The organism is Aeromonas sp. R4-3, from assembly GCF_040908275.1.
Lineage (GTDB): Bacteria > Pseudomonadota > Gammaproteobacteria > Enterobacterales > Aeromonadaceae > Aeromonas > Aeromonas rivipollensis.
Window position 1 is genome coordinate 56,958 of the sequence record NZ_JBFODK010000051.1, and the last position, 56,675, is coordinate 113,632.

Here is a 56,675-nt window from a genome sequence, read left to right on the forward strand (position 1 = left end):
GGGGAGGGCTGGGGTGGGGTTGTTGCGACCCCTGAGTTCGATTAGCCGCGCAGCGGCGTAATCGGACGAGGTGACGGATTCTGGTACCCAATTCGCCATCGAATGTGGCAACAGGTTTGAATGACGTGCAATCACAGGAATCGGAGTAACAATGGCACAACCCAGACTGAAAATGCGCCTCGGCGACCTGCTGGTACAGGAGCAGATCATCTCGGATGATCAGTTGCAGCTCGCCCTGCAGCAGCAGCGTCAGACCGGGCGCAAGCTGGGGACCACCCTCATCGATCTCGGCTTCATCAGCGAGGTGCAACTGCTGCAGTTCCTCGCACGCCAGCTGGACGTGCCCTTCTTCGATCTCAACAACCTCACCATAGACGCCTCGGCCGTGACCCTGTTGCCCGAGGTGCAGGCCCGCCGTTATCGCGCCCTGGCGGTCAACCTCAGCGACGACAAGGTGACTGTGGCCATGTCGGATCCCGCCGACTTGAGCGCCCTGGATGCTATCGCCGCCCTGCTCAGCCCCCGCGAAATGGTGCTGGCGGTGGCGCGGGAAGGCCAGCTGCTGGAGTATTTCGACCGCCTCTATCGCCGCACCCGGGAGATAGAGAGCTTCGCCGAACAGCTGCAGGAGGAGTATCAGGACGCCGGCTTCGAGCTGGGTGGCGGCAATCTCGGCGCTGGCGATGAAGGGGAGGCGACCGTGGCCAAGCTGCTGCGCTCCCTGTTCGAGGACGCGGTGCAGGTGGGGGCGTCGGATATCCATATAGAGCCGGACGAGAAGGTGCTGCGCATTCGCCAGCGCATCGACGGCGTGCTGCACGAAAACATACTGAACGAGGTGCGCATCGCCCAGGCGCTGGTGTTGCGCCTCAAGCTGGTGGCCGGGCTCGACATCTCCGAGAAGCGGCTGCCCCAGGATGGCCGTTTCGCCATGAAGGTGCGCGGCCGGGACGTGGATGTGCGTATGTCCACCATGCCGGTGCAGTACGGGGAATCCGTGGTGATGCGACTGCTGGATCAATCCTCCGGCATCTTGTCGCTGGCGGAAACCGGCATGCCACCGGCCATCCTGTCCCGCTTCCGGCGCCAGCTCAAACGTCCCCACGGCATGATTTTGGTGACGGGCCCCACCGGCAGCGGCAAGACCACGACACTCTACGGCGCCCTCTCCGAGCTCAACCAGGCCAGCCACAAGATCATCACGGTGGAAGATCCGGTGGAATACCGGCTGCCGCGGGTCAACCAGGTGCAGGTCAACCCCAAGATAGGGCTCACCTTCTCCCAGGTGCTGCGCTCCACCCTGCGTCAGGATCCCGACATCCTGCTGGTGGGGGAGATGCGGGACAACGAGACGGTGGAGATAGGCCTGCGCGGCGCCATCACCGGTCACCTGGTGCTGACCACATTGCACACCAATGACGCCGTCACCAGCGCCCTGCGCCTCATCGACATGGGGGCACCCGGCTATCTGGTGGCGAGCGCCCTGCGGGCCGTGGTGGCCCAGCGTCTGGTGCGACGGGTGTGTGAACACTGCGCCTGCGAGACGGCGCCGGACCAGGGGCAGGCCACTTGGCTCACCATGCTCTCCGGCGAGGCACCCGGCCAGCACCTCTATCGCAAGGGGCGTGGCTGCCAGAGCTGCAACTTCACCGGTTATGCGGGCCGGATCGGGGTCTACGAGCTGCTGGAGCTGGATCAACCCATGATGGATGCCCTGCGCCGCAACGATGCGGAGGGCTTTGCCCGGGCGGCGCGCGAGCACGAGCACTACAGGCCTCTGGCCCTGACGGCGCTCGATTATGCCCGGGAGGGGATCACCTCGGTGGATGAGGTGCTCAGGCTGGCCGAGGATCTGGGCTAAGCCATGGGCAGCTTCAACTACAAGGGCCGCGACAGTCAGGGCAATGCCGTCAGCGGGATGGTGGATGCCGCCAGCGAGATGGCGGCCGCCGAGCAGCTGATACGGCGCGGCGTGATGCCGACCGAGCTCAAACCGGGCAAGGCGAAAGCGGCCAGCATCGACTGGGCGCTGCTGCTGGAGGGGGGCGTCAAGCTGGACGAGCTGGTGGTGTTCAGCCGCCAGATGTATGCCCTGACTCGGGCGGGCATCCCCATACTGCGCGCCATCGCCGGGCTGGAGGAGAGCGCCCACAGCAAGCCGCTCAAGCGGGCGCTGCATGCGCTGGGGGAGGATCTTGGCAACGGTCGCCCCCTGTCCAGCGCCATGCAGTCCCATCCCAGGGTGTTCAGCAACCTGTTCGTCGCCATCATCCATGTCGGCGAGAACACCGGTCAGCTGGAGGAAGCCTTCCTGCAGCTCGCCAACTATTTCGATCTGGAGCTGGAGACCCGCAAGCGGATCAAGACCGCCATGCGCTATCCCAGCTTCGTGATGATTGCCATCGGCATCGCCATGGTGATCCTCAACATCATGGTGATCCCGGTGTTCGCCGGCATGTTTGCCAAGTTCGGGGTCGAGCTGCCGCTGGCGACCCGGATCCTGCTCGCCACCTCCCACTTCTTCGTCCACTACTGGTGGCTGCTGCTCGCCATCCTGGTGGGCGCCGTCGTCGGTTGGCGGCGCTGGGTCGCGACCCCCGGGGGCAAGCTGGCCTGGCACAGATGGCAGCTCAGGCTGCCCATCGTCGGCACCATCATAGAGCGTTCCCTGCTGGCCCGCTTCGCCCGCAGCTTCTCCATGATGCTCAAGGCCGGGGTGCCCCTCAACCAGGCGCTGACCCTGGTGGCTGATGCGGTGGACAACGCTTATATGGCTGGCCAGATCCGCGACATGCGCGCGGGCATAGAGCGCGGCGAGAGCCTGCTGCGCACCGCCGGTGGCAGCGGCCTGTTTACCCCGCTGGTGATGCAGATGATCGCGGTGGGAGAGGAGACCGGCCAGGTGGACGAGCTGCTGCACGAGGCGGCCGAATACTACGAGCGGGAGGTGGACTATGACCTCAAGAGCCTCACCGCCCGCATCGAGCCCATCCTGATCGGCATAGTGGCGGTCATGGTGCTGATCCTGGCGCTGGGCATCTTCACACCCATGTGGGACATGATGCGTGCGGTCAGAGGAAAATAAGACGGCATCTTCATCCTCCTGATGGGGGGCATGGTGTGTGCCGTGCGCGGCAAGTGATGAGGCATCTTCACGCTCCTGATGAGGGGCATGATGCGCGCGGTCAGAGGAAAATAAGACGGCATCTTCACCCTCCTGATGGGGGGCATGGTGCGTGCCGTGCGCGGCAAGTAATGGGTATCTTCACTCTCCTGATGAGGGGCATGATGCGTGCGGTCAGAGGAAAATAAGACGGCATCTTCACGCTCCTGACGGGGAACATGATGTGTGCCGTACAGGACAACTAGGCGGCGGGAGGGCAATGGGTGAGCAGACAGTCCGAGCAGGATGATCGTTGGCTGGGGGGATACAGGCGTTTGCTGGCCGTTATCTTGCTGCTGGTCATCATCGCCAGTCTGGCCCTGGGCTATCGCACCCAGCGGGAGCAGGCGCTGGCGGTCAGCCTGGAGCTACTCGGGGGCCAGTTCGCCGAGCGCGCGCAGCGCTTGCACGGGCTCTGGCTCGATCAGCGCAGGCCCGAGGTGCTGCATGGGCAAGGGGTGGCCTGGCAGTTCGATGCACGCGGCTGGCCGCTGGCCGTGCTGCCGTTGCGGTCGCCCTCCGACAACTGCCGCCAGCTGTGGCAGCAACTGATCGGCCCGCAGGCGCAGGAGCTGCCATCACTGCAGGTGCTGGCCAGTCGGGATGGCGGAGGCTGTGAATTTGGCTGGGAATCTAACTGGCTGATTTATCGCTTCTCTGATGGCAGGGTGGTGTTCAGATCCTGAATGGCGATTGAACGGATCCAGTCTGGACTCTGGGTTACATGATTTTTTTCTATCTGCATGAAATAATGCGGGTTACTACGGAGGCAGCATGGCAGCAAAGAGAGTGACACCCGGCCGCACTATGGGCGGTTTTTCCCTGATCGAGCTGGTGATCGTCATCGTGATTCTGGGGATACTGGCGGTCACCGCCTTGCCCCGTTTTCTCGACGTGACCGACGAGGCGAAGAAGGCCAGCGTGGAAGGGGTATCGGGCGGCTTTGCCACCGCGGTCTCTCTGGTGCGGGCCCAGTGGGAGGCGGAGGGGCGTGCCAAGCAGGACAGCCTCAACACAGTGCTGTATGACGGCTCGCGCTTCTATCTCACCACGCCGACCGAGAGCCAGGTCAACAATGGCGAGCTCTCCCCCGGTTATCCCATGGATACTTCGGCGAGCGGCTCTCCCGATGTGGATCCGGCCAATCTGACGGCCACGCGCTGTCTCAATATTTGGGAGGGGTTGTTGCAAAATCCTCCCAAGGCTACTGCCAACTTTGACGAGGTAAGCGGTAGCGGCAATGACCTGAAGTTCTATGCCACGGTGAGCAACAATGGGCTGGATTCGGTCTGCCGTTACTATCTGGTCAACAGCCTGAGCAAGGGAAGTGATGGACGGTATCAGGACCCGCAAGGGAGCACGGATGCCTATATGAGTTTCAGTTACCGCCCGGCCTCCGGCCAGGTCACCACCAATATCAATTGATAAACAGAGGAAAATGTAATGAAAAAGCAGGCGGGTTTTACCCTGATCGAACTGGTGATCGTGATCATCATCCTGGGCATTCTGGCGGTCACCGCCGCGCCCAAGTTCCTGAATCTGCAGGATGATGCTCGTTATTCTGCCGCACAAGGTGTGCAGGCTGCACTGCAGAGCTCTGCAAATCTGGTGTACAGCAAAGCAGCATTGCAAGGCATTGAAAGTGTGTCTTCGGCGACACCGGTTGATGGTGTGGACGGTGTTGAAGTCATCTACGGCTACCCAACAGCAGCCACGATTTCTGCAGCAGTTACTTTGGAAGGTTGGAGTACGTCCGGTGCGGGCGGTACTTTTGTTCCAGATAACAGCGCAGGTAACAACTGTTCAGTTGTATATACCCAAGCTGATGGCCAAACCAAGATTTTCAGTACCGAAATTCAAGGTTGTGCCAAGCCTTGATTGTGACCAGCGAGGCTTCGGCCTCGCTTTTTCGCTGTCCAATGAGAAGCGTCATGGCAACAACCAAAGGGTTTACCCTGATAGAACTGGTGATCGTGATCCTGATACTCGGGATTCTGGCCGCCTTTGCCGTGCCCAAGTGGCTGGGCAAAGGCGGCTTTGAAACCCATACCGTCAGCGATGAAGTGGTGGCCCGACTGCGACTGGTGCAGACCATCAATATGAATGAACCCTCTAAACCCTCTCGGGCTGATCCCAACAATGCCAGACAGACGTTTTTTCAGGCCAAGCCAGGCCAATTCTGGCATTACTCCGTGGCACTGGTTGATGGCGCGGTGTCTGCACCAATACACATCGTGAACACCGGCGCGTCGGTGACCCTCAACGGACAATCCGAATTCAGCATTCATTTTGACAAGCGCAGTGGCCGCCCGTTGGCTCCGTGCGTTGCTGACTGCGAGATCTTGATTAGCGACGGCATTGAGAATGTCCGGCTGCGTATCGAGCCAGAGGGTTATATCCATGCCCTCCCTTAACGCCTCCCGCGGTTTTACCCTGGTCGAGCTTGTCGTCGGCATAGTGCTGCTGACCATAGCGCTGACCGGGATCCTGGGTTTGCTTGTCAATCAGGCACCCCAGGCGGTGGATCCGGTGCAGCCGCCCAACTGGCTCAACGCATCTTGAACGAGGTGCTGCAAAAATCCTTCGACGAACATTCGGACCATAACGGCGGTCGCTATCGCTGCGGCGAGACGGCCGGTACGCCTCCTGTGACCTATCCCACCTGCACCGCTAGCGCCGACTATGGCCCTGATGGTGAGCCCGCTTCTTATGCCTTTAACGATGTTGATGACTTCGATACCGCAGGCAACTGGGTGGACGCCAATCGCTTTACCCAGACGTCGGTTGGCGTCAACAACGAGGAGTATCGCAACTATCAGATCAGGATCAGCGTCACGCCTGACTCCCTGTTTGGGAGCCCGGGCAAGAGTGCAGAGTCCATTGGCAAGCGCATCGAGCTGACAGTGCGGCTGCCGGATAGCAGTGAAGTCGATTTTGCTGTCTACCGGGGTAACTACTGATGGGTCGTCGTCTGGCTCGGGGTTTTACGCTGGTCGAGCTGGTGATGGTGATCCTGCTGCTCGGCATCATGGCCACCTTCTCCAGCCAGTTTATCGGCATCGGCACCCAGATCTATGGGGATGCCAGCCGCCGCGAGCAGCTGATGAGCGATGCCCGCTTCGCGCTGGAGCGGCTCAATCGCGAGCTGCGCGATGCGGTGCCGGGCTCGGTGCGGGTGGAAGACGTCGGGGGGGCTCTGGTCGATCGGGGCTCTTGCCTGCGTTTCTGGCCCATCGCCACCGCCAGTGGCTATCTGGGCTCTGCGGTCAGCAACGGGCTTACCATAGTCACACCCAATATTCTCCCCACAGACAAGGATTGGGGCATCGTTTACCCGCTCCCGGATACCACTCCCGGTAACCTGAATACCCTCGACAAGGGCTGCATCCATGGCAACTGTGTGGCCAGGGTGAGCGGCGTGGGCAATGCCGCTTCGGGGGCGCTGCCGCTGACAATGGCGGGCAGCTTCAGCAAAGATTCCCCCGGGCTCAGGGCCTTTTTTGCCAACCAGCAGGTGCTCTATTGCATGAAAGGGGAGAGTCTGTGGCGCATGGCCAAGTCTCTCAGCGATGGCCTGAGTAGCAGCGAGACCACACAACTGATGGCCGAGCATATTCGTCCGGCCCCCTATTACTTCTATCGGGATCCTGCCGCCTTCAGCCCGAGCGAGGTGGGGTTGCGGCTGGTGTTCGAGCAGCGCGGCGAGAGCGTCAGCTTCAACCACAAGCTGGAGGTGCTCAATGTTCCTTAAGCCACTTCCCGCCAGCAAACGGGCCCAGCGCGGCAGCGCCATCATGGTCGCGCTCTTCGTCATCGTCATCATGGCCCTGCTGGCGGCGGCCATGGGCCGCTTTCTGGTCGACAGCGGCGAGAAGAACACGGTCGAGGTGCGCGGTGTGCGGGCCCTGATGGCGGCCCAGAGCGGGTTGGAAGTCGCCCTCTATCGGCTGTTTCCCAATCGCAGTGGCGCCGAGTTGCCCGCCGCCTGCACCAGGGTGGCGGCGTCCCATACCTTTGACAAGGATCCCGGCCTGAGCGGGTGTCGGGTGTCGGTGAGCTGCAACGAGATCCAGGCCAGTCAGGGGGGAGAGACCAGCACCACCTACCGACTCACCAGCCTGGGCACCTGTGGTACAGAGGCAGCGGGCGCCAACCCGGGCTTTGCCGTCAGCCGCACCCTGGTGGCGGAAGCTTTTGATGGAGTAACCCCGTGATAACGCCCGTGAGGAGTGAGCACCCATGATGCCCCGCTTGAGTTCCGGCCTTTGGCTGGCGCTGATCTGGTGCACCGCCTCGGTGCAGGCCGCCAGCCAGTGTACTGCGGCCTTCACCTATCCGGTTCAGAGCCATGCCTCTCCCGGTCGACTCGCCATGAGTGGCGAGAGCCGGATCACCAGCGCCACCGTGGACACCAATTACCCCTTCCTTGGCAAAACCATCCAGCCGAATGCCAACTGCAACAACGGTGGCTTCTGGAACAACGGCACCTGGGTTTCCAGTTGCAACGTCAGCGGCGTCCTGGCCAGCCCGCTCAAGGATGTGGCATTTATCAGCGACCCCAACGAGTTTCCTGCCAACCCGGGAGGCTTTCCGTCCTATAGCGGGAAAAAGGATCTCGCTTGCGACGGCGCCATCTCGCCTGCAGCCGGTGACTACAAGAGTGCCTCATGGGGGGGCAACAGTTGCGTGGCGACCCTGAAATCGGGCCAGACCTATCGCTTCGATACCCTGTCGATCAGCGAAGGGGCGAGGCTCAACCTCAACGGCGCGACCGTCTATGCCAAGAAGCTGACCATCAAGAATGATTACAACAGTGGCGTCACCGGGTCGGGAAACCTTCATGTGAACGATCTGATGGTCACGGGCCAGGGCAAGCTCAACGACGCCAGGGTCACCGTCTACAGCTCTCTGGAGGTCTCGGGCAATGGAAATACCGGGACGGCCGTCTTCCAGCCGCGCTACATAGATAACGTCACTATGGATGTTTCGGCCGGTGGCCAGAGCGTGCTGATGGGAGCCGGAGACTGGGTCATCAAGAACCTGGGGATGAAGCGCAACAGTGTCATGACTTTCCAGGGTCAGAGCTCTCTCGCTGTCTATGGGCTCAAGATGGAAGGACAGGGCAAGATCACGGCTGCGGGCAGTCGCAGCGATCTGACCCTCAAACTGCATCAGACCCTGGAGGTGAGCGACAACGGCGTCATCAATGGTTATCTGGAGGCCAGCTACGTCAAGACCTTCAAGCATCAGAGCACGTCCGACATCCGGCTCTACTTCCGTGGCGGCAGCCACTGGATCGACAAGCTGGAGCTTGGCAGCAACGACAAGCTGATCTTCGACACCGGTTTCGCCACCCAGCTCTACCTCAAGAGTGACCTGACCCTGAGCGACCAGATGGAGGTAAATGCCGGGGGCAGGGCCAATGACCTGAGGCTCTACCACTTTGGCAAGGTCACCATGAGCGACAATGCCAAACTCAACGCCATTCTCTATGTGAATGCGGGCGATCTGGCCATGAGCTGGCAGGCCCAGCTGACGGGGGCCGTGTCGGCGGTGAATGTCACCATGACGGATAACAGCAAGGTGATCCACGAGCCCTTTAGCGGTGACTGGCCCGGTATCTGTGAAGAGGATCTGACCTGCTTCAGCGACGACTTCTCCGCCAGCACCCTCAGCAACAACTGGGTGGTGGCTCGCAGCAGCGGCAACTTTACCCCCGCCATCGTCAATGGCCGGCTCGGCATGACCCAGGCCAACCCCAAGCAATCTACCTCGGCGACTTACCAGCGGCTCTTCCCCGCCGCCAACAACCTGGTGACCATAGAATTCGACCAGTATGCCCACGGCGGCAACGGGGCGGACGGCATGGCGGTGGTGCTCTCCGATGCCAGGGTCACCCCCCAGCCGGGCGCCTTCGGCGGGCCCCTCGGGTATGGTTTCAAGACGGGGGTCAACAACGGCTTTGCCGGTGGCTGGCTCGGGGTGGGCATAGACGAATATGGCAACTTCTCCGGCGAAGGCGGGGCGACCAACAAGGGGCGGCGCAAGCAGTCCGTGGTGGTGCGTGGCTCGGGCTCAGGCACCAGCGGCTACAACTACCTCAAGGGGACTTGCAAAGACGGCGCCGACAACGCCAACGGCAACTGCCTGTCGCCGACCGTGGACAGCGGCTCGGACAGCAATCGTCCTCACCGTTATCGACTGACCATAGATTCGCGTACCAAGGACCAGTCCATGGTCAAGGTGGAGCGCAACACGGGGAGCGGTTACAGCACCCTTATCGACAGCTTCAATGCCGCCGCCCAGAGTGGCCAGGCGGCCATTCCCGAGAATCTGCTGTTGTCTCTGACCGGCTCGACCGGGGATGCGACCAACGCCCACCAGATCGACAACGTCCGGATCTGCGCCCTCAAATCCAATCCGGTGGGGACCCAGATCGATCACTTCGAGTTCGATCACTCAGGCCAGGCCCTGACCTGCAACCCGGAAACCCTCATCATCCGGGCCTGCGCCAACGCCAGCTGCAGCCAGTTGTTCACGGATCCGGTGAGCGCCGTCCTGACGCCGCTTAAAAACGGCAGCAACGGCTGGGTGGCCGACAGCCAGGTGAGCTACAGCGGCAATACCGCTACCGTGAATTTCAGCGACGGCACCGCCAAATTGCAGCTGCGCAACAATCTGGCGAGCGCCATGAGGGTGGGGGTGAGTGGCTCGACACCGTCCACCAAGCCACTTAGCACGACGCTTTGCCGGGCGGGCAGCGGTGCCCTGAGCGACGCCGCCTGTACCCTCAGCTTTGCCGACAGCGGCTTCCTGTTCAATGTGCCGGATACCCTGGCTAACAAGCCTCAGGATGTGGTGATCAGTGCAGTCAAGAAAGACACTGCGACCCAGCAGTGTATCCCCGGCTTTATCGGTGCGCGCTCGGTCGGCTTTTGGGGAACTTATACAGACCCGAATACCAATATCTTCAACAGCAAGATAACGATAGATGGCAACGCTATCCCGACTTATGCCGCCAGTGTTACTTCCCCGGCAGCAACGACCATCAATTTGACCTTCGATAGCCAGGGCAAGGCAACCCTGAAAAAAGTCAGCTACCCGGATGCGGGTCAGATGAGGCTCAATGCTCGCCACGATGGCAGCGGGGATACTGCGGGGCTGGTGATGACGGGCTCGGATCTCTTCGTCAGCCGCCCGGTCGGGCTCTGCATCACCCCCGTTCAGGGGGCCTGCGCGGCAGGAAACATCAGCTGTCCTGTGTTCCAGAAGGCGGGCGATGACTTCCAGCTAAACATCGGCGCCGTGGCCTGGCAGTCCGATGATGACCAAGACCTGTGCAGCGGCAACCTGGCGACCCCCAACTTCACACTGGCCAAGATAGCGCTCGGCAGCCAGCTGGTGGCCCCCAAGCCCGGGGTCGAGGCGGTGGTCAGCAAGCCGAGTTATGACCATGCTATCGCGGCCAGCAACAACCTCAATGCCGTCACCCAGTCGCTCAACGAGGTCGGGGTCTTCCAGATGACGGCGACGCCACCGGTGGCAACGTCGCCAGAGGGAAGCACCGTATCTACGGGCTATTTCGGCTACACCATACCCGCCGCCAGCAGCGTGCCGGTGGGGCGCTTTGTGCCCTGGGACTTCAACTTGGTGAGCGGCAGCGTCACCCCGGCATTCGGCGGTTTTAGCTATATGAGCCAGCCGTTTGGGGTGCAGACGACGGTGCAGGCGCGCAACAAGGAGGGGGGGGTTACGAAGAACTACCGTGGGGCCTTTGCCAGGGGCACTCTCTCTCTGGTGGCCGCCAACAACCAGGACGGGGTGGATCGCTCTAATCGGCTGGCACCGCTGGCCGCCAGTTGGACCGAGGGAACAGGCAAGCAGACAGGTGAAACCCGCTTTATGCGATTGCGAGAGCTGACCCCGACCCTGACAGCACCGGAGGAGCCACTGCGGCGGCTGCGGCTGGGGCTCAAGGTGGAGGACGGTGAAACACCAGAGACCAGCTTCCTCGTAGATCGTGATATGAACCCAGCCGTGACCGGCACTTGCCAGAGCGGGGTGAATTGCACCGCCAGGCAGCTATCTATTCCGAAGGGATCGGAAGATACCATGATCGCCTACTATGGCCGTCTACTGGCCAGCACTCGTCAGGGGGTCGACAGCGCCCCGCTGGCGCTGCCCCTGCAGGTGCAATATTTCGAAAGGGGCCTGTGGCGAGTCAACCAGCAGGATGTCTGCAGCCAACAGAATGCCTGCAGCCAGATCTCCCTGGCGGGTGGCGGCATTGTCTTCACCGATGCGGATCAACGCTATGACGCTGGGACGGGGGACCTGACGCTAAAAGATGGCACCCGCATCCGGCTTGGCCTCGGCAATGTGGCACCGGGCGGCACTCAGACCGGTTTCGATGGCGGCGAGACCAGCTTCCACTTCGCGCCGCCCAATCAGGCGGTGCGCATTCCCTATCAAATCGTGCTGGAGAAACAGCCGCTGCAACCCCTGGCGCCGACCTGGTTGGCGGATCCCGCGACCGAGGATCACCTGATGGGGATGGCGATCTTTGGCCGTGACAGGGGCAACGATCGCATTATTTATCGCCGCGAAGTGATGCCCTGAAAATGATATGGGGACAAGGAGAGGGGCGCTTTGGGGTGGGCCTGCGTCTTATCTCCTTGTTTCGTAGTGTTTGTCTGCCTGAGCGGGTGAGTGATGACTCGCATTTTTGTCGCGCCTGATTGACTGGCGACAGTTTGAGCGCTTGCCCATTGGGGTGGGCATTGGTAAAGTTAGCCGGTTTTCTGCACCTCCAAATTCTTAGGATTTCCCGTAGCCATGTTCAAAAAGCTCAGAGGCGTCTTTTCCAACGATCTGTCGATCGATTTGGGAACTGCCAACACCCTGATCTACGTAAAAGATCAAGGGATCGTCCTTAACGAACCCTCAGTTGTCGCCATTCGCCAAGAGCGCGGGAACGCCAAATCGGTCGCTGCCGTCGGTCATGCCGCCAAGCAGATGCTGGGTCGTACCCCTGGTAACATCTCCGCCATTCGTCCGATGAAGGACGGCGTCATCGCCGACTTCTACGTGACCGAGAAGATGCTGCAGCACTTCATCAAGCAGGTTCACGACAACAACTATTTCCGCCCCAGCCCCCGTGTGCTGGTGTGCGTGCCGTGCGGCTCCACCCAGGTAGAGCGCCGTGCCATCAAGGAATCCGCGCTGGGCGCCGGTGCCCGCGAGGTTTACCTGATCGACGAACCCATGGCCGCCGCCATCGGTGCCGGTCTGCCGGTTTCCGAAGCGACCGGTTCCATGGTGGTGGACATAGGTGGTGGTACCACTGAAGTGGCCATCATCTCCCTGAACGGCGTGGTCTACTCCCAGTCCGTGCGTATCGGTGGCGACAAGTTTGATGAAGCCATCATCAGCTACGTGCGCCGCAACTACGGCAGCCTGATCGGGGAAGCCACCGCCGAGCGCATCAAGCACGAGATCGGCTCCGCCTACCCGGGCGAAGAGGTGCGCGAGATCGAAGTTCGTGGTCGTAACCTGGCCGAGGGTGTGCCCCGCAGCTTCACCCTGAACTCCAACGAGATCCTGGAAGCGCTGCAAGAGCCGCTGTCCGGCATCGTCTCCGCCGTCATGGTCGCCCTGGAGCAGTCCCCGCCCGAGCTGGCGTCCGACATCTCCGAGCGCGGCATGGTGCTGACCGGTGGTGGCGCCCTGCTCAAAGACATCGACCGTCTGCTGATGGAAGAGACCGGCATCCCGGTCGTCGTGGCTGAAGATCCCCTCACCTGTGTCGCCCGTGGCGGTGGCAAGGCGCTGGAGCTGATCGATATGCACGGTGGCGATCTGTTCCACTACGAATAAGACCCAAAGCCGGCCGAGCGCCGGCTCTTTTTTGACGACTCATGAAACCCATCTTTGGTAGAGGCCCTTCGCTTCAGTTACGGTTGTTTCTCGCCGTCATCATCTCTGTCGCTGCCATCGTCGCGGATTCCCGCTTCGGTGTGTTCACGCACGTCCGCGTCTATCTGAGTTCCCTCGTCAGCCCGCTGCAATACATCGCCAATGCGCCAGGTACCCTGCTCGACACCATGTCGACCCAGGTGCAGACCCGATCCAGCCTGATCGAGCAAACCAAGCAGCAGGAGCAGCAGCTGTTCACCCTGCGCTCCCGCCTGCTCAAGCTGGATCAGCTGGAGCACGAGAACCAGCGCCTGCGCGAGCTGCTCGGGTCGCCGGTGCACAAGGAGTCCCGCAAGATGGTGGCCGAGCTGTTGTCGGTGGATTCCGACCCCTTCAGCCATCAGGTGCTGATCAACAAGGGGGCGCTGGACGGCGTCTATAACGGCCAGCCGGTGATCAACGATCAGGGGGTGGTCGGTCAGGTGCTCCACGTGGGCTCCACCACCAGCCGCGTCCTGCTCATCACCGACTCCAGCCACGGCATTCCGGTGCGGGTGCTGCGCAACGATCTGCGCGCCATCGCCTCCGGCAGTGGCGAGCTGGACAAGCTGGAGCTGCGCAACCTGCCGCGCAACACCGACGTCCAGGTCGGCGATCTGCTGGTCACCTCGGGCCTCGGCGGCCGCTTCCCGGAAGGCTATCCGGTGGCGACCGTGACCCGATCCGATTACGTGGAGGGCAAGCCCTTCGCCCAGATCGAGGCCAGGCCCCTGGTGGCGCTGGACAGGCTGCGTTACCTGCTGCTGCTGTGGACCGACAAGAAGCCGGAAGTGCATGACGACGAGCCCATGACGCCGGCGGCTGCGCCCTCTGCGGCGACGGCCACCTCGGCGGCGGAGGCGACGCGCTGATGCTGCAACCCGCCAGCGGCAGGATCTGGATCTGGATCTCGATCCTGCTGGCCCTGTGCCTCTCGATCCTGCCGCTTCCCTTTCAATTCGAACCCTTCAGGCCGGACTGGCTCGCCATGGTGCTCATCTACTGGGCGCTGGCGTTGCCGCACCGCACCAACGTCGGTACCGCCTGGGTGGCGGGCCTGCTGCTGGATGTGCTGCTCGGCAGCACCCTCGGCGTGCGGGCCATGGCCATGGCCATCACCACCTATCTGGCGGCCTTCCAGTTCCAGAAGATCCGCAACTTCTCCCTCTGGCAGCAGGCGCTGATCATCGGTCTGCTCTCCCTGGTAGGCAAGATCACCGTGTTCTGGGCCGAGCACCTGTTCAGCCGTGCCAGCCTCAACCTGGCCTACTTTTGGTCGACGTTGACAACGATGTTAATATGGCCCTGGATTTTTATGGTCTTGCGCAAGGTACGCCGTCGCTTCAATATCAAGTGAACATGAGCAAAAACAACGGATTGTAACTGCGTCTCATCTCATTGAGTGAATATGAACAAGCACAACGAACTGCAACTCTATCTCGCCTCGGGCTCGCCCCGCCGGCATGAACTGCTGACCCAGCTGGGCTACCGTTTCGAGGTGCTCAGGCTGGATGTGCCCGAGCAGCGGGAAGCGGGCGAAAAGCCCCAGGATTACGTCTGCCGGCTCGCCCGTGACAAGGCGATGGCCGGTGTGGCCGCGGCCCCGACCGCATTGCCTGTGCTGGGTGCCGACACCATAGTGGTGCTGGGGGACAGGGTGCTGGAGAAACCCTCCGACCTGCTCGATGCCAAAGACATGCTGGAGGCACTCTCCGGCAAGGTCCATCAGGTGATGACGGCGGTGGCACTGGCCACCCCGGAGCGCTGCGACGTGCGGCTGGTGACCACCAATGTGGCCTTCCGCAAGCTGGACGAGGCCGAGATCGAGGCCTACTGGCGCACGGGTGAACCCTGCGACAAGGCCGGAGCCTATGCCATCCAGGGAATAGCCGGCAAGTTCGTCAGCCGCATCGAGGGGAGTTACAGCGCCGTGGTCGGCCTGCCCCTGCTGGAGACGGATCTGTTGATCAAGCAGCACCTCGAGCAGACTCGGTAATCCCCTCGTCAGCAGTTCGCTGCTGAGTTACCCGTTGTTCGTCGTGCCAGAATTCAAAACTAGAAAGGCAAGGTAACTTATGTCAGTAGAACTGCTGGTGAACGTCACCCCCTCAGAGACCCGGGTCGCCTTGGTCGAGAACGGGCTGCTGCAGGAAGTGCATGTAGAACGTCAGGCCAAGCGCGGCATAGTGGGCAACATCTACAAGGGCAAGATCAGCCGGGTGCTGCCCGGCATGCAGGCCGCCTTCGTCGACATCGGCATGGACAAGGCCGCCTTCCTGCACGCCTCTGACATAGTGCCCCACACCGAGTGCGTGGCGATCAAGGAGAAGGAGCAGTTCCAGGCGGGCAACATCGCCGAGCTGGTACGCCAGGGTCAGGACATCATGGTGCAGGTGGTGAAAGACCCCCTGGGCACCAAGGGGGCCCGTCTCACCACCGACATCACCTTGCCGTCCCGCTACCTGGTCTTCATGCCGGGCAGTGCCCACGTCGGCGTTTCCCAGCGCATCGAGTCCGAAGCTGAGCGGGAACGCCTCAAGCGCACAGTGGCGGGCTATGTGGACGAGCTGGGTGGCTACATCATCCGCACCGCCGCCGAAGGGGTGGGTGAGCAGGAGCTGGAGCAGGACGCCGCCTTCCTGAAGCGGCTGTGGCGCAAGATCCTGGAGCGCAAGCAGAAGTACCCGCCCTGCAAGATCCTCTACGAGGATCCCAGCCTGGCCTTCCGGGTGGTGCGCGACTTCGTCGGCGCCGAGCTCGACAAGATCCGGGTCGACTCGCGCCAGAGCTTCGAGCTGCTCTCGCACTTCACCGGGGAGTATGTGCCCGAGCTCGCGAACAAGCTGGAGTATTACTCCGGCGAGTCGCCCATCTTCGATCTCTACGACGTGGAGAACGAGATCCAGCGCGCCCTGGAGCGCAAGGTGGAGCTGAAATCCGGCGGCTACCTCATCATCGACCAGACCGAAGCCATGACTACTGTGGACATCAACACAGGTGCCTTCGTCGGCCATCGCAACCTGGAAGAGACCATCTTCAACACCAACGTCGAGGCCACCGCCGCCATCGCCCGCCACCTGCGGTTGCGCAACCTCGGCGGCATCATCATCATCGACTTCATCGACATGCAGTCGGAAGATCACCGCCGCCGGGTGCTCCACAGCCTGGAGCTGGCGCTGGCGAAAGACCGCGCCAAGACCAACGTCAACGGTTTCTCCCAGCTCGGGCTGGTGGAGATGACCCGCAAGCGCACCCGGGAGAGCCTGGAGCACGTGCTCTGCTCCGAATGCCCCGAGTGCAAGGGGCGCGGCCGGGTCAAGACGGTGGAGTCGGTCTGCTTCGAGATCCTGCGGGAGATCATCCGGGTCAACCGTGCCTACGATGCGGATCAGTTCACCGTCTATGCGGCCCCCTCGGTGGCCGACTACCTGCGGGGGGAGGAGTCCCACAGTCTGGCCGAGCTGGAAGTCTTCATCGGCAAGCAGGTCAGGGTGGTGACGGAGCCGCTCTGTGGGCAGGAACAATTCGATGTGGTGATGATGTAATTGATCTACCGCTGGCTGAGTCGGGGCTGGTTAGCCCTCGGGGTCTTCTTCGTGCTGCTGGCCATCCTGGTCAGCGTGGTACGCCTTGGCGGCCCCCTGCTCAACCAGCACAGGCAGGCTCTGATCGCCACCCTGCTTGGCGACAGCCAGCTGGAGGTGAGCGTCGAGCACGTCGGGCTGAGCTGGACCCAGCGCGGACCGGCCCTCGAGCTGCAAGGGCTGGCCATCGCACCCGATTCGGGGCGCTTCTCCCTGCGCCTTGGCAAGGTGTGGGCCCACCTCGACTTCTGGCGCTCCCTCAACGACTGGAAACCGGTGTTTGGCCAACTGTTGCTGAGCGACGGCGACATAGCGCTGGATCTGGCGCAGCCGGCCGCCCCGGCTGGCGAGAAGAGCCCGGATCAGCAGCGGGCCCTGCTGCGCTTCCTGCTGACCCAGCTCTCCACCTTCGACATTCATGACAGCCGCCTGAGCGTGACCACGGCGCTGGGGGAGGTGCGCGCCCTCAACATCGCCCAGCTGCGCTGGCAGAATCGCGGCAAGCGCCATCAGGGGGTGGGCAAGGCCTACCTCATCAACGGCGTGGGCGAGAGCGCCATCGATCTCATCATCGACGTGGATGCCCCGCAAGTGCGCCTCGACAGGCTCAAGGGCCAGCTCTACCTGGGGGCCAGCGAGCTGGACATCAGCCCCATGCTGGCGCGGATCCATGCCGGCGAACCCAAGGTGACCGGCCAGCTCGACTTCCAGCTGTGGAGCGAGTTCGAGGGGGGCAGGCTCGGCAACTCCCTGCTGGCCTTTGGCAACAACCATCTGATCTGGAAGGACGAGGTCAAGGGCGAGCCACACCGGCTCGATCTGCAGGGGGGCAAGATCCAGCTGCGGCGCGACGGTGAGGAGTGGCAGCTCGCCAGCCATGACGTGACCTTCAAGCTCGATGGGGCGACCTGGCTGCAGAGCCGGTTGCAGCTCGAGCGGGTCGGCTCCCGCATCCAGGGCTATGTGCCCGCCATCGATCTCAACCAGATGGCCAACCTGAGCCAGCTGGTCTCGGGCCTCTATCCCAGCCTGACCAACACCCTCAAGCACACCCAACCCAAGGGCAAGGTGCAGGAGCTGGTGCTGCAGGCCGATGGCGACTGGCAGGGGCTCTCCCTGAGCGGGCAGCTCAGGGGCTTCGAGACCAAGGCCTGGCACGATGTGCCCGGGCTGCAGAAACTGGACGGCGACTTCTGGCTGACCCCGGCCGGGGGCAGCGCCCGCCTGACCCTGGGCAAGGGCAAGGTGGATCCCGCCCGTCACTTCAAGGTGCCTATCCCGGTCGACAGCCTCTTTGCGCGCCTCGACTGGTGGCGCGAGACGCAAGGCTGGGTGCTCTACGGCCAGGATATAGCGCTGGATAACGAGGACTTGACCCTCGCCAGCCGCTTCCGCCTAGAGCTGTTCGAGCACCCCTTCCTCGCCCTGACCGGCCGCATCGACGTGAAGAATGCGGCCCATGCGGATCGCTACTATCCGCTGGCCGTGATGAGCGACGGCCTGGTGGACTACCTGAGCGGCGCCATCAAGGGGGGCAAGGCCAAGGGGGCAGACCTGCTCTGGTATGGCGAGTTCCGCGACTTCCCCTACGACAACGGCAAGGGGGTCTTCCAGGTCGCCGTGCCGCTGGAGCAGGCCACCTACGAGTTCTTCCCCGGTTGGCTGCCGCTGACCGAGCTGCAGATAGACCTCCTGTTCCAGAACGCGGGTCTGGACATGCGCAGCAGCGCCACCCGGCTCGGCAAGGCCAGATCCGACGCTGTGCACGCCTGGATCCCGGATCTCTCCCCCGGGGCGCACCTCTACGTGGATGCCAAGGTCCAGGGGGAGGGGCAGGCCATCAGCGGTTACCTGCAGGAGTCTCCCCTCGCGGGCTCCGTGGGTCAGGCGCTGCGGGAGATCGAGATCCGCGGCCCCATGGATGGCACGGTCAAGCTGGATATACCGCTGGGTGGCAAGGGCGAGGTCAAGGCCAGCGGAGAGGCGAACTTCCATGACAACAGCGTCAGGATCGCCACCCTGGATCTGCCCCTGGAGAAGGTGCAGGGACGACTCGAATATGACAACGAACACACGCACTTCAGCAATCTCAAGGCCAGCCTGTGGAACCAGCCGCTGACCCTGGATTATCGGGGCAAGCAGCAGCCCCAAGGCTATCAGGCGGATCTCAAGTTCAAGGGACTCTGGGACAGCAGCCGCCAGCGCCAGGACATTCCCGCCCTCGAGATGCTCAAGGGGCGCAGCAACTGGACGGGGACCCTGGGGCTGACCCTGCCCGAGAACAAGGCCTTCAGCTTCCAGCTGGCGCTGGACTCCAACCTGCAGGGGATGGGGCTGGATCTGCCGATGCCGCTGACCAAGGCGCCCGGGAGCCGGCTCCCCCTCAAGGTGACGGCACGGGGCCGCGACGGCAGCGCCGACATTCGCGCCGTGCTGGGGGCCGATGTGGATATGCAGAGCCGGCTGGTGTACGGCGAGGGGGCTCCCTACCTCAGCCGGGTGCGGGTCAACGTCGGTCAGCCCGGGGCCAGGGTGCTGCAAGACAAGCCCATGCTGCTCGCCATCAATCAGCCACAGGCCGATGTGGCCGGCTGGCTGGCACGGCTCACGCGCTGGTTGCCGGGCAAGGGGGCGGGGAGCAGCGGCAATGCGGTGGTCGGCCCCGCCTTCCTGCCTCAGGAGTGGTGGGTCGATGGCCTGCTCGCCCGGGCCGACATCGGCAGCGCCAACCTCAAGGCGGTGCACTTCACCGTGGGGCCGGTGAACCTGGCCACCGAGGTGATGATCGACAGTCCCGAGGTGATGGGGGTAGTGCGCATTCCCGTGACGGACAGGCAGCCCATAGATGCCAAGTTCGCCCGTATTCACTGGTCGGGCAAGGGATCCGATCTCAGCCCCGAGCCCGATGCGAGGCAGGACAAGGCCATCATGGATGCCATTCCCTGGCTCACCTTCAGCTGCGTGGATTGCCGCTTCGGCGCCCTGCCCCTCGGGGAGCTCAAAGGGGAGCTGGTGCCAGGCGCCAACCGGCTCGATCTCAAGGGGCTGGAGATGCGGCTCGCCGGCAGCACCCTGAGCGGCAGCGCCGAGTGGCTGGCGCAGCCCGGCCAGATGCAGACCCGGGCCCGCGCCCACCTCAGCACCCAGAACAGCGAGCTGCTACTCAAGCGACTCGGCTTCACCTCGCCCATAGGCGACGCGCCGGGCAAGCTGGCGCTGGATCTGAGCTGGCGTGACGTGCCCTACCGGCTGGACTTGCCGACCCTGGCAGGCAGTGCCGATTACCAGCTGGAGGGGGGCACACTGCGGGAGGTCAACGACAAGGGGGCACGCCTGCTCTCCCTGCTGAGCCTCGACTCCCTGATGCGCAAGCTGCGCCTCGATTTTCGCGATGTGTTCGACAAGGGCTTCTACTTCGAGTCCATGTCGGCCTCCGCCAAGATCAAGCAGGGGGTGGTGGAGAACAACGACTTCTACATGAAGGGAGCCGCGGGCAATCTGCGTGGCGAGGGCATCGCCGATCTGGTGCGCTGGCGTCTCGATTACGATCTGAGCTTCTCCCCGAACCTGGGGGGTACCCTGCCGGTGGTGGCTGCGTTCTCGCTGACCCCGATCACCGGGCTCTATGTGCTGGCGCTCTCCAAGCTGCTGGAGCCTGTGGTGGATGTGGTGACCCGCATCGACTTCCGGGTCTCGGGCCCGCTCGATGATCCCAAGCTGATCGAGGCAGGCCGGGATCGCGCCCGCATCAAGCTCAATCAGCAGCAGAAGCAGGCGGTGGATGCGGTGGCCCCCAACCTGCCCGCCGAGGAGGTCAGCCCCTTCCTGCTGACCCCCAAGCACGGCGGGCCAGCCCAGCGCTGAGGAGCGGCGTCCGGTGCCAAATTCCTTTCGTCCCGGGCCCGAACCCCTCATAGTGCTGGGAGTCCCCCGCGAGCCGAGGATGCAGAGTCCGGCGGCTTGCCCCATCACAAGGAGCGCGTCATGTGGCTAGCCGCCATACAGTTGATCTCGGGTCGTCACTGGCAGGATAACAAGGCACAGATTGCCGCCGAGCTGGCGGCGCTGCCCAAGGAGCGCCCCTTGCTGGTGCTGCTGCCGGAAAACTTCGCCCTGTTCGGCGAGCGCCAGGGTTATCTGGATGGGGCCGAACCCCTGGGAGATGGCCCAATCCAGCAGCAACTGGCCGATTGGGCCAAAACCCACGGCATCTGGCTGGTGGCCGGGGCCATGCCCACCACCATCGCCGGTTCCGACCATATCCACACCAGCTCCCTGGTGTTCAATCCCGACGGGGAGCTCAAGGGCCACTACCACAAGATCCACCTGTTCGACGTGGACGTGGCGGACAACCACGGCCGCTACCGGGAGTCAGAGACCTTCAGCCCCGGCCAGGAGTGCGTGGTGGTGGACTCTCCCTTTGGTCCCCTCGGCCTCTCTATCTGTTATGATCTGCGCTTCCCCGAGCTCTATCGCCAGCTGGCTCGTGCCGGTGCCCGGGTGCTGCTGGTGCCTGCCGCCTTCACCGCCGTGACCGGGGAGGCGCACTGGGAGCCGCTGCTGCGGGCCCGCGCCATCGAGAACCAGTGCTATGTGGTGGCCGCCAATCAGGGGGGCAGCCACGAGACGGGGCGTCAGACCTGGGGCCACAGCATGGTGATCGATCCCTGGGGCCGGGTGCTGGCCTGCCAGGATTCGGGCCCTGCCACTGTGCTGGTGAAGATGGAGCCCGGCCTTGTCGACGAATTGAAACGTACCATGCCCGTGCTGCAACATGCCCGGTTGCTCTGATGGTGTGGTGTTGATTGACCTAGGGTGCAACAAGCGAAGCGCATTGCACCGGTGTCGATCTTGGGGTTGGCGATGCAATTCACTTTGTTCATTGCACCCGACGAATACGAACTTCCGGGGTATTGATTGACCTAGGGTGCAACAAGCGAAGCGCATTGCACCTGTGTCTGTCTTTGGGTTGGCGATGCAATTCACTTTGTTCATTGCACCCGACGAATACGAACTTGTCACCGGGCCACACCGGATGAATTCACCGTTACGACGTCTCGCATCGAGAGTGGAGAGAAAGATTGAGTCTATTGAGCCAGGTTAGTGCCTCCTTGTTGGCCCCGAACGATCTCGACGAAGGACGCCTGCAGCAGTTGCTCGGCAGCCTGATGAGCCATCAGGTGGAGTTCGGCGACCTCTATTTCCAGCGCAGCTGGCACGAGTCCTGGATGCTGGAAGACGGCATCGTCAAGGACGGCAGCTACAACATCGACCAAGGGGTCGGGGTGCGCGCCGTCAGCGGCGAGAAGACCGGCTTCGCCTACTCGGACGAGCTGAGCCTGCTGGCCCTGCAACAGTCGGTGACCGCCGCCCGCGGCATAGCCGCCACCGGCGCCCAGGGCAAGGTGAAGGCCTGGGCTCGCACCGAGGCGAACCTGCTCTATCCCGCCATGGACCCGCTGCAGACCCTCGACAAGCAGCAGAAGATTGCCCTGCTGGAGCAGATGGACAAGTTCGCCAGAAGCCTGGATCCCGCCATCAATCAGGTGATGGCCTCCATCAGCGGCGTCTATGAAGAGATACTGGTGGCCGCCACCGATGGCACCCTGGCCGCCGACGTGCGCCCTCTGGTGCGCCTCTCGGTGACCGTCATCGCCGAGAAGGGGGATCGCCGGGAGCGCGGCAGCGCCGGCGGCGGTGGCCGCTTCGGTTACGACTATTTCCTGGAGCTGGACGGGCTGGAGAGCCGCGCCTTCGGCTATGTGCGCGAAGCGGTGCGCCAGGCGCTGGTGAACCTCGAGGCCATAGATGCGCCGGCCGGCACCATGCCGGTGGTGCTGGGGGCAGGCTGGCCCGGTGTGCTGCTGCACGAGGCGGTGGGCCACGGCCTGGAGGGGGACTTCAACCGCAAGGGCTCGTCCGCCTTCGCCGGTCGTATCGGCGAGCAGGTCGCCTCCAGGCACTGCACCATAGTCGATGATGGCACCCTGGTGGGCCGGCGCGGCTCCGTCTCCATCGACGACGAGGGCACCCCGGGGGGCTATAACGTGCTGATCGAGAACGGCATCCTCAAGGGCTACCTGCAGGACAAGCAGAACGCCCGCCTGATGGGGGTGCCTCTCACCGGCAATGGCCGCCGCGAGTCCTACGCCGCCCTGCCGATGCCGCGCATGACCAACACCTACATGCTGGCGGGTCAGCACGATCCGGCGGAGATCATCGCCTCGGTGAAGAAGGGCATCTATGCCCCCAACTTCGGTGGCGGTCAGGTGGACATCACCTCCGGCAAGTTCGTCTTCTCCGCCTCTGAGGCCTACCTCATCGAGGATGGCAAGATCACCGCTCCCATCAAGGGCGCCACCCTGATCGGCAACGGCCCAGAGGCCATGAGCCAGGTCTCCATGGTGGGCAGCGATCTTGCGCTGGATCGCGGGGTCGGGGTCTGTGGCAAGGAGGGGCAGAGCGTGCCGGTCGGCGTCGGTCAGCCCACTCTCAAGCTGGATCAGCTCACCGTGGGCGGCACTTCCTAGGTTGGCTTGGCCGCGCAGCGGCATGACCCGACACCACCAAACCCCGGCCGCAGCCGGGGTTTGGTTTTCTCTGGGGCGCACAAATAAAAACCCCGGTCACTGGACCGGGGTGGGTGAAGGGGGTTGATGGGGCTCAGTTGGCCGATATGGCACGGGCGTCGATATAGAATCGCGCGTTGCCCTGGGGATCTATCCTGATCTGGGCGACCAGCCGATCGCTTCGCTTGTATTCCCACCTGCTCTTGATCCGGGTCAGGGCGGGGCTGACGGCCCCGACCACGTTCAGATATTCGTGGAACAGGCTGGAGCTTCCAATCTCGGTCAGCATCTTTTCCATTTGCATGTCTCCTCAAGTGATTGGGTCTGCGCGGGTCACGTTAGCAGCGACCCTCTGAACCTTGCCTGTACAAAAAACACACTACTCCGTCCGTGGGCAGGCAACATGATCAGGCGCAAGTTCGGCGACGATCCTCGATCCGAGATGACAGCGTTTTCAGTCAGGGCTGGCGCGCGGCGGGCAGATGATCGAGGGCGGCGGATGCGTTTGACTGCGCCGGGGCCGTCTGCACGGCGGGCGCACCGTGGAACACGGGATCCTGCGCCACCTCCTTGATGCCGTTGATGCAGAACTGCATGCCCATGCACACCAGCAGGAAGCCCATGATGCGGGTCATGGCGTCTATGCCGGTGGCGCCGAGGATCTTGCAGACCGGATCCGCCAGCTTGAGCACGCCCCAGCTGAGCAGGCTCATCAGGGCGAAGGCGGTCACCATGGCGGCATAGATGACGAAACGGTTGTACTCGTCGGGCAGCTCGGCAATCTGGGCGGCGCCGCTGATCACCAGGGCCATGGTGCCCGGCCCGCACATGCTGGGCATGGTGAGCGGCACGAAGGCGATGCTCTGGTTGATGTCGACCCCGGCGGACTGGCTGGGGGCGGGGAACAGCATGCGAAAACCGATGAAGGCGATGATGAGGCCACCGGCCAGCCGCAGGCCGGGAATGGAGATCCCGAACAGATCCAGGATGGAGGAGCCGATGAAGAAGCTGACGCAGAGGGTGGCGAACAGATAGATGGCGGCCAGGTTGATCTGGCGGCGTACGTGCTCACGGGACATGCCCTTGCTCAGTCCCAGCAGCAGGGTAGCCGTGGTGGGGGGATTGACCATGGGCAGCAGCGCGAGCAAGGCGATGAATACGACCTGGAAAAACATCTTGCACCTCGGGGTGGTTGGAAAACAACAGGGCCAGACGCGGGTCTGGCCTTAAGGGGGGGCTACTCTACGGCAGCCAGGCTGAATATAGCCGGAACGAAGGGGCCCCGACAGTCCGGGGCCCGCATATGTCAGGCGGTTTGTGGCGTGACCTGACGCTGAGTGCGCTGGCGCAGCCAGAGCCAGAGACCCAGCACGAAGCCGAGACCGGCAAGACTGACCACATAGTGGGAGGGCGCCAGCACGTCGTTCTTCATCCACAGCGTCACCAGCATGGGAGTGAGTCCGCCGAAGATGGCGTAGGCCACGTTGTAGGAGAACGACAGCCCGGAGAAGCGCACCACGGGCGGGAAGGCGTTGACCATGACATAGGGCACGGCGCCGACTATCCCCACCGCAAAGCCTGCCAGCATGTAGAGCGGCACCAGCTGATCCATGCCCGCCGCCAGGCCGTGGTAGAAGGCATAGGTGGCACCGGCCAGCAGCAATGAGCCCAGGACGAAGGTGGGGCCGCTGCCGAGGCTGTCTATCAGGCGGCCGTAGAAGATGCAGCCAAGGGTGAGGGCGACTATGGCCAGGGAGTTGGCGGTCAGGGCATCGGCCGGGCTGATGCCATGGACCTTCTGCAGATAGGTCGGGGTCATCAGGATCACCACCACTATGCCGGCGGAGAGCAGCCAGGTCAGCAGCATGGAGACGATGACGCTGCCCTTGTGCTCGCGGAGCACCGTCTTGAGGGGCAGCTCCTCGGCCAGGGCCTTGTTGGCCTGCATCTCGGCGAAGACAGGGGTCTCGTGCAGCCAGCGGCGCAGGTACATGGCGACTATGCCGAACACTCCACCAAGCACGAAGGCCAGACGCCAGCCCCACTCGCTCACCTCCACCGGGCTCATGCCGCGGTTGATGGCGGTGGCCACCAGAGAGCCGAGCAGTATGCCGGCGGTCAGCCCTGCGGTGAGGGTGCCACAGGCGACGCCGACCCGGCGGGCGGGCACGTGCTCGGCCACGAAGACCCAGGCCCCCGGGACCTCACCCCCGATGGCGGCCCCTTGCAGGATCCGCAGCAGCAGCAACAGCAGCGGGGCGGCGATGCCGAGGGTGGCATAGGTGGGCAGCAGGCCGATCAGCAGGGTCGGCAGCGCCATCAAGATGATGCTGAGGGTGAACATGCGCTTGCGGCCGATGAGATCGCCGAAGTGGGCCATGATGATGCCCCCCAGGGGGCGGGCCAGGTAACCGGCGGCGAAGATGCCGAAGGTCTGGAACTGGCGCAGCCACTCGGGGATGTCGGCCGGGAAGAAGAGCTCGCCTATCACCACGGCGAAGAAGACGAAGATGATGAAGTCGTAGAATTCGAGGGCGCCGCCCAGCGCCGCCAGGCTTAAGGTCTTGTAATCCTGTCGGTTGAGGGGGCGATTGTGATCGTGTGTGCCGGTAACTGTGGTCATATCCTTATGTTTCCCATCGTTTTTTTAGTTATTCTCCCCCATGCTCTGCGGGGATACGCTCACCCACGAGGGTATGCTTTTGTATCCCAGGAAGTAAATCGCACAATTCGCAACACTGTCTTGCAGCACCTTGCGGCAAGGGATTGGAGAGGTCATGACGAAGAAAAAGGTACTGCTCTCCTGGAGCAGCGGAAAAGACAGCGCCTGGGCCCTGCATCGCTTGCGCCAGGATCCGGCGATCGAGGTGGTGGGGCTCTTCACCACCCTGAATCAGGCGTTCGAGCGGGTGGCCATGCACGGGGTGCGCAAGCAGTTGCTGACGGAGCAGGCCGCGTGCGTGGGGCTGCCACTGCACTGTATCGATCTGCCCTGGCCCTGCAGCAACGAGGACTATGGCCGGGTCATGACCGGCTTCATCGAGGATGTGCTGGCCATGGGGATCCGCCACATGGCATTCGGCGATCTCTTCCTCGAGGATGTGCGCGCCTATAGGGAGAAACAACTGGCGGGCACGGGCATAGCGCCGCTGTTCCCGCTCTGGGGCAGCGACACGAGGGAGCTGGCGCAGCAGATGATGGTCGCCGGCCTCAAGGCCAGGATCTGCACCCTGGATCCCGGCAAGCTGGATGCCAGCCTGGGTGGGCACGAGTTCGATTCGGCCCTGCTGGCGGCCCTGCCCGCCGGGGTGGATCCCTGCGGCGAGAACGGCGAGTTCCACACCCTGGCCTTTGATGGCCCCATGTTCCAGCGGCCCCTGGCCATCCGGGTGGGGGAGACAGTGGTGCGGGACGGCTTCGTCTTTACCGATCTGCTGCCGGATGAGACCCCTGAGGGCTAGTTGCCCGGGAGAGCGACAGACCCATCTCCCGTCTGCTGAATGCAACAAGGCCGGATCCCTGGGGAGCTGGCCTTGTCGTCTGGCCCGGCTCAGCGGGCGGCGAAGGTGTCGCAGCTGGCGGGCTTGCCGCTGTCAAAGCCCCGCTTGAACCAGGCGAGGCGCTGGGCCGAGCTGCCGTGGGTGAAGCTGTCGGGCACCACCCGGCCCTGACCCCGCTGCTGCAGGCGGTCGTCACCTATGGCCTGGGCGGCGTTGAGCGCCTCCTCCAGATCGCCGTGCTCCAGCACCTGCTCCCGCTCCATATGGTAGCCCCAGACCCCGGCGAAGCAGTCGGCCTGCAATTCGAGTTTGACCGACAGCTTGTTCTGCGCGGCCTGGCTCAGCCCTTGCTGTTGCTGGCGCACCTTGGTCGAGATGCCGAGCAGGTGCTGCACGTGGTGGCCCACCTCGTGGGCGACCACATAGCCCTGGGCGAAGTCGCCATCGGCCCCCAGCTTGTCGCGCATGTCCTGATAGAAGGAGAGATCTATGTAGACTGTGCTGTCCGCCGGGCAGTAGAAGGGGCCCATGACAGACTGGCCCTGGCCGCAGCCGGTCTGGGTGGCGCCGCGATAGAGCACCAGCCTGGGAGGCTGATACTGGCTGCCGCTTTGGGAGAAGATCGCGCCCCAGGTATCTTCGGTGGAGGCGAGCATCACTGAGGTGAATCTGGCCAGGGGATCGCTGGCCGGCTCTGACAGGTTCTGGCGCGGCGCCTGGCTCTGCCGGGACGGTTCGTCGAGCAAGGGGCTGAGATCCACGCCGTAGTAACCCGCCACCATGACCACCACGATCAGGATGAGGCGCCCCTTGCCACCTATGGGCAGGCCGCCGCCCCCGCTGCCACCGCCTTCCTGGCGCCTGTCCTCCACATTGCTGCTCTCACGGCGATTTTGCCAGCGCATATCTGCCTACTCCCGTCATTGGTGGTGGCAGTAATGATAATGGCTGGTCGTCCGCCTTGCCTGATGAGGGGCGTTATTCGGCCCAGGGCATCTCGGGCAGGCTGTCGAGAAACTCGGCGTAGCGGGTCAGGTTGAAGGGGCCCTGATCCGCCTCCATGGCCATCAGCTCGGCACCCAGGGCGCAGGCGATGTATTGCAGCGCCTCGTCCCGCGGGGTGCCCTTCATCACCAGCCGCATCAGGGTGGCTTTCACCTGCAGGGGGTGGCCGTCGGCGAGCTGGTTTTCAACCATTTCCAGCAGCGTCTGTTCGTCAAAGAATTCGGTGGTGTCCGTCATGGGGAATGTCCTGCTTGTTGTTCTGTGGGATAGGGCGGGCAGTATAGCCGGAACCGCCGCGTGACTCATGTGGCAGGGACTAAATGTCGGCTGCGGTCGGCCGGTTTGCTGTCCATGACGGCCTCCTTTTGGCCGGGGATCTTGCCAAGCGCCCGTCATGGGGGCAGTCTTGATGGCTGTTGTTCCCATCACACGAGCCTTTGCCATGATCCTCTCCGAGCGCCTCGCCCTGCGCGAATTAACCACCGCTGATGCCCCCTTTATCCTCGAGTTGCTCAACGACGGCGACTTCCACCGCTACATAGGCGATCGCGGGGTGCGCACCCTGAGTGACGCCGAAGAGTACATACAACAGGGGCCGGCGGTCAGCTATGCCCGTCATGGGCATGGTCTCTATCTGGTGATGCGACGGGAAGACGAGGCCAGGATCGGCATCTGCGGGCTCATCAAGCGCGATACCCTGCCGTGCGAAGACATAGGCTACGCCTTCCTGCCTGCTTATCGCGGTCAGGGTTACGGCATAGAAGCGGCACGGGCGGCGTTGCAGGATGGTCGGGAGCGGCTCGGCATCGAGCGGGTCATCGCCATCGTCACCCCGGGCAACGAGCGATCTGTGGCGCTGCTGGGCAAGCTGGGTCTGGTGCGCAGCCGTCTGGTCAGGCTGAGCGAGGATGCCGACGAGTGTCTGTTGCTGGAAGCGGCCGATACCCAGGCCTGCACTGTCTGAGGGATGGCAGGGCAGTCAATCAGAAGAGGGGATGACAAGGCTGGCGGAGAGGGAGACAAGGGGGCCGCCGTGAGTTGCGGCCTGTCTGCATCTGAGGCTGCCGGTGGGCAGGATCAGTTGAGCTCTTCGATGGAGAACTCGCCAGGGATACCATCACAGGAGATGGCGAAGCCACCGCTGGAGCGGGTGCTGAACTGGATCAGAAACGCATCATAGTCATGCTCTTGCACGGGCAGGTTGATGGGTTTGCTGCGACGCAGGGGTTTGTGTGTCTGTACTGCTTTCATCATGGTATTTCTCTATATAAATTAAATAGTTGCTCCTTGTTTGGCAAATGTTAGGTCAATAGACGCGGTCAGAATCCGCGCAGGAATACCCAGCCCGAATCACGGGCGTCTGCACTATCAAGGAATATGCGGATGCATAGTTCAAATTGGGTGGGCAGATCGGGTCTGCACCGTGAGAGCCGGGCAACGCAGGCAGACAGCCTGACGGTTCTCAAGGCGAGTAAATCAGAGGAAGGTTATGTGGGTACTGGCAGGATTCATCTAACGTTGAAGCATTGCGAACATAAACAGGGCTGATTAACTAGCCGGCGCGCATTCTCTCCTCGAAATGCATAAAAAGCAAACACTAATTGTGAGATGTCGTGACGGTGGCGCATTTTTCACTGCCACGCCGCCAACGAAAAGGGCTCCCGAGGGAGCCCTTCTGCTGTGCCAGTCACGGCCTGCGACTGACTCAGTAGTCGCCGCTGGCCTTCTTGGCGGCGGTGATCATGGGGGTGATGGTCATGCCCTGTACCACTATGGAGAACATCACCACAGAGTAGGTCATCACCAGGATCACCTCCCGCAGATCGACGCCGTGCTCCGGCAGCACCATGACGCCCGAGGGCAGCGCCAGTGCCATGGCCATGGCCAGACCGCCCCGCAGGCCGCCCCAGGTGAGGATGCGCACCGAGAAGCGGTTGTAGCTGCGGAACTTGCGGAAGGCCACATAGGGCAGGGAGACGCTGATGAAGCGGGCGGCCAGGCAGAGCGGCACTGCTATGACCAGCAGGATCCAGTCTTGCCAGGCCAGATCCAGCAGCACCAGGGCCAGGCCGATCAGCAGGAACAGCAGGGCGTTGAGGAACTGATCCATCAACTCCCAGAAGTGATCCAGGTGATGGCGGCTCTGCTCGGAGAAGCCGGACTGGCGGGTCCAGTTGCCTATCATGATGCCGGTGACCACCATGGCCAGGGCGCCGGAGACGCCTATCATGTTGGCAAAGGCGAAGCCTGCGGTCGGGATGCAGAGGGTCAGCAGCAGCTCCAGGGAGCCGTCGTCTGTGGCGCTGATCATCACGTGGGCGATGAGGCCCAGCACGGCGCCGAACAAGATGCCGCCGAGGGCTTCATGCAGGAACAGGCCGGCCACGCTGGTGAAGGTGGGCTCGACACCGCCAAAGGCCACGGCGAAGACGGTGGCGAAGATCACCAGGCCGACCCCGTCGTTGAACAGGGACTCCCCTTCGATCTGGATGGCGATCTGGGGCGGAGCCTTCATCTTCTTGACGATGGCGAGCACGGCAATGGGGTCGGTGGGGGAGATCAGGGCACCGAACAGCATGCAATAGACCAGCGGCAGTTCCCAGCCCAGCAGCTTGGCGATGAACCAGAAGCCGTAGCCGATGATGAAGGTGGAGAGCAGGGTCGCCGCTATGGAGAGAATGGTGATCTCCCACTTCTGGCTGCGCAATGCCTTCAGATTGATGCCGAGACCGCCGGCAAACAGCAGGAATCCGAGGATCCCCTTCAGCAGGAAATTCTGGAAGTCGATGCTTTCCATGGTCTCGACGGCCAGAGGTTCCAGATTGAACCAACCCAACTTACCAAACAGCACCATCAGGGCGGAGATCAGCATGGATCCGGCTGTGATGGCGATGGTGGTCTGGATCTTCACGACATACTGGTTGGCAAAGGCGATGAAGATCGCCAAGGCTGCCAAGAAACAGAGTGTGTAGTAGACGCTCATAGTTATTTTTCTCTTTAGTAAACAGCAAGCACGTATCCCCGTTGAGGACGGGCATAGGGTACTCTCGGGCCACATCTTACTCATTACCTATTTATGAGTATATGCTCGAGATTTCGGACAGATAGACGGCTAGATTTCCATTTGATTTTTTTGCTGCTAGGATGGAGCTCACGCAGTTGCATGGATGTAAGGGGTAGAAGCGGTGTCGAGCATAGAGTCGAGCAAGAAGTCGGACGTAACAAAGAAACTGGAAGCCTGTCTCAGGGAGCGGATCCTGATCATCGACGGTGCCATGGGCACCATGATCCAGGGTTACAGGCTCGGTGAATCGGATTACCGCGGCGAGCGCTTCGCCGACTGGCATACCGACATCAAGGGCAACAACGATCTGCTGGTGCTGACCCGGCCGTCGGTGATCCGCGAGATCCACGATCAATATTGCGCCGCCGGGGCCGACATCCTCGAGACCAACACCTTCAACGCCACTCGCATCGCCATGGCCGATTACGAGATGGAAGCCTTCTCCGCCGAGATCAACCGCGAGGCGGCCCGTCTGGCCCGCGCCGTGGCGGACGAATGGACGGCCAAGGATCCCGCCAGGCCGCGTTTCGTGGCAGGCGTCCTGGGCCCCACCAACCGCACCTGCTCCATCTCGCCGGACGTGAACGATCCCGGCAAGCGCAACGTCACCTATGACCAGCTGGTGGCTGCCTACACCGAATCGACCCATGCCCTCATCGAGGGGGGCGCCGACATCATTCTGATTGAGACCATCTTCGATACCCTCAACGCCAAGGCGGCCGCCTTCGCGGTGGATCTGGTGTTCGAGGAGCTGGGCTACAGCCTGCCGGTGATGATCTCCGGCACCATCACGGATGCCTCGGGCCGCACCCTCTCCGGCCAGACCACGGAAGCCTTCTATCACTCCCTGCGTCACGTCAAACCCATCTCCTTCGGCCTCAACTGTGCGCTGGGCCCGGACGAGCTGCGCCAGTACGTGGAGGAGCTGTCGCGCATCAGCGAGACCTTTGTGAGCGCCCACCCCAACGCCGGCCTGCCCAATGCGTTCGGCGAGTACGATCTCGATGCGGGTGAGATGGCAGAGCATATCCGCGAGTGGGCCCAAAGCGGCTTCCTCAACCTGGTGGGGGGCTGCTGCGGCACCACCCCGACCCATATTCGCGCCATGGCGGACGCCGTGGCGGGCATTCGGCCGCGCGCCCTGCCCGAGCTGCCGGTAGCCTGCCGGCTCTCCGGCCTGGAGCCGCTGATCATCACCGCGGAGTCCATGTTCGTGAACGTGGGGGAGCGCACCAACGTCACCGGCTCGGCCAAGTTCAAGCGGCTGATCAAGGAGGGGCTCTATGACGAGGCCCTGGATGTGGCCAAGCAGCAGGTGGAGAGCGGCGCCCAGATCATCGACATCAACATGGACGAGGGGATGCTGGACGCCGAGGCGGCCATGGTGCGCTTCTTGAACCTGATTGCCGGCGAGCCGGACATCGCCCGGGTGCCGGTGATGATCGACTCCTCCAAGTGGGAGGTGCTGGAGGCGGGCCTCAAGTGCGTGCAGGGCAAGCCTGTGGTCAACTCCATCTCCATGAAGGAGGGGGAGGCCAAGTTCATCGAACAGGCCAAATTGCTGCGCCGCTACGGCGCCGCCGTCATCGTGATGGCGTTCGACGAGGTGGGCCAGGCCGATACCCGTGCCCGCAAGTTCGAGATCTGCCAGCGCGCCTACCGGATCCTGGTAGATCAGGTGGGCTTCCCGCCGGAAGACATCATCTTCGACCCCAATATCTTCGCGGTGGCAACCGGCATCGACGAGCACAACAACTACGCGGTGGACTTCATCGAGGCGGTGAAGGACATCAAGGAGCACCTGCCCCACGCCATGATCTCCGGCGGCGTCTCCAACGTCTCCTTCTCCTTCCGGGGCAACGAGCCGGTGCGCGAAGCCATCCACGCCGTCTTCCTCTACCACGCCATCCGCAGCGGCATGGACATGGGCATAGTCAACGCCGGTCAGCTCGCCATCTATGAAGACATTCCGGCGGAGCTGAAGGCGAAGGTCGAGGCCGTGGTGCTTAACTTGAGTGACAGCGCCACCGAGGATCTGCTGGCCATTGCCGAGAAGTATCGCGGTGCCGGTGCCCAGGCCGAGGATCCCCGGGATCAGGAGTGGCGCAGCTGGCCCGTGGGCAAGCGGCTGGAGCATGCCCTGGTCAAGGGGATCACCGACTTCATCGAAGAGGACACCGAAGAGGCGCGGGCCGGGGCCGAGAAGCCGCTGCACGTGATCGAAGGGCCGCTGATGGACGGCATGAACGTGGTGGGTGACCTGTTCGGCGCCGGCAAGATGTTCCTGCCCCAGGTGGTGAAGTCGGCGCGGGTGATGAAGCGGGCGGTCGCCTACCTGCAACCCTACATAGAGGCGGAGAAGTCCGGCGGCTCCAGCAACGGCAAGATAGTGATGGCCACCGTCAAGGGGGACGTGCACGACATCGGCAAGAACATCGTCGGCGTGGTGCTGCAGTGCAACAACTACGAGATCGTCGATCTCGGGGTCATGGTCTCCTGCGAGACCATCCTCAAGACGGCGCGGGAAGTGGGGGCCGACATCATAGGCCTGTCCGGCCTCATCACTCCGTCGCTTGACGAGATGGTGCACGTGGCGAAAGAGATGGAGCGCCAGGGCTTCAAGCTGCCGCTGCTGATCGGCGGCGCCACCACCTCCAAGGCCCACACAGCGGTGAAGATAGAGCAGAACTACTCCGAACCCGTGGTCTATGTGTCGAACGCCTCCCGCGCGGTGGGGGTGGCCCAGAGCCTGCTGAACCCCGAGCTCAAGCCCGCCTTCGTCGCCCGCATCGACAAGGAGTACGAAATAGCGCGGGATCAGCATGCCCGCAAGCAACCGAGATCCAAGCCGGTTTCCCTGGCCCACGCCCGCGCCAACCGCCAGCAGCTGGACTGGGTCGGCTATGAGCCGCCTAAGCCCCGCGAGCTGGGCGTGCAGACCTTCGAGGACGTGCCCGTCTCTGTGCTGCGCCCCTACATCGACTGGACGCCGTTCTTCCTGAGCTGGGAGCTGGCGGGCAAGTATCCGCGCATCCTGGAAGACGAGATCATAGGTGAGGAGGCGACCAAGCTGTTTGCCGATGCCAACGCCATGCTAGACCAGCTGGAGCAGGACAAGAGCGTGCGCTGCGCCGGCATCATAGGCCTGTTCCCCGCCAACGGGGTGGGGGACAGCATAGAGGTCTACAGCGACGAGTCCCGCACCGAGGTCATCAAGGTGCTGCACCACCTGCGCCAGCAGAGCGAGAAGCAGGGCTTCCCGAACTACTGTCTGGCGGATTATGTGGCACCCAAGGAGAGTGGCAAGGCGGACTGGATCGGTGCCTTCGCGGTAACCGGCGGCATCGGCGAGGAGGCCATAGCGCAAGCCTACAAGGCGGATCACGACGACTACAACGCCATCCTCATCCAGGCGGTGTGCGACCGTCTCGCCGAGGCCTTCGCCGAGTACCTCCACGAGCAGGTGCGCAAAGTGCACTGGGGCTATGTCCCCGACGAAGCGCTCTCCAACGAGGAGCTTATTCGCGAGAACTATCAGGGCATCCGCCCGGCGCCCGGTTACCCCGCCTGCCCTGAGCACACCGAGAAGGGCAGCATCTGGGAGCTGCTGGGCGTGGAGCAGGCCATCGGCATGAAGCTCACCGAGTCCTACGCCATGTGGCCGGGGGCGGCGGTGTCCGGCTGGTACTTCTCCCACCCCGAGAGCAAATACTTCGCGGTGGCGCAGATCCAGCAAGATCAGGTGGAGGATTACGCCGCCCGCAAGGGGATGACGCTGGCAGAGGCCGAGCGTTGGTTGGGGCCAAACCTGAATTGATCCCGTTGCCCGGCCTGAACTGGCCCAAGCAAGCTGAGGTGCTATGAAGATTGGATTCGTTGGCCTGGGGGCCGTGGTGGAGACCGCCTATCTGCCGGCATTGCGGGCCCTGGCGCCAGAGATGGCGATCTGGGGATTCGACCCCGCCCGCAGCCTGCCGGGAGTGGACTCGCTGCCGACCCTGGAGGCCCTGCTGGCGCAGCCCCTGGATCGGTTGGTCATCGCCACCCCCTCCCTGCTGCACCTGCCCGTGCTGGAGCAGGCGCTGGCAAGCACCATCCCCTTGATTCTGGTGGAGAAGCCTGTGGTGGCGACCCTGGCCCAGCAGACTCGCCTGCAGGCCCTGCTGGTGGATCCCGAAGTCGCCCCCCGGGTGCTGGCGCTGGATCACTGGATGGCCCGCAACGCCGTCCAGCGGCTGCTCAGCGGCGGGCTGGGGGATGACTGGCGGCCGCAAGACGGGCAGACCGGCCTCATTTCGCCGATCACCCTGGCCGACGTGGCCTCGCTGGAGGGCTTCCTGCTGGAGCCCTGCGGCCTTGACGAGCAGGGGCACCCCTATGCCCTCAACTTCGCCACCGGCGAGCCGGATCGGCGGGTCCTGCGTCATCCCGACGGGGTGATCCTCGACATCGGCACCCATCTGCTGGCAATGATCCGCGAGCTGCTGGCGGCCCTCGGCGGGGATGACAGCTTGACGCTGGTGGCTGAAGGGGTAGCCGACAGGCTGGGCCAGCCCATCCCCAGTGGTGATCTCGAGACCGCCGAGGGGCGCGCCTGTCTGCGCGGCGAGGCGGCCGGGGTGCCCCTGAGGCTCTGGCTCGACAAGTACGCAGGATCCGGGGTCGAGAAGAAGGGGTTATGCCTGCATCTCAAGGATGGGCGGCGCATAGAGCTGCTTCGCAGCGGCAATCTGGAGTGGCTGCATTTTCACGGCGTCGATGGTATGCGGGGCTGGCAACATGAGGGGTCCCTCTATCGCGACTGCATAGCCCAAACCCTGCTGGCGCCCGTGCCGGTGGGCGGCTGGGCCAGGACCACGGCGCGCCGGTTGCAGGAGGTGGCGCTGCTGCTGAGCCTGCAGCAGGGGTTGCGTGGTCCTCATTGAATCTGGTATTCAGCGGTTCTTGCAGAACGCCGAATGGTGAGGGGAAAGGATTGGCGTTGCCAGTCGTTCATGGCACCTTATACTCTCCAGTCCGATTATCAGGTCTGTCATTTCCATGAATATTGCCATTTTATCCCGCGAGCCCAACAACTACTCCACCCGCCGTCTGGTCGAGGTGGCGCAGGCGCGCGGGCATCAGGTCGAGGTGCTCGACACCCTGCGCTGCTACATGAACATCGCCTCCCACAGCCCCTCCATCCACTACGAAGGACGGGAACTGGAGAGCTTTGACGCCGTGATCCCGCGCATCGGTGCCAGCATCACCTTCTATGGCACCGCCGTGCTGCGCCAGTTCGAGATGATGAATACCATGGCCCTCAACACTTCGGTTGCCATCAGCCGCTCCCGGGACAAGCTGCGCGCCATGCAGTTGCTCTCCCGCCACGGCATAGGCCTGCCCATCACCGGCTATGCCCACAGCACCCACGACGTGCCCGACCTCATCACCATGGTTGGCGGGGCGCCGCTGGTGGTGAAACTGCTGGAGGGAACCCAGGGGATAGGCGTGGTGCTGTGCGAAACCCAGAAGGCGGCGGAGAGCGTGATCGAGGCCTTCATCCAGACCAACAACAACATCTTGGTGCAGGAGTACATCCGCGAGGCCAACGGCGCCGACATTCGCTGCGTGGTGGTGGGTGGCAAGGTGGTGGCGGCCATGCGTCGTCAGGCCCAGCCGGGGGAGTTTCGCTCCAACCTGCACCGTGGCGGCGAGGCGTCGGCCATCAAGATCACCCCGGAAGAGCGAGCGACTGCGGTGCAGGCCGCCAAGATCATGGGGCTGGACGTGGCCGGGGTGGATATCTTGCGCAGTGCCCGTGGCCCCCTGGTATTGGAGGTGAACTCCTCCCCGGGTCTGCAAGGGGTCGAAGCCGCCTCCGGCAAGGATGTGGCGGGCAAGATCATCGATTTTCTGGAGCTCAAGGCGAGTCGCAAGCACAAGCCGGCGGAATAAGCCGCCCTCCCGTCCTCTGCAAACAAGGCGCCCTCGGGCGCCTTGTTGTTATCTGGCTTGTGGGCTTGCCGGGGAGTGCGTTGTCTCCCTTCTCCCCGTGCGGGAGAAGGGTCGGGGATGAGGGGGAAACTATGCCTGCGTGAGGTCGAGGGCGTTCATCGCCAGCCTGGCGCTGAAAACGCCATCCTCCTGCCGGGTCTCTATCTGCCAGCCCAGCTTCTCGCAGATGCGCTGGATGATGGTGAGGCCGCAGCCGTAGCCCAGGATCTGATCCGGCGCCGCCGCGGTGGGATTGCTGATGGTGAGCACCTGCCCCTGAAGCGCGATCTCGATATGACCCTCGGCGTAGCTCAGGGCATTCTTCAGCAGGTTGCCCAGGGCGATGGCGAGCAGGGAGAGAGGGGCCCTTACCTCGCTCTGCTCGTCCAGATTGAGGCGGATGTCCAGGTTCTCGCGTTGCAGCAGGGGGGCGAGGCGCGCCAGCTCCCGCTGGATCAGCGGTGCCACCAATTGCGGGGGGCGCTCGACAGCCTCCTTGCGGCCCAGCAGCAGGAAGGTCTCGGTGAGCAGGGCCATCTCGTCGCTGGCGGCCCGAATGCGGCTGGTTGCCCGGGCGGCGGGGGCGGGCAGGTCGCTCACCTTGCCGAGCAGGGCGGCCGAGCCCTGGATCACCATGTTGGGGGTGCGCAGCTCATGGCTGGCGAAGCGGCTGAACTCCTGCTCCCGGGCGAACACGGCGGCCACCTCGTGCTTGCCCGCCAGCAGCGCCAGCTCGATCTCCCGCAGCTCCTGCCAGGGGGCGTCCGGCACGAAGTCGACCTGATCCGGGGTGAGGTGGGCGACGCGCTGACGCAGCCTGTCCAGGGGGCGGGTGATGTGGCGCACCAGCCAGATGCCGAACGCTATGCAGCCGAGCAACAGGGCCAGCCCGATCAGCCGGGTGACCAGGTGAAGCCTGTCTTCGTAAGGATCCAGGTAGTCGTCTGCGTCGTCGTTGAACACCAGATAGAGCAGGCCCTGGCCCGAGGGGTGAGCGCGCACCAGAAAGTGTTTGTCCTCCTCCCCCAGCTGGTGCTCGAAGAAACCGGGGGTCCGGTAGGGCTTCAACCAGGTCGGCAGGCGTCCCGCCTCCGTCCAGTAGCTGGAGAACTGGCGCGGGCTGGGGGCGGGTGCCGCCTGGCCGAGCCGCAGCCAGTCATCGTTGTAGCGGGTGACCTCGGCCTCCAGCCAGTGGCGCAGGCTGAGTTCCTCCATCTTGTTCTCGGCCACCACCATCAGCAGGCTCAGGATCAGCAGCAGCAGCAAGCCGGCCCCGCCCAGCGCCAGGATCAGGCGCTGGCGCAGGCTCGGCAGGTTCAAGGCTGGCTGGCTCGGGGAGGCCGGGGTGCTCATGGTTTGACCAGCCGGTAGCCCTGGCCGTGCACTGTCTCCAGCATGGGGCTGGGGAAGGGCTTGTCCAGGGCGTTGCGCAGGGCGTAGATGTGGCTGCGCAGGGCGTCCGAGTCGGGCTCCTCATCCCCCCAGACGGTGTCGAGCACCTCCTGGCGCGTCACCAGCTGGGGGGCACGTCTGACCAGCAGGGTGAGGATCTGGAAGGGGATCTTGCCAAGTTTGAGCTCCACCCCGGCGCGGGTGGCGCGGCCCGCGCCAGGATCCACCGTCAGCTCGCCAAATGCCAGCGCCCCCATGTCGCTGCGGGGGCCGCGCAGGGCCAGGGCCTGCAACCGCACCTCCAGCTCCTCCATGGCGAACGGCTTGACCAGGTAGTCGTCGCCCCCCGCCTTGAAACCTGCCAGCTTGTCATCCAGGCTGTCGCGGGCGGTGAGAAAGAGCACTGGGGTGGCGATGCCGTCCGAGCGCAGCCGCTCGACGGTGCGCAGGCCGTCGAGGCGCGGCATCATGACGTCCATGATGATGACGTCGAAACGCTGCTCCGCCAGCAGTTGCAGGGCGGCCTGGCCGTGATAGGCGCAGTCTACCCTGTGCCCGGCCAGCTCCAGATAATCCATGACGGTCTCAGCCACCTGGGGACTGTCTTCCACCACCAGTATTTTCATGCTCTGATCTCCTGGTTTGGGCCGAGATTTCACGGCCATTTCACACCGGATGAGACATCCTGTGTGCCAGTGTAACCCCGAGGATCCCCGATGAAGAAGTCTCTCTGCGCCCTCTGGCTATTGATTTTATTGCCCTTTGGTCTGGTGCAGGCGGCCGAGTTCAAGCTGACCGGCCGCACCAGCTGGCAACTGGGCCAGTTGATGGTCAACGGCATTCCCTTCGTGATCGATGAGCAGACCCGCTTCAAGGACGGTCTGGACGAAGACGATCTCGGCGGCACCTGGGTCGATCTGGAAGGGGTGATCGAGGGAGACAGGCGGCTGGTCCGCGAGGTGGAGCCGCTGGAGGAAAAGCATGAGATGGAGCTGGAAGGGCCTGTGGCGCAGGGGCGGATCTGGGGTTATGTCACCTCGGACGACAGCCTGGCACCCTTCGAGGGGCGCTGGCTGGAGCTGGAGTGCCGCTTCGACGGCATGCGTCTGAGCCGCTGTCGGGAGGACGACTGAGCCGCCGCACCAGTGAACCGGAAAAATTGCCCGTCCAGGCCCATAGTTAAACCTCCTCGCTGGGTTGACCATGGGCCTGCTTGCTATGACTAGAACCGCATTGTTCCTGCTGCTCTCCTTTCACGCCCTTGCCGACGAGTCCGAACTCTGGCTGGTGGAGCTGGAGCACAACGATGGCCTCCGCCTGCAATTTCAGGGGGCCGAGCTCGAGCTCGGCAGCGCCGCCCTGGTCGGAGCGGCGCAGTTTGATGATCTCAGGCCCGGCATGCACCTCGCCATCCAGAGCCGGTACGGCGTGGCCGAGCAGATCCGGGTGCTCGCCACAGCGCCGGATCCGGCCCAGAGCAGCCAGTGGTTGCGGGCGGATGACAGGCTGGTCGCCACCGCAGGAGAGAGCCTGCTGATGCAGCAGCTGGGTGTGCTGGTGTTTGATGCTGGTACCCGCTGGGTGAACGGCAGCCCCGCCGATCTGCAACCGGGTCGCAGGCTGGTGTTGAGCCGGGATGATGAGGGCCGTCTGACCGAGATCCTGATCCCCAATCCGGAGGATGACTAAGGAGGTAGCGCCACGGGGTGGCGCTACCTTGTCACTTATTGGAAGTGGATATTCTCAAGAGGAATCTGGGTCGCATTCCATGAAGTGTCACAGGGCCTTGGACTAGGATAGCTAAACTCGAAGAGTTTCTGTTTATCCTTGTTGATCCCCTGAATGACGACACGAGTTCTATTGTCGACGGCTGCATAGTTGATCAAATAATCCCCTTGGGTAGACAGCTTGTCCTCGTAAATGCTGGAGCATATATCCGAGTAGAGGCCATCATCAAAGCTCCATGCCATCTGACCAGTTCTGTTCTGACTGTTAATGTCGAAGATGGCGGCCTGGCTGGTAGCGAGATCTATACCGGCAGGGGTACCAAGTGGGTTGTTGAGGCTTCTCAGCCCATTATTGAACAGCATCAGTTGCCCATTCTGGGTTATCGATAGGGCGTGCTGTCCAATGGGTGTCTGACCTGTAGAGAGAGACAAGGCCAGCTTCTGTAGCGATGGATAGGAGTGCCAGTGCTTGGTCTCATCCCCCAGCAACCAGATGATTTTACCCGTGTTGTAATCCAGCTTTACCACGAAGTTTTCGCGGCTGGAGATCAGTAAGGTGTCATCGGCAGGGTCATAGGTAGCGGCATTCATGTGAAACCAGTCCACACCATCTCTGACAAAATTGCTGGGGTCATCGCCCTCTTGCAGCATATATTCAGAGAATATTTTACCGATATCCCATTCCTTGATTACAGTACCATTTCTATCTATTTCACTCAAGAATGACTCTATTTTTAATACCCCGTCGGTAGTGCCGTCCAGTTCAATCAGTACCCCATTCTTGCCTGGATCTATATTGTGATGAAAATAAGCATCGCTACCCATCCTTGTGCCACTGACATTCAAAACACCAGTTTTCCCATATAGAGAAAGAGTATCGATAGCGGTAGCCGCCCCCTTAAAATTCCCTGTCCAAAAAGTATTGTTGATGAAAATTGATGGGTTGGAATTCCTTTTTACACCTGCATCCCAGCGTACTTCACCATCTATATCCATAATAATAGGGGTCTTGAGCTGCCCTTTTAGATAAAAATAACTATAACTTGGTGTGGCGGTTGGCTTGATACTGATGCCAACGTTGTCATAAATACCCGCACTATCAACATAGGTGGCCGTGGGGATCATCTTCTGAAATGAGTAGATGCTGTCATCAATATACTGAATGTCTATCGTGAGCTCATTCAGGTAGTTGTTGTAGAGGCCAAATATCGGAACTTGGACACTGTTACTTGTAGTGTCAAATAGTCCATTGTTGGATAGATAGCTCCAATCATATGTGGCAGAGACAGGCTTGGCAAAATTGCCATCTTTTGTTTTTATATGGAAGGAGATGCTTTTTATCTTACCAGTATCCAGTCCACTCATATTTAATGCCGAAATAAACACTGACGTATGTTGATCATTTTCAATAACCTGTGTCGCAGGGTCATAAGCAGATTGCTCGGCCAGAGTCCTGCTGTCATTGTTACTGTCACATCCATATAAGCCGAAGCAGCACATGCCAAGAATAAGTGTCTTTTTGTGGTTCATAATAAACATCATCCCTATGTTAATGAACAAGGTTCATTGTAGTGAAAAAATCATGGTTGAGTTAAAAGATAGGCCGTATATACTGGCGCACATCTTGTCGGAGTGCTGACCGTCGAACGACGCAAAGCTGAGACCGTTAATTCGGGATCCGTGGAACCTGATCAGGTTAAGACCTGCGAAGGGAAACAAGGGTAACTTGCGAGTTGCCGCGCCGGGGGAGTAGCCACTTCCCCCTTGCCTTGAGGGGGAGCCCCGGGCAAGGGCTGGCGCACAGGAGGGAGGTCGTCCCGCCGCTTGCCCGTCAGGGCGGCGAATGTCCCCGACAAGGGGGACGGGACGGCAGAGCAGGGATGATCCATCCCGCGCTCGCTCCCTCCTGAGAGCGCACCCAGACCGCAAGTTCATCACTTCTCCTCGAACTCCAGACAAGCAAACACCCATAACTTCAACCAGTTAATGTGAGTTTTGCTATGTCTACCTCTTCTGAAAACAGCAAGTCCGTGCCCGCCAGCCGCCGGGAGCAGCGCTCCAGTGCCCAGGCCTTTATCGACAACCTCAAGGGCATGGCCCATCCCAACTCCAGACGCATCTTCATCCAAGGTTCCCGTCCCGACATCCGGGTGGGGCTGCGGGAGATCGTCCTGGCCGACACCCTGGTCGGGGGCAGCAAGGAAGACCCCCAGTTCGAGCCGAACGATCCCGTGCCCGTCTACGACACCTCGGGTGCCTATGGGGACGAGAGTGCCGAGATAGACGTGCGCCGCGGCCTGCCGCGCCTGCGTGAAAACTGGGTATTGGAGCGTGGCGACACCGAAGCGCTCGAGGGTCTGAGCTCCGCCTTCACCCAGGAGCGCCTCGCCGACGAGGGGCTGGATCACCTGCGTTTCGATAATTTGCCCAAGCCACTGCGTGCCAAGCCGGGCCGCCGGGTGACCCAGCTGCACTATGCCCGTCAGGGGATGGTCACCCCGGAGATGGAGTTCATCGCCATTCGCGAGAACATGGGCCGCGAACGGGTGCGCTCCGAGCTGCTGCTACGCCAGCATCCGGGTCAGGGCTTCGGCGCCCGCCTGCCGGAAAGCATCACCCCCGAATTCGTGCGCGATGAGGTGGCCGCTGGCCGCGCCATCATCCCGAGCAACATCAACCACCCGGAAGCCGAGCCCATGATCATCGGCCGCAACTTCCTGGTGAAGATCAACGCCAACATAGGCAACTCGGCGGTCACCTCCAGCATCGAGGAGGAGGTGGAGAAGCTGGTCTGGTCCACCCGCTGGGGCGCCGACACCGTCATGGATCTCTCCACCGGCCGCTACATCCACGAGACCCGGGAGTGGATACTGCGCAACAGCCCTGTGCCCATAGGCACAGTGCCCATCTATCAGGCGCTGGAGAAGACCAACGGCATCGCCGAGGATCTCACCTGGGAGCTGTTCCGCGACACCCTGCTGGAGCAGGCCGAGCAGGGGGTGGATTACTTCACCATCCACGCCGGCGTGCTGCTGCGCTATGTGCCCATGACCGCCAAGCGCCTCACCGGCATCGTCTCCCGTGGTGGCAGCATCATGGCCAAGTGGTGCCTGTCGCACCACAAGGAGAACTTCCTCTACCAGCATTTCCGCGAGATCTGCGAGATCTGTGCCGCCTATGACGTGGCCTTGTCGCTTGGCGACGGCCTGCGTCCGGGCTCCGTCTATGACGCCAACGACGAGGCCCAGTTCGCCGAGCTGCATACCCTGGGGGAGCTCACCAAGATCGCCTGGGAGTACGACGTCCAGGTGATGATCGAGGGGCCGGGTCACGTGCCCATGCACATGATAGAGCGCAACATGACGGAGCAGCTGGAACACTGCCACGAGGCGCCCTTCTACACGCTTGGCCCGCTCACCACAGACATAGCCCCAGGCTACGATCACTTCACCTCCGGCATAGGCGCCGCCATGATCGGCTGGTATGGCTGCGCCATGCTCTGCTACGTCACCCCCAAGGAGCACCTGGGGCTGCCGAACAAGGAGGACGTGAAGCAGGGCCTCATCACCTACAAGATCGCCGCCCACGCCGCGGATCTCGCCAAGGGTCATCCGGGCGCCCAGATCCGCGACAATGCCATGTCCAAGGCGCGCTTCGAGTTCCGCTGGGAGGATCAGTTCAATCTGGCGCTGGATCCCGAAACCGCCCGTGCCTACCACGACGAGACCCTGCCCCAGGAGTCCGGCAAGGTGGCCCACTTCTGCTCCATGTGCGGCCCCAAGTTCTGCTCAATGAAGATCACCCAGGATGTGCGTGCCTACACCGCCGAACTGAATGCCGCCAAACTGGAGGCGGTGGAGATCAAGCTGGTGGGCATGGATGGCCAGCAGGAGCGAGTGGTGGCCGAGGTGGAAAGCGGTATGAACCGTATGGCCGAGACCTTCAAGGAGAAGGGGGGCGAGCTCTACCATCAGGCGGCGGCCCTCAAAGAGGAGCGGGAAGAAGCATGAGCACCAAGCCCATCGTCTGGACCATAGCCGGTTCCGACTCGGGGGGCGGTGCCGGCATTCAGGCCGATCTGCACACCTTGCACGCCCTCGGCGTGCACGGCTGCTCCGTCATCTCCGCCATCACGGCCCAGAATTCGGTGGCGGTGAAGATGGTGGATCCCGTGCTGATGCAGACCTTCTGCGCCCAGATCGACGCCCTCGGCGTCGATCTGCCCCCGGCCGCCATCAAGATCGGTCTGCTGCCGACCCGGCTCCATGTGGAGGTGCTGGCCCGGCGGCTCGATACGTTAAGCGCCCCCTTCGTGGTCTATGACCCCGTGGCCATCGCCAGCACAGGCACCCCCATGGCGGAGCCCAACATGCTGGCGGCGGTGCGCAAGCATCTGCTGCCCCGTCTGTCGCTTATCACCCCCAACGGCCCCGAGCTGGAGGCATTGACCGGCATTCCGGCGACCAGCCCTGCGCTGGTGCGGGCGGGAGCGGTGCGACTGCGTGAACTCGGCGCCCGCGCCGTGCTGGTCAAGGGGGGGCACCTTGAGTGGAGCGGGGATCACTGCCTCGACTACTACCAGGATGCGTATCAGGAGTTCTGGCTGGCCGCGCCGCGCCTGGCGACCCGCCACGGCCACGGCACCGGCTGCTGTTACGCCAGCGCCATCGCCGCCGTCCAGGCGCTGGATTACCCGGTGGAAGACGCCATCACCCTGGCTCGTGCTTATTTGCAGCAAGGGCTGGCAGGGGCGCAGGGGGTGGGGGCAGGCCCCGGCCCCATAGCCCACCTCGGTTGGCCCGGGGATCTCGCTCACTTCCCCCGGGCCGTGCTGGCGGGATCAAGCCTGGACTGCCGCTTCGGTCTTTATGAGGAGAGTTCCGCCCGCCTGCCCCAGGGGCCCTTTGCCCCGACCGAACAGAGTCTCGGCCTCTATCCGGTGGTGGATTCGGTGCAGTGGCTGGAGCGGCTGCTGGAAGCCGGGGTCAAGACACTGCAACTGCGCATCAAGAACCTGCCCGCCGCTCAGGTGGTAGCGGCAATTACCGAGGCAGTGGCGCTTGGCCGCCGCTTCGGGGCCCGGCTCTTTATCAACGATTACTGGCAGCAGGCCATAGCCGCCGGTGCCTATGGGGTGCACCTGGGGCAGGAAGACATGGGATCAGCCGATCTCGCCGCCATTCAGGCCGCCGGCCTGCGCCTCGGCATATCCACCCACGGCTACTTCGAGCTGATGCGGGCCCGGGAGCTGGCACCCTCCTATATAGCCCTGGGTCATATCTTCCCCACCAACACCAAGCAGATGCCGTCCCGCCCCCAGGGGCTGGTGCGGTTGCACCACTATCGCGCCCTGATGCAGGACTGGCCCACTGTCGCCATCGGCGGCATCAGCGAGGAGCGCATAGCGGCGGTGAAGGAGAGCGGGGTGGGCAGCATCGCCCTGGTCTCCGCCATCACAGGGAGCGACGACTGGCAGGGGGCCACGGCCCGCTTGCTGGCCGCCGTGGGGGCCGGGGATCCGGCGCGCTCCGCCATAGCGGTGCAGGAGGTGGCACATGCGCTCTGACGAGACGTCTCTTCGTGACGAAGAGTATCTGCGCTATGGCCGCCAGCTGATGCTGGCCGAGATAGGGGAGGAGGGGCAGGCGCGGCTCAAGGGCAAGTCGGTACTGATCGTTGGTCTCGGCGGCCTCGGCTCGCCGCTCGCCCTCTATCTGGCCGGTGCCGGGGTCGGGACGCTGTGGCTCGCCGACGGCGACGTGGTGGATTCCAGCAACCTGCCGCGCCAGATCCTGTTCGATGGGGAGGGGCTGCGTCGCTCCAAGGCCGAACTGGCCCGGGAGCGGTTGGCGGCTCACAACCCCCATGTGGAGCTGATCGCCATCAACCAGCGTCTCGACGCCCATAGCCTGCCAGCCTTCGTGGCCGAGGTGGACCTGGTTGTCGACTGCTGTGACAACCTGGCCAGCCGCCATGCCATCAACGCCGCCTGCGTGGCCCAGGGGAAACCCTGGATCTCCGCCGCCGCCGTCGGCTGGCAGGGTCAGCTGATGGCGCGCAGCGCCCCTGAGCATGCCTGCTACGCCTGCCTCTACCCGGCGGATACCGAAGTAAGGGAGAGCTGCCAGAGCAGCGGCGTCACCGGCCCCCTGGTGGGCGTGATGGGCTCCCTGCAGGCGCTGGAGGCACTGAAACTGCTGCTCGGGCGCCCCAGCCCGGTGGCGGGCACCCTGCGCCGCTTCGATGCCCTGGCCCACGAGTGGCAGACGCTGCGCCTGCCTGCCGACCCCGACTGCCCGGTGTGTGGCAGCCATAAGGATGATCAATGAATATTCGATTGAACGATATCGAACTGACGCTGCCCACCGGCCAGCGCCTGACCGAGCTGCTGGCGGCGCAGGAGATTGCCCCCCAGGGGGTGGCGGTGGCCCTCAATGGCGCCGTGCTGCCCCGCAGCCGCTGGCCAGAGACCCGCCTCAATGACGGGGACGAGATCCACCTTTTCACTGCCATCGCCGGAGGCTGAGATGCTGACCATTGCGAACCACACCTTCTCATCGCGCCTCTTTACCGGCACCGGCAAGTTTGCCCACCCCGAGCTGATGGCCGCCGCCATAGCGGCGAGCGGTTCCCAGCTGGTGACTATGGCCATCAAGCGCCTCGAACCCGGCAAGCGCCACGACGACATCCTGAGCCCCTTGCTGGCCCTCGGAGTCAAGCTGCTGCCCAACACCTCCGGTGCCAAGACGGCCGCCGAGGCGGTGTTTGCCGCCCGACTCGCCCGGGAGGCGCTCGGCACCAACTGGCTCAAGCTCGAGATCCACCCCGATCCCAAGTACCTGCTGCCGGATCCCATAGAAACGCTGAAAGCCGCCGAACAGCTGGTGAAGGAGGGCTTCGTGGTGCTGCCCTACTGCGGGGCCGATCCCGTGCTCTGCAAGCGGCTCGAAGAGGTGGGCTGCGCCGCCGTCATGCCGCTCGGCGCTCCCATCGGCTCCAATCAGGGGCTGGTGACCCGGGATTTCCTCTCCATCATCGTCGAGCAGGCCAATGTGCCCGTGGTGGTGGACGCAGGGATAGGTGCCCCCAGCCACGCGGCAGCGGCCTTCGAGCTCGGCGCCGACGCCGTGCTGGTGAACACGGCCATCGCCGTGAGTGGGGATCCGGTCGCCATGGGCCGCGCCTTCGCGCTCGCCTGCAGTGCCGGTCGCAGTGCCTATGAGGCGGGCCTTGGCGCCCGCGCCCTGCAGGCGCAAGCCTCAAGCCCGCTCACCGATTTTCTGGAGGCGCTATGAGCCAGGGTTTAGAGGGGATATATGCCTCGGCTATGGGTTCTGTGCCACAAGATCAGCCAAGTGTTCGCCCCCCTCTCCATTTGGGAGAGGGGCTGGGGGTGAGGGGCGAGGCTGACTCGGCTCTTGAATGGGGCGAGCCCTGCGCTCCTCCCCCTCCCAAGGGGGAGGCCGGGAGGGGGTTGGATTTTGCCGACCGCTGGCGCGAGCTGGAGTGGGACCATGTGGGCATGGAGATCCGCGCCAAGACGGCCCGGGATGTCGAGCGGGCGCTGGCCAATCCACGGCGCAGCCTGCAGGACTTTATGGCGCTTATCTCCCCGGCCGCCGAGCCCTTCCTGCCCCGGATGGCGGAGCTGGCGGAGCGCCTCACCCGCCAGCGTTTCGGCAATACGGTGGGTTTCTACGTGCCCCTCTATCTGTCGAACCTGTGCGCCAACGACTGCTCCTACTGCGGCTTCTCCATGAGCAACCGCTTGAAGCGCAAGACCCTGAATAGCGAGGAAATCGAGCGCGAGTGCCTGGCCCTCAAGGCGCGCGGCTTCGACAGCGTGCTGCTGGTGACTGGCGAGCACGAGACCAAGGTGGGCATGGACTACTTTCGCGAGCAGCTGCCGCGGATCCGCCGCCACTTCAGCACCCTGGCGATGGAGGTGCAGCCCCTGTCCGAGGCCGAATACGCCGAGCTGAAAACCCTGGGCCTGGATGCGGTCATGGTCTATCAGGAGACCTATCACGCCCCCGCCTACGCCCGCCATCACCTGCGCGGTAACAAGCAGGACATCGAGTGGCGACTCGCCACCCCGGACCGGCTGGGGCGCGCCGGGGTTGACAAGATTGGGCTCGGCGCACTGATTGGCCTGTCGCCGGACTGGCGCGCCGACAGCTATTTCGTCGCCGAGCACCTGGTCTGGATGGAGCGTCACCACTGGCAGAGCCGCTATTCCCTCTCCTTCCCGCGCCTGCGCCCCTGCACCGGGGGGCTGGAGCCCGAGGTGACCATGTCGGACCGCCAGCTGGTGCAGCTTATCTGTGCCTGGCGCCTCTTCTCGCCGACCCTGGACTTGTCGCTCTCCACCCGGGAATCCCCGGCGTTTCGCAACGGTGCGATACGTCTTGGCATCACCCAGATGTCGGCGGAATCCCGCACCCAGCCGGGCGGTTATGCGGAGGGAGACAAGGAGGAGCTGGAGCAGTTCGCCATCCACGACGACAGATCTCTGGGAGAGGTCGCCGATGCCGTCAGGCAGGCAGGGTTGCAGCCGGTGTTCAAGGACTGGGAGGCGTTTTTGGGCCGATAGGGGCGGCCGCGCCCCCCTTTGTCGGTGGCATCCGGGCGTCCAGCCAGACTCTGTGCCTGTGGCGAGAGGGCACGGCTGCGCCGTGCAATTGTAGGGTCGATTAGCCGTCAGGCGTAATCGTCCGTTCCGAGGTATGGTGTTGGCGGCAGGAGCCGTTGTGTGGTGGCACGGCTTCGCCGTGCAGGACGCGAGGCCGCTGGCCTCGAAGGGTTTTCGCCCGCCCTTCGGGCTGGGGCGAGTGACTTTTCTTTGCGTGGCCAAAGAAAAGTCACCAATCGAGCGGCCACCCCCGCCAATCCGACCGCTACGCGGTTGCCCTCGGATCAGGAGCAAGGTCGGACGGACCGCCGCAGACGGCACTTTGGCCTTCGCCATCCATGGCTTCGGCCAAAGCCCGCTTCGAACATCCTGTTCTCGCGCCAAATCGGGTCGAGCTGCGCTCGCCCTTTCCCGATCTGGCCCCTGTGCCGGCTGCGTCTGCGCCATCATCCCTGATGGCTATCCTGACCTTGCCCCTTCCCCTCGGCGGATTGGAGGGGAATCAAAACCATGCCCACCATAACCTCAGGGGGTAGTCGTAGGGTGCAATAAGCGGAGCGCATTGCACCGCTTTTGTGGCAAGAGGTGCAATTCACGTTGTTCATTGCACCCTACGTTTTGCTTCGTTTGAACCACATTTAACAGCATGGTTGATTGTGGATTGGGCAAGGCATGGCGAATTACAAACGGGCATGGCAACCGGGGGGAACCTGGTTTTTTACGGTCGTGCTGACTGAACGTCAGAACAGCCATCTACTGGTCGAACGGATTGATCTGTTGAGGAAGGTTGTCAGGGAGGTTCAAGATCGGCACCCATTTTTGATCCATGGCTGGGTTGTCTTGCCCGAGCATCTGCATGCCTTGCTGGAGTTACCGGAAGGGGATGCAAATTTTCCCCTGCGCTGGCGCCAAATAAAGAGCAAATTTTCGCGAGCAATCCCCAATTCAGAGGCTCGTTCAGAATCTCGTTGGCAGCGTGGCGAACGGGGTATTTGGCAACGACGTTATTGGGAGCATCTGATCCGCGATCAGGAAGATTTCAATCATCATCTCGATTACATACATATCAATCCCGTCAAACATGGATTGGTGATGGCACCAAGGGATTGGCCCTATTCCACTTTCCAGCGCTGGGTTAAACAGGGCAGATATCCCTTGTCATGGGGAGACACCGCCACGCCAGCATATGAAATACCACGCGACAATACATAAGCGGTATCAACGTAGGGTGCAATAAGCGGAGCGCATTGCACCATTTTCGGTACCTTGTGGTTGGGTGTATTGAGGTGCAATTCACTTCGTTCATTGCACCCTACGGCACTTCTTATTAGCCCTCTCTCTCCAGCTCCGTAATATCCCCGCCGCCAATCAACTGCAAATTCTGGCTGATCTGCTCCACCGGCCAGTCCCACCAGGCGAGGGTGTTGAGGCGGGTGATGGTGTCGTCGTCGAAGCGGTAGCGGATCAGCTTGGCGGGGTTGCCGCCGACCACGGCATAGTCGGGCACATCCGTGGTTACCACGGAGCGGGCGGCGATGATGGCGCCGTTGCCGACCTTGACCCCCGGCATGATCAGGGCGTCATAGCCTATCCAGACGTCGTTGCCAATCACCGTATCCCCCTTGTAGGGGAGGCTGCCAGGTTTGGGGGCTGCGCTCTCCCAGCCGTTGCCGAAGATAAAGAAGGGGTAGGTGGAGAAGCCGGAGCTCTGGTGGTTGGCGCCGTTCATGATGAACTTGACCCCGCGGGCGATGGCGCAGAACTTGCCGATGATGAGCTTGTCGCCGATGAAGGGGAAGTGGTAGAGGACGTTGCGCTCAAAGCCTGCCGAGTCTTCCGGGTCGTCGTAGTAGCTGTAGTCGCCCACCTCGATATTGGGTCCCCTGATGGTGTTCTTGATAAAGCACACCTGGGGGAAGCCCTTCATGGGGTGGGGGTTGGTGGGGTCGGGTCCGTGCATGGGGTGCTCCTCTGGGATCTGGGCTCAGGCTACCCTAACGGAACCGGACAGCCCCTTGCCACCCTTTTGTGCTGCCTGGTTCGCCAACCTTTGTCGCCCCCGTCCCATATGCGCATCGACCCGGGGCCGGTTTGTCTCTAGCATGGGAGGGATGCGGGGCTGGTGCTCCGCCCCCACGGGCTTTTGGCTAAGTCCGTCCTGCGGACTTCTGGTGGAGAGAAAAGATGAAGCTGCGTTCCTTGTTGATGGTGGGTGCCCTCTTGCTGGGCGGCTGTGCGGTCAATCCCTATGGAAGCACCCCGGCGCCGGTCGGCGAGCCGGACAAGCCGGTGAGCCAGCCAGAGAAACCTGTGGCCGATCCTGACAAGGCAGAGCCTGTGCCTGCGCCCGAACCCGTGGCCCCGACCGGGCTGGCGCTCGCCATGGCGGATGCCTTTCTGAAGGCCCCCGAGGTGCAGGCGCTGAGCCAGGATGGCAGCCCTGTGCTGCTGCTGATGGCGCCCCAGAACGGCACGGGTGAACCCTTCAGTACCCAGCCCATGGCGGTGGCCATGAGCCAGCGCATTCAGGCAAACAGCGGCTTTCGCTTCGCCGATCCCGGCCAGGTGGCGGCCATCACGGGTCAGCTCGAGTACCAGCAGGGGGGCATGAATCCGGCCTCTTTGGTGCGCCTGGGTCGCCAGACCGGGGCCGGCTACATGCTCTACGGGGATCTTCTCTCCGAGGGGAGCCGCTACCGCCTCGCCATGAGCCTGATGGATCTGAAGAGCGGCGAGCTGCTCTGGAGCGGGAGCCGCTCCGCCAGCCGCTGATCCCGTCATCCCGGCCACCGAAAACGCCATCGAGCCCCTCTCGATGGCGTTTTCGTATCAAGGCACCTGAGCCCGGAGAAGGGCAAGGCGCGCCCCTTGACGCTCGGCGTCCCCCTAGTCCCGCCGCTTCTTCAGGAAGTAGGTGATATGCCCGGGCGGCATGTCCGGCAGCTCGCCGAAGACGGCGTAGCCCTGCTTCTGGTAGAAGGGCAGCGCCTGGAAGCTGGTGGTTTCCAGGTGGACATTGATGATGCCCTTGCTCCCGGCATACTGCTCCATGGTGGCGAGCAGGCGGCCGCCCCAGCCCTCCTTGCGAATGCGCTCGTCAATCCAGAGCCAGTCGATGTGCAGCCAGCCCCACTTGATATCGGCGAGTATGCCGCCAAGCACCTCTCCCTGTTCATCCTTGATAAAGCTGGCTACCTGCTCGCGCAGATGGCTGCCGGCAACCGCCTGGTTGTAACCTGACAGGCCGATGCGCAGGGCGTCGAGATCCCGCTCAATCGGGGGCTGGGGTGGGGTGAGTTTCATCTAGGGGCCTCCTGGGGCAGGCAAACCCCATTAATATCCAAACGGCATCCACCAGGTCAAGGCTGGCGGCGGTTCGCCACGGCATTCTGGCCGTATGCGATACTGAACGGGTCGTGTATAACAGACGACACAGGGCCCTCCCCGCAGATAAAAAGGAGCACCTATGGCTCTCTCAGTGGCACAACTCTATGAAGTGATGACCCAGTTGCCCGACCCCGTCTTCATCCTCAGTGAAGATGGTCACTACATCGAGTACATAGGCGGGGTGGAGCAGCAGTCATATCAGGATGGCAACCCCCTGATCGGCAAGCGGTTGTTCGATGTGCTGCCGGCAGACAAGGCGTTATGGGTGATGGAGCAGGTGGCGCGCGCCCTGGCCGGCGGCCAGGTGCAGGTGGTGGAGTACGATCTCTCTCCCGCCGAGGTGGAGGGCATAGATGCCGAGGCGGGGCCCCAGGGGATGCAGCGCTTCGAGGGCAAGATAGCGCCGCTGCCCTCCCTCTACGACGGCAAGCGAGCCGTGGCCTGGATGACCCGCAACATCACCCGCCAGCACGAGCTGCAACTGCGGCTCAAGCGGCTCGGCGAGACGGATCAGCTGACCGGCCTCTACAATCGCCACTTCTTCTTCGATCAATATCACCAGAGGGTGCAGGGCCAGCCGCTCACCGGCCTCATCATGCTGGATCTCGATCACTTCAAGCAGATCAACGATCGCTACGGTCACCAGACCGGGGACAGGGTGCTGTGTCGCGTCTGCGACTGCGTCTCTGCCCAGCTGCGGGGGGAGGATCTGTTCGTGCGCAGCGGCGGCGAGGAGTTTCTGATCCTGCTGCCGCAGATAGACGAGGGGATATTGCTGAAGGTGGCGGAGCGGATCCGCGCCGCTGTGGCGGCCATGGCGCCGGATCCGGCCCCCGTCACAGTGAGTCTGGGCACCACCTTGATCCGGCCGGGGGAGGAGCTCAGCGCCGTGCTGGCCCGGGCGGACGAGTGGCTTTATCGGGCCAAGCGGGGTGGGCGCAACCAGGTGGCCCACGACGGGGATCCCTGAAAGCACCCAGGCTTGCAACGAACGAGGGCGACACTGTGTCGCCCTCGTTGTTATCTGTCGCTACCTGGCCTTGGCCAAAGTGTCGCCTTGGCGCTTGTCTGCCGAGCCTTAGCCAAACAGGGTCGAGATGTTCTGGCCCGCCATCAGCAGACCTATGGCCAGCACGCTGAACCAGACCAGGGTCGCGCTGACCAGGGCGTAGCCGAGGGCGACGAAGAGACCGTCCCGTTGCAACATGCCGATGGCCAGCAGCAGTATGGCCCAGGCGGGCATGGCGTTGGTGAAGGGGATGGCGCCGAGCGGCAGCATCAGCAGCAGGGCCGCCAGCATGATCAGCAGGCCGTTGCAGCGATTGATGGCGGAGCTGCCAGTCAGGATCAGCAGGCGCGGCCGGATCAAGCGATCGATGCGGGCCAGCAGATCGGCCCCCTTGTGCAGGGCCGGTTTGAGGTGCTCGGCGGCGAAGCGGCGCTCCATCAGGACGGCGGGCAGCCAGGGCACCCGGTTGAGGGTGATGCCGATGCCGATAAAGAGGATCAAGAGCCCAAAGGGCGTGCTGACGCCGGGAATGGAGACAGGCAACAGGAAGGGGACTGTGAGCAGCACGCAAAACAGCAGCATGCCCTGTTCGCCCACCAGGGCCAGCATCTCCCTGAGGCTGATGTGGCTCTCCTCGATGGCGTGGGCGGTGGCCCGCAGGGTATCGGAGAGCGTGCTTTGTGGGTCGTTGAGTTGCGCGGCAACCATTCCTGAGATCCTCGTCCTGTTAACGCCACCGCTGTGGCGCCGCCAGCTTACGTGGCAGAGGTTAATCCCAGATGAATAATGTGAGCCGGCGCAAGCTTTGATGGAAATCGAGGGCAGGGGACGGGGGCGGGTCGCCAAAATGGGGCGATACAGCCCCCGTCAAGGGTCGGATGGAACAGGCTCTGATATGCTTTTGACGCAATCCATGCCAACCGGGGAGAAGAGCGTGACGCGAGCGACCATGATGCTGCTGGGACTGTGCTTGCCGCTGACGGGCTGGGCGGCCGAGCCCGCCACCTCGGGCTGGCAGCTGACCCCTTTCCTGGGTTACAGCTCGTCCATCGACTTCGAGGCCATGGATGAACCCGCCCCCATGCCGCACTCGACCGGCATCGACTCACTGCAAGGGGAGAGCTCGGGGAACTGGGGCCTCTTCATCAGCCGGGAGGTGGATGATCCCGGCATGGTGGAGCTGCTCTACAGCCATCAGTCCACCCCCATCTCCCCGGATCAGCCTGACAGGCTGACGGTGGATACCCTGCACTTCGCCGGTGCCCTCACCCTCTCGGACAACCTGATGGCGCCCTATATAGGTGCCGGGATCGGGGTGACCCGCTTCGATGCCTATGACAGCGAGACGGCCCCCTCCATGTCCCTGGCGCTCGGGGTGCAGCCGCGCCTGGGGGAACATCTGGCACTGCGGGCCGAGGTGCGCGGCTACGGCTCCCTGCTCAATGACGACAGCGCGTTTCTCTGCAACCCCGAGGTCTGCGCCTTCCGGGTGCGGGGGGATCTGCTCACCCAGTGGCAGGCCAATATCGGTTTGACCCTGAGGTTCTGAGCCCGCTTTCCGGCCCGGTTTATGGGATGCCGAAGGTGATGCGGCTCAGGGGTTCGTTGACGTCGAATACTTTGAACTGCACCGCGCTGGCGCCCATGGCGAGTACCCTCTGCTCGCCTGCAGGCTCGCTGGCCGCAGCGGCCAGCGCTAGCCCCCTCAGCGAGCCCGCAGCAGCCAGCCACTGATCCGGTTCGTCGCCAGCAGCCGGCAGGCGAGCAGGGAGAGCACCAGTAGCACCGGCACCTTGACCAGCTCCCACCACAGCAGCTTGCCCTGGGGGCCGAATACCATCAGCCAGACCACCAGCATCATGTGCAGGCAGTAAAGACCCAACACTTTGGGGGCCTGGCGTTCCAGCCAGCTGCCCTTGCCCCAGCTTGGGTTGGCCAACAGCAGGCCGAACAGGCCGAGTGCCCAGGGCAGGGAGCCCAGCAGGAAGTCATGACGGTTGAGGGGCACGGCGGCGAAACGCAGCAGGCCCGTGGCCTCCAGGGCATAGAGACCCATACCCGCCACCATCAGCAGGGCGCTGCGCCGGGCATCGGGTTGCCAGCCACGCAGGCGCAGCTCGGCGCCGAGCGCCACGAAGAGGAGCGAGAAGAAGGGGCCGTTGCGGGTCAGCAGGGCCCACTCGCCCCCTAGCAGCGAGCCATAGGAGCCGCCGATCAGGGCAAGCCCGTAGAGCAGCGCCCCCGCCACCAGGGCCAGTCGGGGCAGCCTGACCCGCCAGCAGAGGGCCATCAGCAGGACGGCCAGCATCAGGGCGGGCAGGAACCAGAGGTGGATCATACCGCCTACCCACCAGGCGTTGAGAGGATCCCCCAGCTGCATCTGCCACTGGCCCGCCATGGCGGGCAGATAGCCTTCCGTCATGGCCGCGACCGGGTTGAAGGGCACCAGCAGATAGACAAGGCTCCAGGCCAGCCAGAGCCCCAACAGGGGGCGGCAGTAGCGCAGCGCCACCGCCATAGGCTTGCCTGCGGCCAGGGCGGGTTGCAGGAAGTAGCCGGCGCAGAGGAAGAAGAGCGGCACCGCGAAGCGGCAGAGCTGGTTGATGATGGCCCCGAGCCAGAGGTAGGGGGTGCCGTCCCAGAGGGTGGGATCGAACGGATTGCTGAAGGGGGAGAGGTGAATGGTCATCACGGCCATGATGGCCAGGACTCGCCCGCACTCGATGCTGGAGATGCGCATTATGGTTTCCGACGGCTGAAACCCGGCACCCTAGCAGCCGGGCACATGCCTCTTCCAGCCAGGGGGTCGCCAACTGTGACCCCCATCGGTAGCCGGTTACCCTTTGTTACCCTGGGGGAGGGCAGGGTTACCCCGGGTGGGAGGCGGATCCCGTTTTGGTGTCGGTAAAGCCCTAGAGCAGGGCGACCAGCGCCGTCGCGATGGCGCCCGTCAGCAGCAGGGCTATGCCACGGCCGGCCGGGCCGTGCAGCTTGTTCCACATCAGCAAACTGGTGAGAGCCAGCAGCAACATGGAGAGCGCCGCCAGATCGCCAAACAGCTGCCAGGCCAGGCCGGTACCCATGCCGCGATGCAGCCGGTTGAGGCTGGCGGCGACGTTGGCCCGTTGCAGCTCGGTCTGCACCAGCAGGGTGCCTTCCACATAGCTGGCGGCCAGGCTCTGGCTCAGGGTAACGCCGCGCAGCTCCCAGCGTGCCGGCAGGGTGAGGGGGCCTGTGGGGGTGGGCAGGGTTCGGGCCGGAGTGATGCTGAGTCGCCCCTCCTCCAAGCCCTCAGGGTAGTGCTGTTGCAGCAGGGCTTTCAGGGCGTCCGGGCTCGCCAGCGGCGTGGCCAGCGTTATCTCCTCGCTCGACTTTTCGGTGTGGGGGCCGGGCAGGGGCAGCACGGCCCTGTGCTGGAGCCAGAGGCCGGTCAGGCCGTAGAGCAGCATCAGGGTGAGGGTGGCAAAGCCCGCCCAGGCGTGGATGCGGCGCACCCACTTGTTGTTGTGAAGGGGGAGTCTCTTGGGTTTTTTCATGGTGGCGCGTCATAAAAAACTGGCCAGCAGAGGCTGGCCAGTGTGGCTGTGGGCAAGGGGGATCAGAAGCGGTAGGCGGCGGTGAGATTCAGCTGACGGGGGCTGCCCGGCATGATCTGGGCCGCGCTGGTGGCGCTGACGAAGTAGTCGTGGTCGGTCAGGTTCTCCACGCTGAGC

The 56,675-nt window shown here is 63.2% G+C and carries 50 protein-coding genes, 1 pseudogene and 1 riboswitch (1 of these 52 only partly in view); of the genes and pseudogenes, 35 read left to right on the plus strand and 16 right to left on the minus strand.

Features of this window, described 5'->3' with window-relative positions; translation table 11 throughout:
- Nucleotides 1-151 precede the first annotated feature (151 nt).
- From mshE to tldD, 18 genes and pseudogenes are all read left to right on the plus strand, one after another.
- Complete coding sequence (mshE, locus tag AB5Y91_RS15380) at nt 152-1,861, plus strand: MSHA fimbrial ATPase MshE (protein ID WP_163155475.1); 1,710 nt, start codon at nt 152-154, stop codon at nt 1,859-1,861.
- A gap of 3 nt (nt 1,862-1,864) precedes the next feature.
- Nucleotides 1,865-3,085 (plus strand): type II secretion system F family protein, encoded by a 1,221-nt coding sequence (locus AB5Y91_RS15385; protein WP_368170182.1) that lies wholly within the window; start codon nt 1,865-1,867, stop codon nt 3,083-3,085.
- A gap of 302 nt (nt 3,086-3,387) precedes the next feature.
- Nucleotides 3,388-3,849, plus strand: a complete 462-nt coding sequence (locus tag AB5Y91_RS15390; RefSeq protein WP_252995446.1) for a hypothetical protein — start codon at nt 3,388-3,390, stop codon at nt 3,847-3,849.
- Between the two features lie 88 nt (nt 3,850-3,937).
- Nucleotides 3,938-4,588 carry a type II secretion system protein gene (locus AB5Y91_RS15395; RefSeq protein ID WP_218292621.1) on the plus strand — a complete coding sequence of 217 codons (651 nt, stop codon included), beginning with the start codon at nt 3,938-3,940 and terminating at the stop codon, nt 4,586-4,588.
- An 18-nt stretch (nt 4,589-4,606) separates the two neighbouring features.
- Complete coding sequence (locus AB5Y91_RS15400; RefSeq protein WP_305883412.1) at nt 4,607-5,041, plus strand: prepilin-type N-terminal cleavage/methylation domain-containing protein; 435 nt, start codon at nt 4,607-4,609, stop codon at nt 5,039-5,041.
- Nucleotides 5,042-5,094: 53 nt separating this feature from the next.
- Nucleotides 5,095-5,577 carry a prepilin-type N-terminal cleavage/methylation domain-containing protein gene (locus AB5Y91_RS15405; protein ID WP_252995447.1) on the plus strand — a complete coding sequence of 161 codons (483 nt, stop codon included), beginning with the start codon at nt 5,095-5,097 and terminating at the stop codon, nt 5,575-5,577.
- A pseudogene (locus AB5Y91_RS15410) lies at nt 5,564-6,123 on the plus strand (prepilin-type N-terminal cleavage/methylation domain-containing protein). Before AB5Y91_RS15405 ends, AB5Y91_RS15410 begins: the two are co-directional and overlap by 14 nt.
- The gene (locus AB5Y91_RS15415) at nt 6,123-6,914 is read left to right on the plus strand and encodes a type II secretion system protein J (protein WP_368170183.1); all 792 of its coding nucleotides are present in this window, start codon (nt 6,123-6,125) and stop codon (nt 6,912-6,914) included. The pseudogene AB5Y91_RS15410 and the gene AB5Y91_RS15415 overlap by 1 nt, the downstream one beginning before the upstream one ends.
- Nucleotides 6,904-7,377 carry an MSHA biogenesis protein MshP gene (locus AB5Y91_RS15420; protein WP_368170184.1) on the plus strand — a complete coding sequence of 158 codons (474 nt, stop codon included), beginning with the start codon at nt 6,904-6,906 and terminating at the stop codon, nt 7,375-7,377. Before AB5Y91_RS15415 ends, AB5Y91_RS15420 begins: the two co-directional genes overlap by 11 nt.
- Before the next feature lie 25 nt (nt 7,378-7,402).
- Complete coding sequence (locus AB5Y91_RS15425; protein ID WP_368170185.1) at nt 7,403-11,782, plus strand: DUF6701 domain-containing protein; 4,380 nt, start codon at nt 7,403-7,405, stop codon at nt 11,780-11,782.
- Nucleotides 11,783-11,998: 216 nt separating this feature from the next.
- Nucleotides 11,999-13,039 (plus strand): rod shape-determining protein, encoded by a 1,041-nt coding sequence (locus AB5Y91_RS15430; protein ID WP_005308111.1) that lies wholly within the window; start codon nt 11,999-12,001, stop codon nt 13,037-13,039.
- 41 nt (nt 13,040-13,080) lie between these two features.
- A complete protein-coding gene (mreC, locus tag AB5Y91_RS15435) occupies nt 13,081-13,989 on the plus strand; it encodes a rod shape-determining protein MreC (protein WP_163148085.1) in 909 nt (302 codons plus the stop codon).
- Nucleotides 13,989-14,474 (plus strand): rod shape-determining protein MreD, encoded by a 486-nt coding sequence (gene mreD, locus AB5Y91_RS15440; RefSeq protein WP_025325450.1) that lies wholly within the window; start codon nt 13,989-13,991, stop codon nt 14,472-14,474. Before mreC ends, mreD begins: the two co-directional genes overlap by 1 nt.
- 51 nt (nt 14,475-14,525) lie before the next feature.
- Nucleotides 14,526-15,113: a nucleoside triphosphate pyrophosphatase gene (locus AB5Y91_RS15445; protein ID WP_106885186.1), complete on the plus strand. Its 588-nt coding sequence runs from the start codon at nt 14,526-14,528 to the stop codon at nt 15,111-15,113.
- Between the two features lie 79 nt (nt 15,114-15,192).
- Entirely contained in the window at nt 15,193-16,662 is a 1,470-nt protein-coding gene (gene rng / locus AB5Y91_RS15450) for a ribonuclease G (protein ID WP_025325452.1), read from the plus strand.
- Nucleotides 16,663-20,565 (plus strand): YhdP family protein, encoded by a 3,903-nt coding sequence (locus tag AB5Y91_RS15455; protein ID WP_368170186.1) that lies wholly within the window; start codon nt 16,663-16,665, stop codon nt 20,563-20,565.
- 120 nt (nt 20,566-20,685) lie between these two features.
- Nucleotides 20,686-21,492 carry a carbon-nitrogen hydrolase family protein gene (locus tag AB5Y91_RS15460; protein ID WP_368170187.1) on the plus strand — a complete coding sequence of 269 codons (807 nt, stop codon included), beginning with the start codon at nt 20,686-20,688 and terminating at the stop codon, nt 21,490-21,492.
- Between the two features lie 290 nt (nt 21,493-21,782).
- The gene (gene tldD, locus AB5Y91_RS15465; RefSeq protein WP_368170188.1) at nt 21,783-23,231 is read left to right on the plus strand and encodes a metalloprotease TldD; all 1,449 of its coding nucleotides are present in this window, start codon (nt 21,783-21,785) and stop codon (nt 23,229-23,231) included.
- A gap of 133 nt (nt 23,232-23,364) precedes the next feature.
- Here tldD and AB5Y91_RS15470 read toward each other — a convergent pair whose 3' ends face one another.
- The 3 genes from AB5Y91_RS15470 to AB5Y91_RS15480 all read right to left on the minus strand — a co-directional run bounded on the left by AB5Y91_RS15470 (nt 23,365) and on the right by AB5Y91_RS15480 (nt 25,893).
- A complete protein-coding gene (locus AB5Y91_RS15470; protein WP_106885182.1) occupies nt 23,365-23,568 on the minus strand; it encodes a hypothetical protein in 204 nt (67 codons plus the stop codon).
- A gap of 160 nt (nt 23,569-23,728) precedes the next feature.
- Complete coding sequence (locus AB5Y91_RS15475; protein ID WP_368170189.1) at nt 23,729-24,445, minus strand: MarC family NAAT transporter; 717 nt, start codon at nt 24,443-24,445, stop codon at nt 23,729-23,731.
- Between the two features lie 131 nt (nt 24,446-24,576).
- Complete coding sequence (locus tag AB5Y91_RS15480) at nt 24,577-25,893, minus strand: MFS transporter (protein ID WP_368170190.1); 1,317 nt, start codon at nt 25,891-25,893, stop codon at nt 24,577-24,579.
- Nucleotides 25,894-26,047: 154 nt separating this feature from the next.
- Between AB5Y91_RS15480 and AB5Y91_RS15485 the strand changes: the two genes are divergently transcribed.
- Nucleotides 26,048-26,731, plus strand: a complete 684-nt coding sequence (locus tag AB5Y91_RS15485; RefSeq protein WP_368170191.1) for an ATP-binding protein — start codon at nt 26,048-26,050, stop codon at nt 26,729-26,731.
- A gap of 89 nt (nt 26,732-26,820) precedes the next feature.
- Here AB5Y91_RS15485 and AB5Y91_RS15490 read toward each other — a convergent pair whose 3' ends face one another.
- Together AB5Y91_RS15490 and AB5Y91_RS15495 are read right to left on the minus strand one after the other, a co-directional pair.
- On the minus strand, nt 26,821-27,675 hold the full coding sequence (locus AB5Y91_RS15490; protein WP_368170192.1) for a neutral zinc metallopeptidase: 855 nt from the start codon (nt 27,673-27,675) through the stop codon (nt 26,821-26,823).
- Between the two features lie 73 nt (nt 27,676-27,748).
- Nucleotides 27,749-28,012, minus strand: a complete 264-nt coding sequence (locus AB5Y91_RS15495) for a hypothetical protein (protein WP_111910749.1) — start codon at nt 28,010-28,012, stop codon at nt 27,749-27,751.
- 205 nt (nt 28,013-28,217) lie between these two features.
- On the opposite strand from AB5Y91_RS15495, the gene AB5Y91_RS15500 reads away from it, so the two are divergent.
- Nucleotides 28,218-28,739 carry a GNAT family N-acetyltransferase gene (locus AB5Y91_RS15500; RefSeq protein WP_106885176.1) on the plus strand — a complete coding sequence of 174 codons (522 nt, stop codon included), beginning with the start codon at nt 28,218-28,220 and terminating at the stop codon, nt 28,737-28,739.
- Between the two features lie 113 nt (nt 28,740-28,852).
- On the opposite strand, the gene AB5Y91_RS15505 is transcribed toward AB5Y91_RS15500, so the two are convergent.
- Together AB5Y91_RS15505 and AB5Y91_RS15510 are read right to left on the minus strand one after the other, a co-directional pair.
- Complete coding sequence (locus AB5Y91_RS15505; RefSeq protein ID WP_005326732.1) at nt 28,853-29,029, minus strand: hypothetical protein; 177 nt, start codon at nt 29,027-29,029, stop codon at nt 28,853-28,855.
- A gap of 451 nt (nt 29,030-29,480) precedes the next feature.
- Nucleotides 29,481-30,758, minus strand: a complete 1,278-nt coding sequence (locus tag AB5Y91_RS15510; protein ID WP_106885175.1) for a sodium:proton antiporter — start codon at nt 30,756-30,758, stop codon at nt 29,481-29,483.
- 202 nt (nt 30,759-30,960) lie between these two features.
- On the opposite strand from AB5Y91_RS15510, the gene metH reads away from it, so the two are divergent.
- From metH to rimK, 3 genes are all read left to right on the plus strand, one after another.
- Entirely contained in the window at nt 30,961-34,656 is a 3,696-nt protein-coding gene (gene metH, locus AB5Y91_RS15515) for a methionine synthase (RefSeq protein ID WP_368170193.1), read from the plus strand.
- 43 nt (nt 34,657-34,699) lie between these two features.
- Nucleotides 34,700-35,764 (plus strand): Gfo/Idh/MocA family oxidoreductase, encoded by a 1,065-nt coding sequence (locus tag AB5Y91_RS15520; RefSeq protein ID WP_368170194.1) that lies wholly within the window; start codon nt 34,700-34,702, stop codon nt 35,762-35,764.
- Between the two features lie 115 nt (nt 35,765-35,879).
- Nucleotides 35,880-36,776 carry a 30S ribosomal protein S6--L-glutamate ligase gene (gene rimK / locus AB5Y91_RS15525; RefSeq protein ID WP_205642639.1) on the plus strand — a complete coding sequence of 299 codons (897 nt, stop codon included), beginning with the start codon at nt 35,880-35,882 and terminating at the stop codon, nt 36,774-36,776.
- 129 nt (nt 36,777-36,905) lie between these two features.
- Here the strand turns inward: rimK and AB5Y91_RS15530 are convergent, their stop codons facing one another.
- Both AB5Y91_RS15530 and AB5Y91_RS15535 read right to left on the minus strand, forming a co-directional pair.
- The gene (locus tag AB5Y91_RS15530) at nt 36,906-38,135 is read right to left on the minus strand and encodes a sensor histidine kinase (protein WP_368170212.1); all 1,230 of its coding nucleotides are present in this window, start codon (nt 38,133-38,135) and stop codon (nt 36,906-36,908) included.
- A 29-nt stretch (nt 38,136-38,164) separates the two neighbouring features.
- Nucleotides 38,165-38,833, minus strand: a complete 669-nt coding sequence (locus AB5Y91_RS15535; protein ID WP_368170195.1) for a response regulator transcription factor — start codon at nt 38,831-38,833, stop codon at nt 38,165-38,167.
- Between the two features lie 90 nt (nt 38,834-38,923).
- Here AB5Y91_RS15535 and AB5Y91_RS15540 point away from each other — a divergent pair, with 90 nt between their 5' ends.
- Both AB5Y91_RS15540 and AB5Y91_RS15545 read left to right on the plus strand, forming a co-directional pair.
- Nucleotides 38,924-39,340, plus strand: a complete 417-nt coding sequence (locus AB5Y91_RS15540) for a hypothetical protein (RefSeq protein ID WP_205642637.1) — start codon at nt 38,924-38,926, stop codon at nt 39,338-39,340.
- A gap of 85 nt (nt 39,341-39,425) precedes the next feature.
- On the plus strand, nt 39,426-39,896 hold the full coding sequence (locus AB5Y91_RS15545) for a hypothetical protein (protein WP_289985323.1): 471 nt from the start codon (nt 39,426-39,428) through the stop codon (nt 39,894-39,896).
- Nucleotides 39,897-39,931: 35 nt separating this feature from the next.
- On the opposite strand, the gene AB5Y91_RS15550 is transcribed toward AB5Y91_RS15545, so the two are convergent.
- On the minus strand, nt 39,932-41,464 hold the full coding sequence (locus AB5Y91_RS15550; protein ID WP_368170196.1) for an aryl-sulfate sulfotransferase: 1,533 nt from the start codon (nt 41,462-41,464) through the stop codon (nt 39,932-39,934).
- An 88-nt stretch (nt 41,465-41,552) separates the two neighbouring features.
- Nucleotides 41,553-41,666: riboswitch (TPP riboswitch) on the plus strand.
- A gap of 268 nt (nt 41,667-41,934) precedes the next feature.
- Here AB5Y91_RS15550 and thiC point away from each other — a divergent pair.
- From thiC to AB5Y91_RS15585, 7 genes are all read left to right on the plus strand, one after another.
- Nucleotides 41,935-43,944, plus strand: coding sequence for a phosphomethylpyrimidine synthase ThiC (gene thiC / locus AB5Y91_RS15555; RefSeq protein ID WP_368170197.1), 2,010 nt, complete (start codon nt 41,935-41,937; stop codon nt 43,942-43,944).
- Nucleotides 43,941-45,500 (plus strand): thiamine phosphate synthase, encoded by a 1,560-nt coding sequence (thiE, locus tag AB5Y91_RS15560; RefSeq protein WP_368170198.1) that lies wholly within the window; start codon nt 43,941-43,943, stop codon nt 45,498-45,500. Before thiC ends, thiE begins: the two co-directional genes overlap by 4 nt.
- Nucleotides 45,490-46,263, plus strand: coding sequence for a ThiF family adenylyltransferase (locus AB5Y91_RS15565; RefSeq protein WP_368170199.1), 774 nt, complete (start codon nt 45,490-45,492; stop codon nt 46,261-46,263). Before thiE ends, AB5Y91_RS15565 begins: the two co-directional genes overlap by 11 nt.
- Nucleotides 46,260-46,460, plus strand: a complete 201-nt coding sequence (thiS, locus tag AB5Y91_RS15570) for a sulfur carrier protein ThiS (RefSeq protein WP_111910739.1) — start codon at nt 46,260-46,262, stop codon at nt 46,458-46,460. The genes AB5Y91_RS15565 and thiS overlap by 4 nt, the downstream gene beginning before the upstream one ends.
- 1 nt (nt 46,461) lies before the next feature.
- A complete protein-coding gene (locus tag AB5Y91_RS15575) occupies nt 46,462-47,229 on the plus strand; it encodes a thiazole synthase (RefSeq protein WP_368170200.1) in 768 nt (255 codons plus the stop codon).
- Between the two features lie 32 nt (nt 47,230-47,261).
- Complete coding sequence (gene thiH / locus AB5Y91_RS15580) at nt 47,262-48,527, plus strand: 2-iminoacetate synthase ThiH (protein WP_368170213.1); 1,266 nt, start codon at nt 47,262-47,264, stop codon at nt 48,525-48,527.
- A gap of 711 nt (nt 48,528-49,238) precedes the next feature.
- The gene (locus tag AB5Y91_RS15585; protein ID WP_368170201.1) at nt 49,239-49,778 is read left to right on the plus strand and encodes a transposase; all 540 of its coding nucleotides are present in this window, start codon (nt 49,239-49,241) and stop codon (nt 49,776-49,778) included.
- Nucleotides 49,779-49,893: 115 nt separating this feature from the next.
- On the opposite strand, the gene AB5Y91_RS15590 is transcribed toward AB5Y91_RS15585, so the two are convergent.
- Nucleotides 49,894-50,526 carry a Vat family streptogramin A O-acetyltransferase gene (locus AB5Y91_RS15590; protein ID WP_368170202.1) on the minus strand — a complete coding sequence of 211 codons (633 nt, stop codon included), beginning with the start codon at nt 50,524-50,526 and terminating at the stop codon, nt 49,894-49,896.
- A gap of 224 nt (nt 50,527-50,750) precedes the next feature.
- Here AB5Y91_RS15590 and AB5Y91_RS15595 point away from each other — a divergent pair, with 224 nt between their 5' ends.
- Nucleotides 50,751-51,338, plus strand: coding sequence for a penicillin-binding protein activator LpoB (locus AB5Y91_RS15595; protein WP_368170203.1), 588 nt, complete (start codon nt 50,751-50,753; stop codon nt 51,336-51,338).
- A 114-nt stretch (nt 51,339-51,452) separates the two neighbouring features.
- Here AB5Y91_RS15595 and AB5Y91_RS15600 read toward each other — a convergent pair whose 3' ends face one another.
- Nucleotides 51,453-51,869 carry a GNAT family N-acetyltransferase gene (locus AB5Y91_RS15600; protein WP_368170204.1) on the minus strand — a complete coding sequence of 139 codons (417 nt, stop codon included), beginning with the start codon at nt 51,867-51,869 and terminating at the stop codon, nt 51,453-51,455.
- 163 nt (nt 51,870-52,032) lie between these two features.
- Here AB5Y91_RS15600 and AB5Y91_RS15605 point away from each other — a divergent pair, with 163 nt between their 5' ends.
- Nucleotides 52,033-52,923 (plus strand): diguanylate cyclase, encoded by an 891-nt coding sequence (locus AB5Y91_RS15605; RefSeq protein ID WP_368170205.1) that lies wholly within the window; start codon nt 52,033-52,035, stop codon nt 52,921-52,923.
- Nucleotides 52,924-53,031: 108 nt separating this feature from the next.
- Here the strand turns inward: AB5Y91_RS15605 and AB5Y91_RS15610 are convergent, their stop codons facing one another.
- A complete protein-coding gene (locus AB5Y91_RS15610; RefSeq protein WP_368170206.1) occupies nt 53,032-53,670 on the minus strand; it encodes an exopolysaccharide biosynthesis protein in 639 nt (212 codons plus the stop codon).
- A gap of 244 nt (nt 53,671-53,914) precedes the next feature.
- On the opposite strand from AB5Y91_RS15610, the gene AB5Y91_RS15615 reads away from it, so the two are divergent.
- A complete protein-coding gene (locus AB5Y91_RS15615) occupies nt 53,915-54,511 on the plus strand; it encodes an outer membrane beta-barrel protein (RefSeq protein WP_368170214.1) in 597 nt (198 codons plus the stop codon).
- Nucleotides 54,512-54,667: 156 nt separating this feature from the next.
- On the opposite strand, the gene AB5Y91_RS15620 is transcribed toward AB5Y91_RS15615, so the two are convergent.
- From AB5Y91_RS15620 to AB5Y91_RS15630, 3 genes are all read right to left on the minus strand, one after another.
- Complete coding sequence (locus AB5Y91_RS15620) at nt 54,668-55,702, minus strand: acyltransferase family protein (protein ID WP_368170207.1); 1,035 nt, start codon at nt 55,700-55,702, stop codon at nt 54,668-54,670.
- 172 nt (nt 55,703-55,874) lie between these two features.
- A complete protein-coding gene (locus AB5Y91_RS15625; protein ID WP_368170208.1) occupies nt 55,875-56,498 on the minus strand; it encodes a PepSY-associated TM helix domain-containing protein in 624 nt (207 codons plus the stop codon).
- Nucleotides 56,499-56,560: 62 nt separating this feature from the next.
- On the minus strand, nt 56,561-56,675 hold the 3' portion of the coding sequence (locus tag AB5Y91_RS15630; RefSeq protein ID WP_368170209.1) for a TonB-dependent receptor. The gene runs 1,928 nt beyond the window's last position; 115 of the gene's 2,043 nt are visible here — the last part of the coding sequence; the start codon falls outside the window, past its right edge; its stop codon occupies nt 56,561-56,563.

Excerpts from the sequence above, each read along its gene's own strand:
- mshE (WP_163155475.1), top strand. The coding sequence starts at position 152 with ATGGCACAACCCAGACTGAAAATGCGCCTCGGCGACCTGCTGGTACAG.
- AB5Y91_RS15385 (WP_368170182.1), top strand. The coding sequence starts at position 1,865 with ATGGGCAGCTTCAACTACAAGGGCCGCGACAGTCAGGGCAATGCCGTC.
- AB5Y91_RS15395 (WP_218292621.1), top strand. The coding sequence starts at position 3,938 with ATGGCAGCAAAGAGAGTGACACCCGGCCGCACTATGGGCGGTTTTTCC.
- AB5Y91_RS15400 (WP_305883412.1), top strand. The coding sequence starts at position 4,607 with ATGAAAAAGCAGGCGGGTTTTACCCTGATCGAACTGGTGATCGTGATC.
- AB5Y91_RS15405 (WP_252995447.1), top strand. The coding sequence starts at position 5,095 with ATGGCAACAACCAAAGGGTTTACCCTGATAGAACTGGTGATCGTGATC.
- AB5Y91_RS15415 (WP_368170183.1), top strand. The coding sequence starts at position 6,123 with ATGGGTCGTCGTCTGGCTCGGGGTTTTACGCTGGTCGAGCTGGTGATG.
- AB5Y91_RS15420 (WP_368170184.1), top strand. The coding sequence starts at position 6,904 with ATGTTCCTTAAGCCACTTCCCGCCAGCAAACGGGCCCAGCGCGGCAGC.
- AB5Y91_RS15425 (WP_368170185.1), top strand. The coding sequence starts at position 7,403 with ATGATGCCCCGCTTGAGTTCCGGCCTTTGGCTGGCGCTGATCTGGTGC.
- AB5Y91_RS15430 (WP_005308111.1), top strand. The coding sequence starts at position 11,999 with ATGTTCAAAAAGCTCAGAGGCGTCTTTTCCAACGATCTGTCGATCGAT.
- mreC (WP_163148085.1), top strand. The coding sequence starts at position 13,081 with ATGAAACCCATCTTTGGTAGAGGCCCTTCGCTTCAGTTACGGTTGTTT.
- mreD (WP_025325450.1), top strand. The coding sequence starts at position 13,989 with ATGCTGCAACCCGCCAGCGGCAGGATCTGGATCTGGATCTCGATCCTG.
- AB5Y91_RS15445 (WP_106885186.1), top strand. The coding sequence starts at position 14,526 with ATGAACAAGCACAACGAACTGCAACTCTATCTCGCCTCGGGCTCGCCC.
- rng (WP_025325452.1), top strand. The coding sequence starts at position 15,193 with ATGTCAGTAGAACTGCTGGTGAACGTCACCCCCTCAGAGACCCGGGTC.
- AB5Y91_RS15460 (WP_368170187.1), top strand. The coding sequence starts at position 20,686 with ATGTGGCTAGCCGCCATACAGTTGATCTCGGGTCGTCACTGGCAGGAT.
- AB5Y91_RS15470 (WP_106885182.1), bottom strand. The coding sequence starts at position 23,568 with ATGGAAAAGATGCTGACCGAGATTGGAAGCTCCAGCCTGTTCCACGAA.
- AB5Y91_RS15475 (WP_368170189.1), bottom strand. The coding sequence starts at position 24,445 with ATGTTTTTCCAGGTCGTATTCATCGCCTTGCTCGCGCTGCTGCCCATG.
- AB5Y91_RS15480 (WP_368170190.1), bottom strand. The coding sequence starts at position 25,893 with ATGACCACAGTTACCGGCACACACGATCACAATCGCCCCCTCAACCGA.
- AB5Y91_RS15485 (WP_368170191.1), top strand. The coding sequence starts at position 26,048 with ATGACGAAGAAAAAGGTACTGCTCTCCTGGAGCAGCGGAAAAGACAGC.
- AB5Y91_RS15490 (WP_368170192.1), bottom strand. The coding sequence starts at position 27,675 with ATGCGCTGGCAAAATCGCCGTGAGAGCAGCAATGTGGAGGACAGGCGC.
- AB5Y91_RS15495 (WP_111910749.1), bottom strand. The coding sequence starts at position 28,012 with ATGACGGACACCACCGAATTCTTTGACGAACAGACGCTGCTGGAAATG.
- AB5Y91_RS15500 (WP_106885176.1), top strand. The coding sequence starts at position 28,218 with ATGATCCTCTCCGAGCGCCTCGCCCTGCGCGAATTAACCACCGCTGAT.
- AB5Y91_RS15505 (WP_005326732.1), bottom strand. The coding sequence starts at position 29,029 with ATGATGAAAGCAGTACAGACACACAAACCCCTGCGTCGCAGCAAACCC.
- AB5Y91_RS15510 (WP_106885175.1), bottom strand. The coding sequence starts at position 30,758 with ATGAGCGTCTACTACACACTCTGTTTCTTGGCAGCCTTGGCGATCTTC.
- AB5Y91_RS15520 (WP_368170194.1), top strand. The coding sequence starts at position 34,700 with ATGAAGATTGGATTCGTTGGCCTGGGGGCCGTGGTGGAGACCGCCTAT.
- rimK (WP_205642639.1), top strand. The coding sequence starts at position 35,880 with ATGAATATTGCCATTTTATCCCGCGAGCCCAACAACTACTCCACCCGC.
- AB5Y91_RS15535 (WP_368170195.1), bottom strand. The coding sequence starts at position 38,833 with ATGAAAATACTGGTGGTGGAAGACAGTCCCCAGGTGGCTGAGACCGTC.
- AB5Y91_RS15540 (WP_205642637.1), top strand. The coding sequence starts at position 38,924 with ATGAAGAAGTCTCTCTGCGCCCTCTGGCTATTGATTTTATTGCCCTTT.
- AB5Y91_RS15545 (WP_289985323.1), top strand. The coding sequence starts at position 39,426 with ATGACTAGAACCGCATTGTTCCTGCTGCTCTCCTTTCACGCCCTTGCC.
- AB5Y91_RS15550 (WP_368170196.1), bottom strand. The coding sequence starts at position 41,464 with ATGAACCACAAAAAGACACTTATTCTTGGCATGTGCTGCTTCGGCTTA.
- thiC (WP_368170197.1), top strand. The coding sequence starts at position 41,935 with ATGTCTACCTCTTCTGAAAACAGCAAGTCCGTGCCCGCCAGCCGCCGG.
- thiE (WP_368170198.1), top strand. The coding sequence starts at position 43,941 with ATGAGCACCAAGCCCATCGTCTGGACCATAGCCGGTTCCGACTCGGGG.
- AB5Y91_RS15565 (WP_368170199.1), top strand. The coding sequence starts at position 45,490 with ATGCGCTCTGACGAGACGTCTCTTCGTGACGAAGAGTATCTGCGCTAT.
- thiS (WP_111910739.1), top strand. The coding sequence starts at position 46,260 with ATGAATATTCGATTGAACGATATCGAACTGACGCTGCCCACCGGCCAG.
- AB5Y91_RS15575 (WP_368170200.1), top strand. The coding sequence starts at position 46,462 with ATGCTGACCATTGCGAACCACACCTTCTCATCGCGCCTCTTTACCGGC.
- thiH (WP_368170213.1), top strand. The coding sequence starts at position 47,262 with ATGGGTTCTGTGCCACAAGATCAGCCAAGTGTTCGCCCCCCTCTCCAT.
- AB5Y91_RS15585 (WP_368170201.1), top strand. The coding sequence starts at position 49,239 with ATGGCGAATTACAAACGGGCATGGCAACCGGGGGGAACCTGGTTTTTT.
- AB5Y91_RS15590 (WP_368170202.1), bottom strand. The coding sequence starts at position 50,526 with ATGCACGGACCCGACCCCACCAACCCCCACCCCATGAAGGGCTTCCCC.
- AB5Y91_RS15595 (WP_368170203.1), top strand. The coding sequence starts at position 50,751 with ATGAAGCTGCGTTCCTTGTTGATGGTGGGTGCCCTCTTGCTGGGCGGC.
- AB5Y91_RS15600 (WP_368170204.1), bottom strand. The coding sequence starts at position 51,869 with ATGAAACTCACCCCACCCCAGCCCCCGATTGAGCGGGATCTCGACGCC.
- AB5Y91_RS15605 (WP_368170205.1), top strand. The coding sequence starts at position 52,033 with ATGGCTCTCTCAGTGGCACAACTCTATGAAGTGATGACCCAGTTGCCC.
- AB5Y91_RS15610 (WP_368170206.1), bottom strand. The coding sequence starts at position 53,670 with ATGGTTGCCGCGCAACTCAACGACCCACAAAGCACGCTCTCCGATACC.
- AB5Y91_RS15615 (WP_368170214.1), top strand. The coding sequence starts at position 53,915 with ATGCTGCTGGGACTGTGCTTGCCGCTGACGGGCTGGGCGGCCGAGCCC.
- AB5Y91_RS15620 (WP_368170207.1), bottom strand. The coding sequence starts at position 55,702 with ATGCGCATCTCCAGCATCGAGTGCGGGCGAGTCCTGGCCATCATGGCC.
- AB5Y91_RS15625 (WP_368170208.1), bottom strand. The coding sequence starts at position 56,498 with ATGAAAAAACCCAAGAGACTCCCCCTTCACAACAACAAGTGGGTGCGC.